The sequence below is a fragment of the Cupriavidus plantarum genome, from assembly GCF_905397285.1.
Lineage (GTDB): Bacteria > Pseudomonadota > Gammaproteobacteria > Burkholderiales > Burkholderiaceae > Cupriavidus > Cupriavidus plantarum.
Window position 1 is genome coordinate 171,601 of sequence record NZ_CAJPUX010000005.1, and the last position, 57,671, is coordinate 229,271.

General features: G+C 66.0%; 49 protein-coding genes (1 of these 49 running past the window's edge). 26 read left to right on the forward strand and 23 right to left on the reverse strand.

The genetic code is table 11. The features are described 5' to 3' along the window. The first annotated feature begins 191 nt into the window (after positions 1 to 191). The 3 genes from KHP16_RS28445 (at position 192) to KHP16_RS20835 (ending at position 3,354) form a co-directional block, all read left to right on the forward strand. On the forward strand, positions 192 to 2,003 hold the full coding sequence (locus tag KHP16_RS28445) for a glycoside hydrolase family 19 protein (protein ID WP_244835931.1): 1,812 nt from the start codon (positions 192 to 194) through the stop codon (positions 2,001 to 2,003). Positions 2,004 to 2,077: 74 nt separating this feature from the next. Then, a complete protein-coding gene (locus tag KHP16_RS20830) occupies positions 2,078 to 2,665 on the forward strand; it encodes a TetR/AcrR family transcriptional regulator (RefSeq protein WP_115954335.1) in 588 nt (195 codons plus the stop codon). A gap of 101 nt (positions 2,666 to 2,766) precedes the next feature. Further along, on the forward strand, positions 2,767 to 3,354 hold the full coding sequence (locus KHP16_RS20835) for a DUF308 domain-containing protein (RefSeq protein ID WP_211961039.1): 588 nt from the start codon (positions 2,767 to 2,769) through the stop codon (positions 3,352 to 3,354). A 64-nt stretch (positions 3,355 to 3,418) separates the two neighbouring features. Here KHP16_RS20835 and blaOXA read toward each other — a convergent pair whose 3' ends face one another. After that, entirely contained in the window at positions 3,419 to 4,252 is an 834-nt protein-coding gene (gene blaOXA / locus KHP16_RS20840) for an OXA-1206 family carbapenem-hydrolyzing class D beta-lactamase (protein ID WP_121492401.1), read from the reverse strand. A gap of 111 nt (positions 4,253 to 4,363) precedes the next feature. Here blaOXA and KHP16_RS20845 point away from each other — a divergent pair, with 111 nt between their 5' ends. Next, positions 4,364 to 6,073, forward strand: coding sequence for a hypothetical protein (locus KHP16_RS20845; RefSeq protein ID WP_211961040.1), 1,710 nt, complete (start codon positions 4,364 to 4,366; stop codon positions 6,071 to 6,073). A gap of 7 nt (positions 6,074 to 6,080) precedes the next feature. Here KHP16_RS20845 and KHP16_RS20850 read toward each other — a convergent pair whose 3' ends face one another. After that, positions 6,081 to 6,989 (reverse strand): LysR family transcriptional regulator, encoded by a 909-nt coding sequence (locus KHP16_RS20850; protein ID WP_115954331.1) that lies wholly within the window; start codon positions 6,987 to 6,989, stop codon positions 6,081 to 6,083. A gap of 128 nt (positions 6,990 to 7,117) precedes the next feature. Between KHP16_RS20850 and KHP16_RS20855 the strand changes: the two genes are divergently transcribed. The 3 genes from KHP16_RS20855 (at position 7,118) to KHP16_RS20865 (ending at position 10,208) form a co-directional block, all read left to right on the forward strand. Continuing rightward, complete coding sequence (locus KHP16_RS20855) at positions 7,118 to 8,353, forward strand: MFS transporter (RefSeq protein WP_211961041.1); 1,236 nt, start codon at positions 7,118 to 7,120, stop codon at positions 8,351 to 8,353. A gap of 65 nt (positions 8,354 to 8,418) precedes the next feature. Further along, positions 8,419 to 9,087 carry a type 1 glutamine amidotransferase domain-containing protein gene (locus tag KHP16_RS20860; RefSeq protein WP_211961042.1) on the forward strand — a complete coding sequence of 223 codons (669 nt, stop codon included), beginning with the start codon at positions 8,419 to 8,421 and terminating at the stop codon, positions 9,085 to 9,087. Positions 9,088 to 9,263: 176 nt separating this feature from the next. Then, entirely contained in the window at positions 9,264 to 10,208 is a 945-nt protein-coding gene (locus tag KHP16_RS20865; RefSeq protein WP_375153829.1) for a hypothetical protein, read from the forward strand. Between the two features lie 9 nt (positions 10,209 to 10,217). On the opposite strand, the gene KHP16_RS20870 is transcribed toward KHP16_RS20865, so the two are convergent. From KHP16_RS20870 to KHP16_RS20910, 9 genes are all read right to left on the reverse strand, one after another. Then, positions 10,218 to 12,371, reverse strand: a complete 2,154-nt coding sequence (locus KHP16_RS20870; protein WP_415831264.1) for an alpha/beta hydrolase domain-containing protein — start codon at positions 12,369 to 12,371, stop codon at positions 10,218 to 10,220. A gap of 168 nt (positions 12,372 to 12,539) precedes the next feature. Beyond that, entirely contained in the window at positions 12,540 to 13,172 is a 633-nt protein-coding gene (locus tag KHP16_RS20875) for a CDP-alcohol phosphatidyltransferase family protein (RefSeq protein WP_109584007.1), read from the reverse strand. A gap of 47 nt (positions 13,173 to 13,219) precedes the next feature. Beyond that, positions 13,220 to 13,510, reverse strand: a complete 291-nt coding sequence (locus tag KHP16_RS20880) for an antibiotic biosynthesis monooxygenase family protein (RefSeq protein WP_109584006.1) — start codon at positions 13,508 to 13,510, stop codon at positions 13,220 to 13,222. Between the two features lie 126 nt (positions 13,511 to 13,636). Beyond that, positions 13,637 to 14,101, reverse strand: coding sequence for a DUF2127 domain-containing protein (locus tag KHP16_RS20885; RefSeq protein ID WP_109584005.1), 465 nt, complete (start codon positions 14,099 to 14,101; stop codon positions 13,637 to 13,639). 82 nt (positions 14,102 to 14,183) lie between these two features. Continuing rightward, the gene (locus KHP16_RS20890; protein ID WP_179594234.1) at positions 14,184 to 14,624 is read right to left on the reverse strand and encodes a hypothetical protein; all 441 of its coding nucleotides are present in this window, start codon (positions 14,622 to 14,624) and stop codon (positions 14,184 to 14,186) included. Between the two features lie 137 nt (positions 14,625 to 14,761). Next, positions 14,762 to 16,288: an efflux transporter outer membrane subunit gene (locus tag KHP16_RS20895; RefSeq protein ID WP_109584003.1), complete on the reverse strand. Its 1,527-nt coding sequence runs from the start codon at positions 16,286 to 16,288 to the stop codon at positions 14,762 to 14,764. Positions 16,289 to 16,316: 28 nt separating this feature from the next. Next, a complete protein-coding gene (locus tag KHP16_RS20900) occupies positions 16,317 to 19,505 on the reverse strand; it encodes an efflux RND transporter permease subunit (protein WP_109584002.1) in 3,189 nt (1,062 codons plus the stop codon). Between the two features lie 104 nt (positions 19,506 to 19,609). Next, positions 19,610 to 20,884, reverse strand: a complete 1,275-nt coding sequence (locus KHP16_RS20905) for an efflux RND transporter periplasmic adaptor subunit (protein ID WP_109584001.1) — start codon at positions 20,882 to 20,884, stop codon at positions 19,610 to 19,612. 164 nt (positions 20,885 to 21,048) lie between these two features. Further along, the gene (locus tag KHP16_RS20910; RefSeq protein ID WP_115954325.1) at positions 21,049 to 21,999 is read right to left on the reverse strand and encodes an alpha/beta hydrolase; all 951 of its coding nucleotides are present in this window, start codon (positions 21,997 to 21,999) and stop codon (positions 21,049 to 21,051) included. 271 nt (positions 22,000 to 22,270) lie between these two features. Here KHP16_RS20910 and KHP16_RS20915 point away from each other — a divergent pair, with 271 nt between their 5' ends. Next, on the forward strand, positions 22,271 to 23,230 hold the full coding sequence (locus KHP16_RS20915; RefSeq protein WP_211961044.1) for a LysR family transcriptional regulator: 960 nt from the start codon (positions 22,271 to 22,273) through the stop codon (positions 23,228 to 23,230). A 289-nt stretch (positions 23,231 to 23,519) separates the two neighbouring features. Here the strand turns inward: KHP16_RS20915 and KHP16_RS20920 are convergent, their stop codons facing one another. Next, positions 23,520 to 24,263 carry a BON domain-containing protein gene (locus tag KHP16_RS20920; protein ID WP_115954324.1) on the reverse strand — a complete coding sequence of 248 codons (744 nt, stop codon included), beginning with the start codon at positions 24,261 to 24,263 and terminating at the stop codon, positions 23,520 to 23,522. 386 nt (positions 24,264 to 24,649) lie between these two features. Here KHP16_RS20920 and KHP16_RS20925 point away from each other — a divergent pair, with 386 nt between their 5' ends. The 6 genes from KHP16_RS20925 (at position 24,650) to KHP16_RS20950 (ending at position 31,301) form a co-directional block, all read left to right on the forward strand. After that, the gene (locus tag KHP16_RS20925) at positions 24,650 to 25,135 is read left to right on the forward strand and encodes a Csu type fimbrial protein (RefSeq protein ID WP_244214783.1); all 486 of its coding nucleotides are present in this window, start codon (positions 24,650 to 24,652) and stop codon (positions 25,133 to 25,135) included. Then, positions 25,135 to 25,935, forward strand: a complete 801-nt coding sequence (locus tag KHP16_RS20930) for a fimbrial biogenesis chaperone (protein WP_211961045.1) — start codon at positions 25,135 to 25,137, stop codon at positions 25,933 to 25,935. The genes KHP16_RS20925 and KHP16_RS20930 overlap by 1 nt, the downstream gene beginning before the upstream one ends. Before the next feature lie 6 nt (positions 25,936 to 25,941). Further along, positions 25,942 to 28,293, forward strand: coding sequence for a fimbria/pilus outer membrane usher protein (locus KHP16_RS20935; RefSeq protein ID WP_211961046.1), 2,352 nt, complete (start codon positions 25,942 to 25,944; stop codon positions 28,291 to 28,293). Positions 28,294 to 28,427: 134 nt separating this feature from the next. Then, positions 28,428 to 29,351, forward strand: coding sequence for a Csu type fimbrial protein (locus KHP16_RS20940; protein ID WP_167468490.1), 924 nt, complete (start codon positions 28,428 to 28,430; stop codon positions 29,349 to 29,351). Positions 29,352 to 29,459: 108 nt separating this feature from the next. Then, a complete protein-coding gene (locus KHP16_RS20945) occupies positions 29,460 to 30,146 on the forward strand; it encodes an SOS response-associated peptidase (protein WP_211961168.1) in 687 nt (228 codons plus the stop codon). A 72-nt stretch (positions 30,147 to 30,218) separates the two neighbouring features. Further along, entirely contained in the window at positions 30,219 to 31,301 is a 1,083-nt protein-coding gene (locus KHP16_RS20950) for a calcium:cation antiporter (protein WP_109583992.1), read from the forward strand. On the opposite strand, the gene KHP16_RS20955 is transcribed toward KHP16_RS20950, so the two are convergent. From KHP16_RS20955 to KHP16_RS20980, 6 genes are all read right to left on the reverse strand, one after another. After that, a complete protein-coding gene (locus KHP16_RS20955) occupies positions 31,302 to 31,877 on the reverse strand; it encodes a TetR/AcrR family transcriptional regulator (RefSeq protein WP_109583991.1) in 576 nt (191 codons plus the stop codon). It lies immediately after the preceding gene. Between the two features lie 159 nt (positions 31,878 to 32,036). Then, positions 32,037 to 33,452 carry a dihydrolipoyl dehydrogenase gene (locus tag KHP16_RS20960; protein ID WP_211961047.1) on the reverse strand — a complete coding sequence of 472 codons (1,416 nt, stop codon included), beginning with the start codon at positions 33,450 to 33,452 and terminating at the stop codon, positions 32,037 to 32,039. Positions 33,453 to 33,569: 117 nt separating this feature from the next. Then, on the reverse strand, positions 33,570 to 34,307 hold the full coding sequence (locus tag KHP16_RS20965) for a glutathione peroxidase (RefSeq protein ID WP_109583989.1): 738 nt from the start codon (positions 34,305 to 34,307) through the stop codon (positions 33,570 to 33,572). A 196-nt stretch (positions 34,308 to 34,503) separates the two neighbouring features. Then, positions 34,504 to 34,983: a nuclear transport factor 2 family protein gene (locus KHP16_RS20970; protein WP_109583988.1), complete on the reverse strand. Its 480-nt coding sequence runs from the start codon at positions 34,981 to 34,983 to the stop codon at positions 34,504 to 34,506. A gap of 129 nt (positions 34,984 to 35,112) precedes the next feature. After that, on the reverse strand, positions 35,113 to 35,952 hold the full coding sequence (locus KHP16_RS20975) for a class I SAM-dependent methyltransferase (protein WP_211961048.1): 840 nt from the start codon (positions 35,950 to 35,952) through the stop codon (positions 35,113 to 35,115). A 29-nt stretch (positions 35,953 to 35,981) separates the two neighbouring features. After that, on the reverse strand, positions 35,982 to 37,058 hold the full coding sequence (locus tag KHP16_RS20980) for an alpha/beta fold hydrolase (RefSeq protein WP_211961049.1): 1,077 nt from the start codon (positions 37,056 to 37,058) through the stop codon (positions 35,982 to 35,984). A 236-nt stretch (positions 37,059 to 37,294) separates the two neighbouring features. Between KHP16_RS20980 and KHP16_RS20985 the strand changes: the two genes are divergently transcribed. Then, on the forward strand, positions 37,295 to 38,257 hold the full coding sequence (locus tag KHP16_RS20985; protein ID WP_310794126.1) for a hypothetical protein: 963 nt from the start codon (positions 37,295 to 37,297) through the stop codon (positions 38,255 to 38,257). Between the two features lie 87 nt (positions 38,258 to 38,344). Here KHP16_RS20985 and KHP16_RS20990 read toward each other — a convergent pair whose 3' ends face one another. Next, positions 38,345 to 39,376 carry a Bug family tripartite tricarboxylate transporter substrate binding protein gene (locus tag KHP16_RS20990; RefSeq protein ID WP_179594225.1) on the reverse strand — a complete coding sequence of 344 codons (1,032 nt, stop codon included), beginning with the start codon at positions 39,374 to 39,376 and terminating at the stop codon, positions 38,345 to 38,347. 528 nt (positions 39,377 to 39,904) lie between these two features. Here KHP16_RS20990 and KHP16_RS20995 point away from each other — a divergent pair. Then, positions 39,905 to 40,453 carry a ferritin-like domain-containing protein gene (locus KHP16_RS20995; RefSeq protein WP_109583983.1) on the forward strand — a complete coding sequence of 183 codons (549 nt, stop codon included), beginning with the start codon at positions 39,905 to 39,907 and terminating at the stop codon, positions 40,451 to 40,453. 94 nt (positions 40,454 to 40,547) lie between these two features. Here KHP16_RS20995 and KHP16_RS21000 read toward each other — a convergent pair whose 3' ends face one another. Beyond that, positions 40,548 to 42,356: an FAD-dependent oxidoreductase gene (locus tag KHP16_RS21000; RefSeq protein ID WP_109583982.1), complete on the reverse strand. Its 1,809-nt coding sequence runs from the start codon at positions 42,354 to 42,356 to the stop codon at positions 40,548 to 40,550. A 718-nt stretch (positions 42,357 to 43,074) separates the two neighbouring features. On the opposite strand from KHP16_RS21000, the gene KHP16_RS21005 reads away from it, so the two are divergent. The 6 genes from KHP16_RS21005 to KHP16_RS21030 all read left to right on the forward strand — a co-directional run bounded on the left by KHP16_RS21005 (position 43,075) and on the right by KHP16_RS21030 (position 51,219). Further along, a complete protein-coding gene (locus tag KHP16_RS21005) occupies positions 43,075 to 43,704 on the forward strand; it encodes a response regulator (protein ID WP_109583981.1) in 630 nt (209 codons plus the stop codon). A gap of 3 nt (positions 43,705 to 43,707) precedes the next feature. Further along, positions 43,708 to 45,651 (forward strand): PAS domain S-box protein, encoded by a 1,944-nt coding sequence (locus KHP16_RS21010; RefSeq protein WP_211961050.1) that lies wholly within the window; start codon positions 43,708 to 43,710, stop codon positions 45,649 to 45,651. Beyond that, on the forward strand, positions 45,644 to 47,269 hold the full coding sequence (locus tag KHP16_RS21015; RefSeq protein WP_109583979.1) for a putative bifunctional diguanylate cyclase/phosphodiesterase: 1,626 nt from the start codon (positions 45,644 to 45,646) through the stop codon (positions 47,267 to 47,269). Before KHP16_RS21010 ends, KHP16_RS21015 begins: the two co-directional genes overlap by 8 nt. 256 nt (positions 47,270 to 47,525) lie before the next feature. After that, positions 47,526 to 48,761 carry a cyclopropane fatty acyl phospholipid synthase gene (gene cfa, locus KHP16_RS21020; RefSeq protein WP_179594223.1) on the forward strand — a complete coding sequence of 412 codons (1,236 nt, stop codon included), beginning with the start codon at positions 47,526 to 47,528 and terminating at the stop codon, positions 48,759 to 48,761. Positions 48,762 to 48,890: 129 nt separating this feature from the next. Next, positions 48,891 to 49,859 (forward strand): patatin-like phospholipase family protein, encoded by a 969-nt coding sequence (locus KHP16_RS21025; protein WP_211961051.1) that lies wholly within the window; start codon positions 48,891 to 48,893, stop codon positions 49,857 to 49,859. A 277-nt stretch (positions 49,860 to 50,136) separates the two neighbouring features. After that, positions 50,137 to 51,219, forward strand: a complete 1,083-nt coding sequence (locus KHP16_RS21030) for a BON domain-containing protein (protein WP_211961052.1) — start codon at positions 50,137 to 50,139, stop codon at positions 51,217 to 51,219. A gap of 8 nt (positions 51,220 to 51,227) precedes the next feature. Here KHP16_RS21030 and KHP16_RS21035 read toward each other — a convergent pair whose 3' ends face one another. Next, complete coding sequence (locus KHP16_RS21035; RefSeq protein WP_244835932.1) at positions 51,228 to 53,174, reverse strand: methyl-accepting chemotaxis protein; 1,947 nt, start codon at positions 53,172 to 53,174, stop codon at positions 51,228 to 51,230. Between the two features lie 146 nt (positions 53,175 to 53,320). Continuing rightward, complete coding sequence (locus KHP16_RS21040) at positions 53,321 to 54,085, reverse strand: SDR family NAD(P)-dependent oxidoreductase (protein WP_109583975.1); 765 nt, start codon at positions 54,083 to 54,085, stop codon at positions 53,321 to 53,323. Positions 54,086 to 54,202: 117 nt separating this feature from the next. Between KHP16_RS21040 and KHP16_RS21045 the strand changes: the two genes are divergently transcribed. Then, positions 54,203 to 54,790 carry a TetR/AcrR family transcriptional regulator gene (locus tag KHP16_RS21045; RefSeq protein ID WP_109583974.1) on the forward strand — a complete coding sequence of 196 codons (588 nt, stop codon included), beginning with the start codon at positions 54,203 to 54,205 and terminating at the stop codon, positions 54,788 to 54,790. A gap of 44 nt (positions 54,791 to 54,834) precedes the next feature. Next, entirely contained in the window at positions 54,835 to 56,142 is a 1,308-nt protein-coding gene (locus KHP16_RS21050; protein ID WP_211961053.1) for an MFS transporter, read from the forward strand. 13 nt (positions 56,143 to 56,155) lie between these two features. On the opposite strand, the gene KHP16_RS21055 is transcribed toward KHP16_RS21050, so the two are convergent. Continuing rightward, the gene (locus tag KHP16_RS21055; protein WP_179594220.1) at positions 56,156 to 57,067 is read right to left on the reverse strand and encodes a LysR family transcriptional regulator; all 912 of its coding nucleotides are present in this window, start codon (positions 57,065 to 57,067) and stop codon (positions 56,156 to 56,158) included. A 123-nt stretch (positions 57,068 to 57,190) separates the two neighbouring features. Between KHP16_RS21055 and KHP16_RS21060 the strand changes: the two genes are divergently transcribed. Together KHP16_RS21060 and KHP16_RS21065 are read left to right on the forward strand one after the other, a co-directional pair. Further along, the gene (locus tag KHP16_RS21060; protein ID WP_109583971.1) at positions 57,191 to 57,613 is read left to right on the forward strand and encodes a VOC family protein; all 423 of its coding nucleotides are present in this window, start codon (positions 57,191 to 57,193) and stop codon (positions 57,611 to 57,613) included. 23 nt (positions 57,614 to 57,636) lie between these two features. Continuing rightward, positions 57,637 to 57,671, forward strand: the beginning of a protein-coding gene (locus tag KHP16_RS21065) for a fumarylacetoacetate hydrolase family protein (RefSeq protein ID WP_211961054.1). 712 nt of this gene lie beyond the right edge of the window; the window shows 35 of its 747 coding nt (coding positions 1-35); its start codon is at positions 57,637 to 57,639; the stop codon falls past the right edge of the window.

Here is a 57,671-nt window from a genome sequence, read left to right on the forward strand (position 1 = left end):
CGAGCGTGATGCGCGGTCAGTGAGAGTCGGCGCAGATGTTATGCGTGACGACATCTCGATGCACTGTCAGAGGCAAGTCTGCAAGCGCCGCGTCGTCGGCAGTGAAATGTTTGCCTGCGGGGCGGTCGCGGGCGCCGTCGGTTCTAGACTTTTCGCAGGATCAGTCGCTGGAATCGCCGGGAGAGATCGATATGGGCCATCCCGCTTCGATGAGTGTCATCGCCGCCGCCGCCGCTGGCGGGATGTTGCTGGTGGCGCCGGCGCCGGCCTACGCCGCGCCGTGTCCCGCTGCATGGCAAAGCACGATGGTGTATGCCACGCCCGGGGCATTGGTCGCCTATAACGGGCGCGTGTATCAGAACAAGTGGTGGACGCAGGGGAATGTGCCCGGGACCGAGCAGTGGGGGCCGTGGGAGGACAAGGGAGAGTGCACAGGTGGCGCCTCGCCCTCGCCCTCGCCCTCGCCCTCGCCCTCGCCCTCGCCCTCGCCCTCGCCCTCGCCCTCGCCCTCGCCCTCGCCCTCGCCCTCGCCCTCGCCTGCGCCTGCGCCTGCGCCTGCGCCTGCGCCTGCGCCTTCGCCTGCGCCTTCGCCGACACCGACACCGACACCGGCACCGGCCCCTGCGCCAACCCCCGCCCCGTCGCCGGCCCCGAGCCCCGCCAAAACCAAACCCGGCTGCTACGCGCCGTGGAGCGCCACGAGCATCTACAACGAGAACAATGTCGCGTCCTATCAGGCAAAGAACTACCGCGCCAAATGGTGGGCGCAGGGCACCACCCCCACGAGCGGCGATCCGTGGGCAGTGATCGAAGACTGCGACCCGGCAAAGGTTGCCCCGCCCGCCCCAACGCCTACGCCAGTGCCAACGCCCGCGCCAGCCCCGGTCCCGCCCGACGTCCCCATCCCCACCCGCGCCCAGGCCGAGCAGGTGGAAAAGGACCTCACCAACACGCCCACCTTCGCCGCCATCAAGCAAATGATCCGCACGGCCGACAACGCTATCGTCGACGCCACCGACGCCGGCAAGGCGAGCAACCCCGTCAACGTCCAGCGTGTGGAGAAGATCGTCAACGCCGCGAAATGGGAATTCCTGTTCCCGCGCAGAGACCCGTCCTATACGTACCGCGCCTTCCTGCAGGCCATCGCCAAGTTCCCCGCGGTCTGCGCGGATTACAAGGACGGCCGCGACGCCGAGGCCATCTGCCGCAAGACCCTCGCCACGATGTTCGCCCACTTCGCGCAGGAAACGGGCGAGCACGACATCCACTCGAGCACGCCGGAATTCCGGCAAGGCCTGCACTGGGTCAGGGAAATGGGCTGCACCGAAACGGGCGATGGCTGCGGCTACAACGCCGAGTGCGACCCGAACATCTGGCAGGGCCAGCTCTACGTCTGCGGCAAGAACGCGGACGGCAGCTTCAGGAAGTACTACGGCCGCGGCGCCAAGCAGCTCTCGTACAACTACAACTACGGCCAGTTCTCGCAGGTGATGTACGGCAAGCCGACGATCCTGCTCGACAATCCCGACAGCGTCGCCAGCACGTGGCTCAACCTGGCCTCGGCCGTCTTCTTCTTCGTCTACCCGCAGCCGCCAAAACCCTCGATGCAGGCCGTCATCGACGGCAGCTGGCAACCCAACGCCACCGACCAGTCCAGCGGCCTCGTCCCGGGCTTCGGCGTCACCACGATGATCATCAACGGCGGCGTGGAATGCGGCGGCAACACCGAAGTCGCCCAGTCGCTCAACCGCATCAAGTACTACAAGTCCTTCGCCGCCGAACTCAACGTCCCGGTGCCCGACAGCGAAAAGCTCGGCTGCACGGGCATGAAGCAGTTCTCCGATCAGGGCAGCGCGGCCGCCGACACCACCTGGGTCAAGGACTGGCACGACGGCATGGCCTACCGATGCATGCTCGTCAACTATCAGGAAAAATTCAGTGCCCTGATTCCGGGCGACTATGTGAAGTGCGTGGAGAACGAATGGGGCGTGAAGCTGAAGTAACCATATAGCTTCCCGTGACGCGGTTCGATCGATCCCTCCTTGACATCAACCAACTAGTTGGTAGACTGTCATTTATGGAAGCCATCGACCTCTCTCCCAAGGCCATTGAAATCGTCGTCTGTACGCAATCGTTGTTGGCGACGCGCGGATATAACGGGTTCAGTTACGCCGATATCTCGGAAAAGGTAGGCATCAGCAAGGCCAGTATTCATCACCACTTTCCGAGCAAGGCCGAACTGGTCGAGGTCGTCGTGAAGCTGTATCGAGAGGAAACGCGCAAAGGGGTGGCCGCGATCGAGGCGCATGCGTCCGCCCCGCTCGATCGGCTGCACGCCTACACCGGTTATTGGGAGCGCTGCATCCGCGACGGCTCGTCGCCGTTCTGCATCTGCGCAATGCTGGCGTCGGAGCTGCCCGCCATTCCCGAGCCGGTAGCCAGTCAGGTGCGCGGGCATTTCCAGGATCTGACGGGCTGGCTGGCGTCGATTCTCGCGGCGGGCGCGGAGAGCAAGACGTTCCGGCTGCGGACGAACGCGGATGCCGAGGCCGCCGCGTTTCTGGCCACCGTGCATGGCGGCATGATCGCGGCACGCGTGCACGGCAATGCCGAGGCATTTGTATCGATCGTCGGCCGGGCCGTGGAGGTTCTGCGGGCTGCCTGACGACGTTTCAAACGAAATGGAGGTCCCTGTCATTCAGGGACTTTTTTTGAACCACACAGTCTACCAACTAGTTGGTAGCACCATCTACGGAAGGAACCATCATGACCGAATTCAGCCCGAACGGCGCATCGCACGCCAATCTTTGGCTCAAGCCCTACTACTACTGGCGCGCCGCATTCTCGATTGTGTGGGTTGCCGCCGCGTTCACGGTCGGCAGGACCAACCCCGCCGTCGCGGCGATCCTCCTGATGGTCTACCCCGCGTGGGACGCCGTGGCCAACCTCGTGGACGCACACCGGAATGGCGGCATGCGCCGCAACCCTACGCAAGCGCTCAACGTGGTGGCCAGCGGCGTCACGACCGCCGGCGTTGCCATTGCACTCGGCATCGGCATGAATGCCGTGCTCGGGGTCTTCGGCACCTGGGCCATTCTCGCGGGCCTGTTCCAGCTCGCCACCGGTGTGCGCCGCTGGAAAAACTTCGGTGCCCAATGGGCCATGATCCTCAGCGGCGCGCAATCGGCGCTGGCGGGCGCGTTCTTCATCAAGACGGCCGCGGGGGCGCAGGTCCCAGGCATCACGGACTTTGCCCCGTACGCGGCGTTCGGCGCGTTCTACTTCCTGATCTCGGCCATTTCGCTGAGCATCGCCGACATGCGCCGCACGAAGACGCGGCAGTTCGGCGCGTGATGGTCATCCTGATTTGTCATCCGCGGTAGTAAACCTTGATCGATCGCCGCGGCATCGGCATCGATCAGGGCAGCGCCCCCACCTGCTTCAGCACCGCGCGCGCAATCTCCTGACGCCTGGCACCGACCTCCGGCTTCGGCATATCGAGGTTCATCGCGAATACGTACGTATCGTCACCGCGCGTCACCCAGCCCACCCACCAGCCGACATCGACCTTGCCCGATGTGGCCCACCCCGTCTTCGCGCGGAGCGTATAGACCGGCGTCTGCTCGATGACGAGGATGTCGTCCAGCGCCCGGAAGCTCTGCTCCGAGATCAGCGGCACCTTGTGCGCGGCAGCCGCGCGCAGAAAGTCAATCTGCTGATATGTCGTGATTTGCAAATGCCCGTTGAGCCAGAACCGGTCCACCGGTCCCTCGACGTCGGCATTCCCGAAGTGCGCCGCCCCGAGATACTTGCGATACTGCGCCGTGCCCACGCGGCGAGCCAGGGCCTGATAGGCCGGCACGCACGAGTTCCTGAGCGCGTCGCGCAAGGCGACCTCGCCATTGCACACCGCGGGCAGGATCGGCTTGCCATGGTGCATCCATACCTTGCCGTCCCATGGCAGCTTGTCATGATCGACATCGGCCACTGCGCCGGTCTCCAGGCCGATCAGCGAGTTGAAGATCTTGAACGTCGACGCTGGCGAATACGCCGTGGCCGCGCGCTTCGGGTTGTAGGTCAGCGTGCGGTGCTGACGCACGTCATAGACGACGATGGTGCCGTCGACACCGGCTGCGTCGAATAACGGTTTCGCATCGATCGGCACCTCGGTCTTTCCGACGGGCGTGGCGGTCACCGCCGCACAGGCCAGCACCAAAGGCGCGACCAGCAGACCCAGCATTGTCTTTCGCATGTCACCTCGCATCAGCGTTCTCTTGTGGTTGTGGATGAATGAGCCGGAGCATAGGTGCGCCGATGAAACTCGCCAACCGAAGCGTCTGTAACACGCGTAACATGGCGCTCGATGACCGCACGCGAACCCATCCACATCGACCTCACCGGGCCCTATACCGTGAACGGCCGGACCGTCCGCCATCAGTCGGTCTGGCTGCTGGCGCGCATCTGGCTGGCCGTGTCGCGCGACCGCGAGGACCTCGGGGCCGCGATCGTGCGCGCGCGGTTCGCCGAGGCCGCCAATGTGCGGATGATCGTGTCACGCGCGTTCGGCGACTTCGCGCGATGGGGCATCGCGGTGGGCTGGGGTCATGACAAGGCCGCCGATATCGCGACGCTGCGCGCCGATCGCCGTAGCCGCGGTCCGTTCTGGATGGCCCCGGCTACCGCGCGGAGGCTGCGCTTCACCGCAAACGGCAAGGCGATGCGGACGGCGGGTGTGGCGCGGTGGCTTGGGCCGTCGAGCCCCGCCAGACCCGTGCGATCCGCGCGCAATGGCGGCGCGGAGGGCAGCACCGAGGGCCGCACCGACGACGGTCTTTACTACGTGATGCGCGACATGGACTTCTGGCGCCATCTCACGCAGGCCATGCGTGGCGCGCAGGACGGCTTCGCGGGGATGATCGATCACGGCGTGGCCGAGTCGTTCCGCGCCGCGCACCGCAGCGCCGCCGACCCATTCCAGCAGGCGCTGTCGCTGCTCAAGGAGAGCCTGGCGTGGCGCCGCAGCGATCGGCTCGACAAAAGCCGCGCGGCCTTGCGCCGATTCGAACGGATCGTGGCGGGCGGCCACGTCAACGCCGCGTTGCCGACGTTCGCCGCCATGGCGCACGTCGTGCGCGCGTGGGAGCAATACACGCGCGGCGATCTCGACGCCGCGCGGCACGAACTGGCGCGGCTCGAAGGCGATCCCGAATTGCGGCCCGTCGTGCGGTATAACCCGCGCATTCGCTTCGAGGCGCTGAACCTGGACGCGCTCATTCACAAGAGTGTTGCGCTGCGTCCGGAAGCTGCGGGACAAGGCGGGAACAAGTCCGCAGTGAAATCCTCGACCGCGGTCAGCGCATCGCGGCGGCGGGATGCCGCCCGCGATGCGCTGGAGGGCTTCGCCGGGGCGTTGCAGGCCGCGTATGAAGCGGACTCCGTCGACGCCGCGCAGCATGCGGCGGCCAATATCGGCTGGTGCCTCTGGCTGTTCTGGCAATACAGGCTCGTCGACGAGGCGCGCGCGCTGGACGCTGGGGATGTCCAGCGTCAGGCCATGCGGTGGCTCGGGTTGTCCGAGTGGATCTGCGACCGGTTCGGTGTCGGCGGTGGCACCGCGTGGAATACGATCTTTCTGCTACGCGTGGCGCGCGGCAACATCGATGCGGCCACGGCGCCCGCGTCGTCGAGCGCGTTCCGGGCACGGCGTCCGCTGACCGTTGCGGCGGCGATCGATGCCTTGCGACCGTTCCATGCGCCATTCGCGGCGGCCAAGGGCTTCGTGCGCTGGTCGTCGGTCGCGGCCTTTGCGCTGGAGGAACACGATACGGGGCGCGTGCGCTATAACGCGTTGCAGGTGGCCAACCTGCTGCTGGAGTCCGCATGGTACCTCACGTACGAACAGGGGGCGTCGGCGCAGGCGTATGACGCGATGGAGCGCCTTGCCACGCAGCTTGGGACGTTGCGGGCCGCGGAACGCGGTTTCTTTCACGCCGAAATACGCGGCTTTCCACCGGAGCTCCGCGCCGCGGCGGCCGAGGGGGCACGCGCGGCACGCGCGGCGCGCGGCAAATGAGTTCGCCTCACCCCTGTCCCGCCAACTCCCCCGCCGTATCCACCAGCACCTGCCGGAACCATCGATGCGCAGGGTCCTGCCGATAGCGGACGTGCCAGGCGATATCCACCGGGAATGTTCCTAGATCGACCGGTGACGGCAACACCTTGAGGCGCGCGTCCTTGGCGATCTGAGCGCAGATCAGCCGTGGCAAAGTCGCGCAGTAATCGGTCTTTGCGATGATCTCCGGCACCGCCAGAAAATGCGTCACCGAAATCGCAAGCTCCCGCCGCAGGCGCTGGCGCTCGAGCGCCTGAAACAGACCCACCCGCAACCTCCCCGGCGGCAGCACGTTGACGTGCCGTAGCCGCTCGTACTGCTCGCGCGACATCGTATCGCCGATGTCCGGATGATCCGCGCGCACGACGCATGCGAGCCCATCGTCCATGAGGTGCTGGATCACGAGGCTGTCGGGCGGATCGACGATGCGGCCTAGCGCCATGTCGGTCGTGCCGGAGATGACGCCGGTCTCGGCGAGGTCGCTGCCGAACGGCGTCAGCGACACCTTCACCCCGGGCGCCACCTCACGTAACCGAGCCACCACGCTGGGGATCAGCACGATTTCCACATAGCTGTTCGGCGCGATATGGAACTGACGCACGGACGTGGCCGGGTCGAAATGCTGCTGCCCGAGGATCACGTCATCGAGTCTGGCCAGGGATTCCGACACCACCGGGACGATGGACTCCGCGAACTGGGTGGGCTTGATGCCGTATCGCTCGCGCACGAACAGCGGGTCGCGGAGCGTTTCTCGCAGCCGGTTCAGCGCATTCGAGAGTGCCGGCTGCGTCATGCCGAGGCGCGCGGCGGCGCGTGTGACGTTGCGCTCTTCCATCAGCGCGATGAACACGGGCAGGAGGTTCAGGTCGTATCGCATGAGTCATCATGCTAGGTGAATATCTAGAATAGAACAAATAAATTTCTCAAATATCTGGTCATTACGCATAGTTAGGGCAACCCGGCGCCGCCAGACATGCGGCACAGATCAAGTTTGAGGAGTTTTCCATGACTGAAACGACCCAACCCACAACATCGCCCGCATCCGGTCATCCGGCTTCCGGCGGCCTCGCCCGCTCCCTCGCGCTATTCGCGCTGGCGCTCGGCAGCTTCTGTATCGGCACGTCCGAGTTTGCCAGCATGGGCGTGATCCAGTTGTTCTCCGCGAGCCTGGGCATCGATGTGCCGCAGGCCACCAGCGCGGTCACCGCTTACGCGCTTGGCGTGGTCGTCGGCGCACCGGCGGTCACGCTTGCCGCGGCGCGGCTCAATCGCCGGACGTTGCTGCTCGCGCTCATCGCGTTGTTCGTCGTCGGCAACGTCTTGTCGGCGATGGCATCGAGCCTGCCGTTCCTGATCGCCGCGCGCTTTCTCAGCGGGTTGCCGCAGGGCGCGTACTTCGGTGCCGGCGCGATGGTCGCGAGCTATATCCTCGGCCCGGGCCAGTCCGGCCGCGCGTTCGCCATCGTCATGACCGGCCTGACCGTCGCGACGATCATCGGCTCGCCGCTTGCGACGTTCCTTGGACAGACGCTTGGCTGGCGCGAAACCTACCTCGCGGTGGCGGCGCTCTCCGCGGTGGCATGGCTGGCCATCCGCCAGTGGCTGCCGCGCACGGCCGCCCTCGATGGCGCGCCCATCGTGCAGGAGTTGTCCGCGCTGCGCAGCGGCAAGGTCTGGGGCGTGATGGCGGTGGCGACCGCCGGCATCGCGAGCCTGTTCGCGATCTACACGTTCGTCGGACCGATCGTCACCGATGCCACGAAGCTGGCGCCTTCGATGATCCCCGTGGCGCTGGCGATTTTCGGTATCGGCATGACGGCCGGCAATTCGGTGGGCGGTCGTGCGGCCGACCAGTATCCGATGCGCGGCCTCGTGCTCGGCCTGGGCGGTGCGCTGGCGGTCCTCGTGGTGATTGCCATCGGCGGTCAAACCCCTTCGGTGCTGTTCCCCGCGCTGTTCGCGCTCGGCGCCGCGCTGATGGCTTCCATCCCGACCATGCAGGTCCGTCTGACGCGCTTTGCCCCGCAGGCACCGTCGCTGATGGGTGCGATGACGCTGGCCGCCTGCAATCTCGGCAATGCGATCGGGGCGTGGGCCGGTGGCGCGACGATCGATGCGGGCTTTGGATTGCTGTCGGTGGCGTGGGCGGGTTTTGCGCTCACCCTCACCGGGCTGGCGATCTTTGGCCTGACCCTGCTCAAAACGACGCCCCGGCGGCCGGTGGCTGTGGAAGCCGTCTGAACGCCGCCCGCAACCTCTCTCTTTTTAACGACGTTTCGATTTATCCCACTGTTTAGGAGCGCATCATGTCTATCAAGCACGTACTGTTCATCCTGACCAACACCGCCGAGATTGGCCCGAACCACCGTCCTACGGGCTACTTCTTCCCCGAGGTCGCCCACCCGTACGAAGTCTTCGCGGAATTCGGCGTGGCGGTCGAATACGCATCGCTGCAGGGCGGCACGCCGCCGGAAGACGGCTACGACGCGAACGATCCCGCGCAACTGGCCTTCCGCAACAGCGCCGCGATCCGCCGCATGGCCCATAGCCGCAAGCTGTCGGAAGTGGACGTCCTGGACTACGACGCTATCTTCTTCCCCGGCGGCCTTGGCCCGATGGTCGACATCGCCCGCAACCCGGAAATCCAGCAGGCCGTCGAACGCGCCTGGCAAGGCGGCAAGATCGTCGCCGCGGTCTGCCATGGCCCCGCCGCCCTGCTCGGCGCGAAGCTCGAGGACGGCACGCCGCTGATCAAGGGCCGCAAGCTGACGTCGTTCTCCAACGCCGAAGAAGCCGGCTACGCCCAGGCCGACGTCCCCTTCCTCCTGGAAGACGCGTTGCGCGCCGAGGGCGCCGAGTACTCGTCGGCCGACGTGTGGCAGGAAAAGGTGGTCGTGGACGGCAGGTTGATGACCGGCCAAAACCCGGCATCGGGCGGCCCACTGGCCAAGGCGATCGTGGAAGCCCTGCGTTAATCGCCCCCGCTGACATGAAAGCCGCCCGCTCGCGGAAGCGAGGGGCGGCTTGTTTTCGTTTCAGCGAAGGGGCGAGCAGACTGAGCAACGCCAGCTTCTCATGTCGAAGAAACTTTCTGCGTGGGAGAAAAGATTCACTTCAGCGGCATGCGGTCGGGGTTCGACAATTGGTGGGCATGAGAGTCCTCCCGAATGCGCTGATTGCCATGGGCCTGCTCGCCGCGGCGGACGTGTCGTCGGCGCAGACGTATGGGATCGTCGGCGCCAACGTGCAGAAGCAGGCCAGCTCGGTGCTGACCCTGATGTCCTTCGCCGTCGTGCCCGACCTCGCTTCCAGTTCGCTCTCTATCAGCAACACGAGTACCGACAACCCTGACATCACGCTCTGGCAACTGGGCGGCGGCTTCACGTTGAGTCAGTCGTTTCCGATGTATCTGGAGGGGTCGATCGCCTACAACCGCTACGACCCGACGTTCGTTGCGTCGAACGGTCAGGAGACGCGCCGCCTGCCGACGAAGTGGAACACGTTTGCGGGCACGGTCGGCGTCGGCTGGGATTTTCCGCTGACGGAAAGCCGGGAGCTCGTGTTCCGCCCCATCCTCAATGCCTCGATCGGCCGCGTCGCCAGCGATGTCTCCGTGGCCAAGTTCGCCGTCGAGCAGAAGACGGATCGGGAGGTCGCGTTCCTGGAAGACGGCTCGATGAATGCCTACGGCCTCGGCGGCTCGGTGATGCTCGACTGGGAGAGCCATCGCGGCGAGAACGACATCGACGTGGAACTGCGATATACGAACATCTACCTGCGCAGCTTCGGCACCTCCCATGGCATCGAAGCCTCCTCCGCCGCGCAGACCGCGAGCCTGTACGCCCGCTGGCGATCCCCGACAGGCCTGCGCGCGCTCGACCGCCCCGTTCGCTACGTGCTGGAGCTGTCCCACTCCCAATACTTCGGAAACCAGGCCGGCGCGCTGGGCTTCAATCGCCTCACGACCCTCGGCACCGGACTCGAACTCGATACAAGCGCCCACGAGGTCTTCGTGACGCGTATCCGCGCAGTAGTCCGGTACGTCTTCGGCAACAACGTATCCGGCATCTCGTTCGGATTCGCCGCGAGCTTCTAGCGCCGCGTGTTACGGCAGGACCGGATTCGCCGTTGCGCGCGCGATGATGGCGTCGGCATCCCGTTGCAGCAGGAATCTCTGCGCCACGAGGTCGTTGGCCGCCGACGTCACCGCGGACACATAGCCGGCCTGCGTGCCATACAACGTCTCGAGCGAAGGGCGCCCATCGCCCGCCGCCACACGCGCGGTCTCCGTCTTGTGGAACGGGATGAACGATCCCGTCAGGTTCGACAGGTCGATGATGCCGGGCGTGGCCACGTAGTTGAACTCGATGCTCGTCCCCACCGGCACCCGCGCCTCCACGCTGCGGATACCCGCGCGCGGAATGCCCGTGGACGTATCCACCTGCGGCACGAGAATCGCATAGTCGCGATTGAGGTTCGCCGGCGGCAGAATCGTCGCGATGCCCGATTCGTCCTGAGGGCGGTACTGGGGACCGAAGTCGAGCAGCGAGTAGCCGTTGTAGCGCGCGAGGTACTGGAAGTCCGGGATCGCCGCGCCCCCAGACACCGGCCATGTCAGCCCCTTCATCACCGGGAACGTCACCGCGCTCGGACGGACCAGCGTGCCATCGGCCAGCTTCGGCACCTGGCTCGCCGGCGGCGTCACCCCGCGCACGACCCAGTCCTCGAGGTCGATGAACAACGCGCGGAACGTGTCGTTGTGATGAATCACCGTGCCGGCCGGATAGACGTTGCGCGTCGGCGCAAACGCGATGCTAGCGGTACCGCCCGCGCCGCCGTGCTGCGTACCCGTGTAGTAGTAGATGCGCGCGTTGTCAGGCTGCGTGAGATCGCGCGTCCCATTGGCGTCGGTGAGCACCGGCGAACCCTGCAGTTGCCAGAACTCGGTGCCGGACAGGCCGAGGAAGAACTTGGGGCACGTGCTGGTCGCCGAGCAACGCGCCATCACCCCACCGCGCTGACCCGAGATATCGTCCACGTAGTCCTTGTCGAGCCCGCGCGGCGCGGTCTGCCCAAACGCCGTATGGTCCGTCCGCAGCCCGCCGCCACCGCCCGGCACGGCAAAGCGCGTGTTGACGTTGGTCTGCCGCGCGGCCACATGCGCGTAAATGCCGTCGAACACCTTGTTGCCGTCGAGCGCCTGATTGAAGCCGAGATGCAGGAACGTCTTCATGGCATTGCCCGACTGCGACGTGCCCTGCCCGATCGTATAGGCGATGCGCCCCGCAACGGGATTCGGCGTACCGGCGCTATCCGCCGTCTTGCCGCGGAAGAAGCTGATGGTGTCGCGCAGCGCGGCAAGGCCGACGCCCATCACCTTCGGATCCTTCGCCACGTACACGAGCTCATACAGATAGGCCGGATCGAAGCCGCCGCGCAGGCAGATGCTTGCGGGATCGGGCGTACCGGGGAACGCATTGGTTCCGCTATCGCACGTCGCGAACTTCCAGTCGCTGGCGGGGATCGGCTGGCGCGCATCGGTCTCGTTCGCGCGCCGCGTCAGCGAGTAGCCGGGGAGCGTGTTGTCGAGACTCGCGGGCGCATACGGCAGCATCGTGCCGTTGAACACACCGCCCGGCAGGGTCATCGACGGTGTCGCGGCGGTGGGGACGAGTTCGCTGCGGTACGGACCGGTGATCGATGTACCGTCCGCGTTCTTCGCCACGGGAACGGTGACCGTGAGCCGGGCCGCGCTGGACTTCGGCACGTCGCCCTGCCATGCCGAGTACAACAGCACGTACCCGCGCTCGAGGTAGATGGCGTCGCTCGGCGTAGCCGTCGGATTCACCATCGTAAGGATGTTGCCGCGATTGGGCGCGTCGTAGCGCATGACGCCGCTCGACTTGCTCATGTCCTTGGGCTTGAGCATCACGAAGTCGGCTGTGTATTCCACCATGCCGTTCGCATTGACGGGCGCGAGCGAGAGGTCCTGAATGATCGCGTTCTTCGGATCCCTGGGATCGACTTCACCGCTGAGCGTGCCGGTAAGCTGCTCGTACTGGCCCACGCCCCCGTAGCTGCCCGGAAAGTCCTGCCGGGCGGTGACCTTCAGCGTCATCGCCGGTGTGCGCGTGGTGGGCGTACCGCCACCACCGCCACCGCCGCTCGAACCGCCATTGTCGTCGCTGCCACCGCACGCGCCGAGCACCATCGCTCCGGCCAGCGCTCCCGCGAGCGCGCACGTCTTCCCTCGGTGTATGAACACCTTTGTCATTGCTGTCTCCTCGTTCTGGCTTCCGTTACGTGACGTCACCTCGAAGCGAGTCTATGCGCAGCAGATTAAGCTGATAAATTGATTGTTTGGATGAATTAATCGAAGACGCGGATGAGCGGCGAGCGAAGCGCCTGGGGACAACGTTCCGACAGCTCAGAACTTCGGAATGCGCAACGTCTTGCTGATCATCAGCGAGCCCGACAGCACGAACAGCAGCGCCATGGGGTGCAGCAAGGCGGGGCCGAGCTGCCAGACGCCGCCATAGAGGCCATCGGCAAGCCGGTCCTGCGACGCGCACCACGCGAGTACGCCGGTGAGCACCACGCTGGTCGGAATCGGCGTGCCTTCGAAGTACTTGACCTTGGCGGTGCCGGCGGACAAGGTCTCCGCCGTGACGTTGAAGCGCGCGAGGCGGCTGACGCCACAGCAGACGAAATACGCCAGCGCGATCAGGTCCCATCCCCCGCGCATGCCCGCGGCAAAGGCGAGCGTGGCCGGCGCGACGCCGAAGGAGATGACGTCGGACAGCGAGTCGAGCTCGCGGCCCAGTGCGGAGTGGGCGTGGCGCCAGCGCGCGATGCGGCCGTCGAGGACATCGAAGAAGAACGCGGCCGGCGCGAAGGCGGCGGCCACGTAGAACAGCGTCAATGACGGCTCGGCGACGTAGAACATCGCGAAGAACACCGCGCCCATGCCGCACGCGGCGTTCGCCAGCGTGAAGAAGTCCGCCAGCTGCAGATCGCGCAGCATCGAGAAATGTCGTGGGCGCTCGCTCGAGGTCGTCATGGCTATCCGGTAAAGGACCCGATCGGGCCTGATCGCGATGAAACGGATCAGACCACGGTGGTCACGTGATACACATTGGGCGCCGCGGCGAACGTATCGCCTACCAGTTTGCGCCACGTCTGAAAGTCGTCGGACTCGCGGAAATGCACCATATGGTCTTCCACGGTTTCCCATCCCACCACCAGCGTGTACTGCTGCGGCTGCTCGATCGAGCGCTGCAGGTTCATGCTGTGGCAGCCGCGCGCACGCGCGAACAGCGGCTTGGCCTGAACGACGCCCGCTTCGAACTGCGCCTCCATGCCGGGCTTGACGGTGATCTGTGCGATTTCGTGAATCATGGTCTTGTCTCTCGTTGATGAACGCCATGCAAGCGGCGTGCCGTGTACCTTAGCAGATCGCGCCCATCGCCGCGGCGGCGGCCACGCCGCGCCTTACATGTCGATGTCGCGACGTTTGAAAATTTTCTATCCGGCGCCCCGCTGCCGCAGCAATCCGGCAACCAGGTACACCACGACCAGCGCATTGGCGAGCGCCAGCCCGATATGGAGCGCGGTCGGATGGCGCACGGCCTCGTAACACTCCACCGGAATATAGATGCCGCCGGACCAGACGCCGATCCATTTGCCCCACGGCAGGTTGTTCCAGAGCCCATAGGCTTCGGCGAACCGCATTAGCGCGTAGACAGCAGCGGAACCGCCGATCGCCCATAGCCGCCCATCCGACGGATGCGCCATGAGGGACAGGAAAATGGTGGGATAGCGGCTGGCAGGGTTCACATGGAGCCGCTGCACGATCTGCTCGGCAATCGCCTGGGCATCGCGATGCAGCAAGGCCACGATACCGATGCCGGCCAATATGACGAGCGCGCCCTTGGCGGCTTCGAACAGCGCGATGCCGCGCAGGCCCAGCGGCGAGGAGGCGTGTGCCATGGCGATGGGAAGAATGTCGAAAGGTCGACATTGTGCTACATCCGCGACATCAACATCGCTGAAACGGTTACCCGTCCTCGGACTATCGCCGCGACTCCCGCTCGACGATCGGCCCGTCGGCGTCGATACCTCCGCCTGACTCGATCGCGCCATCGACGGTGATCGGTCCATCCACCTGCAAGTCGCCGTGGACGATCATCGAACCGTGGATGGTCACCGGACCGTTGAATTCCTTGTACAGCGTGCGCCGCGGCGGCCGGGGATAGCCGCCGCCCGGCGTGGCGAGCCATCCCGCGGTGATGGGCCCGCTCGCGTGCACGTTGCCATCCACGCTCAGGTTGCCATGCACGGTGACGGGCCCGCGCACGCGCGCGGAACCGCCGACGGCGATCGACCCCGCCACGGTCGGCTGCGCGTGCGCGGTCTCGATGCCAGGCGGCATCAGGACGCCAAGCGCCATCGTCGTCACCATCGCCACCATCGACACGGCTACCGCCGCCGGCGGTCGAGCAAGACACCCCATGTTGCGCCTCCCAAAACGCCACTGGCGCGATGCCTCCAGTCTAGTGCCCTGGAAGCATCGCGCCAGCGATGCGAGTGCAACGGTTGGTAACTGCCGTGACGGCAGTTACCGGTCGGCTGCGATCCGTCAGATCGCTATCAGTTGGAAGCGGTCGTCTTCACCACCGCCGGCTTCCCGCCGTCGTTCGACGCCACGGACTCCGGCAGCGGACCCCAGCCACCGCCGAGGCTCCGCACCAGCGACACCGTCGCCGAAGCCCGCAGTCCCGCCACGGTGTTCGCGTCGCGCTGCGACTGCAACACGGTACGATCCGCATCGATCACGGTCAGGTAGTCGACCGCGCCCGCGTCATAGCGGCTGCGCGAGATGCGCTGCGCACGCTTGGCGCCGGCGATCGCGGTGTCCAGCGCCGTGCTCTGCTGGCTCAGCCAGCGCACGTCCGCGAGGCTGTCCTCGACCTCACGGAACGCGGTCAGCACCGTCTGACGGTACGTCGCAACCGATTCCTCGTGGGCCGCGCGCGCGTTCGCGAGGTTCGCGCTATTTCGGCCACCGTCGAACACGGTCTGCGCGAGCGTCGAGCCGACCAGCGGTCCGATCGCCCAGGCACGCGACGAGTACTTGAAGAGATCGGCGAAGTTCGTCGACTCGAAGCCGAAGAACGCGGACAGCGAAATGCGCGGGTAGAACGCGGCGCGCGCCACGCCGATCCGGGCATTGGCCGCGGCCATCTGACGCTCGGCCTGCGCAATGTCGGGACGGCGCTCGAGCAGTTCGGACGGCAGACCGGCCGGCACCGACAGCGGCGTCAGTTGCAGCGGACGCGGCGTCAGCGCGAACTGCGCCGGCGCCAGGCCCGTCAGCACCGCCAGGGCGTGCTCCTGATTGGCGCGGCGGCGCTCGGTCGCGGCCAGATCGGCGCGCGCGGTACCGAGCTCGGCCTCGGCGCGGGCCGGATCGAGATCGGTGGTTTCACCGGCATCGTAGCGCTTGCGCAGCAACGACAACGCATCCTCGCGCAGCTTGATCGTCGCCTGCAGGATCTCCCGATCGCTGTCGAGCGTGCGCAGGTTGAAATACGCCTGCGCCACGTCCGCCTGCAGCGCGAGCTGCACCGACCGGAACAGATCGTCGGCCGCTTCGCCCTCGGCACGCGCCGCCGCGACGTTGCTCGCCACGCGACCGAACAGGTCGAGCTCGTAGCTGGCAATCGCACGAGCACGCACCAGGGTCTGGATCGGCGGCGTGGTGCCCGCGCCCAGATAGCTCACCGATGCCGCCGAATACTGCGTGCGGGTCGGATCGACGCCGACGCTGAGCTGCGGATACAGATCGGCTTCGGTCGCGCCGGTGATCGCACGCGCCTGCTTGACGCGCGCGGCAGCCGCGGCGAGGTTCTGGTTGCTCGTGTTGGCGGCGTCGATCAGACGATTGAGGTCGTCGTCACCGAACACCTTCCACCACTCGCCGCGCGCCTGGCCGTCGGCCGGCGTCGCGGTCTTCCACTGGATGCCTTCGGCCTGCGCGGCCTCGGCTTCCTTGAACGTTGCCGTGTTGGCCGTCTCCGGCACCTTGTACGTCGGCGCCAGCGAGCAGCCCGCCAGCACCAGCGCGGCGGCCAGCGTGGCCAGGCGGGGGAACTGGTTGGTCAGTTGGGCAATCATGATTTCTCTCGTTTGGATTCTTGTCATGTCACTCGGCCGATGCGACGGCCTGCGAGCCATCGTGGCGCAGCGCCGCCTCGCGGCGCTCGCGGCGCGTGGCCAGCATGCGCAGCGTGACGTAGAACACCGGCGTCAGGAACAGGCCGAAGAACGTCACGCCCAGCATCCCCGCGAACACCGCCACGCCCATCGCATGACGCATTTCCGCGCCGGCGCCGGTCGAGACCACCAGCGGCACCACGCCCATGATGAACGCGAACGACGTCATCAGAATCGGGCGCAGACGCAGGCGGCTGGCTTCAATCGCGGCCTGGAAGATCGTGCGGCCCTGATGCTCGAGCTCGCGGGCGAACTCCACGATCAGGATCGCGTTCTTCGCGGACAACCCGACCAGCACGATGAAGCCGATCTGCGTGAAGATGTTGTTGTCGCCACGGGTCAGCCATACACCGGTCATGGCGGCGAGCAGGCTCATCGGCACGATCAGGATCACGGCCAGCGGCATCGTCAGGCTTTCATACTGCGCGGCCAGCACCAGGAACACAAGCAGCACGCACAGCGGGAAGATCCAGATGCCCGCATTGCCGGCCAGGATGTCCTGGTACGTCAGGTCGGTCCACTCGAACTTGATGCCCTTGGGCAGCGTTTCCGCGGCCACGCGTTCCACGGCAGCCTGCGCCTGGCCCGACGAGAAGCCCGGGGCCGGACCGCCGTTGATATCGGCGGCGGTGAACGCGTTGTAGCGCACCACGCTATCCGGACCGAAGCCCTGCTTCACCTTGACCAGCGACGACAGCGGCACCATCTCGCCCGACTGGTTGCGCACCTTCAGCTGCAGGATGTCCTCGGCGTGCGCGCGGAACTGCGCATCCGCCTGCACCTTTACCTGATACGTACGGCCGAACTTGTTGAAGTCGTTCGCATAGGTGGAGCCCAGGTACGTCTGGAGCGTGTCGAACACGTCCGTGACGGGCACGCCCAGCTGCTTGGCCTTCACGCGGTCCAGCTGCACATCCAGCTGCGGCACGTTGATCTGGTAGTTGGAGAACAGACCCGCGAGTTCCGGCGTGGCGCGAGCCTTGCCGAGGAACGCATTGGTCGCATCGAACAGCGCGTCATAACCGAGCGCCTGACGGTCCTCGATCATCATCTTGAAACCGCCGATCGTGCCGAGGCCCTGTACCGGCGGCGGCGGGAACACGGCGATGAACGCGTCCTGGATCGAAGCGTACTTCTGGTTCAGCGCGGCCGCGATGGCGTCACCCGACAGGTCCTTCGACTTGCGCTCGTCGAACGGCTTCAGCGTGGCGAACACGATGCCCTGGCTCGGGCTGTTCACGAAACCGTTGATCGACAGGCCCGGGAACGCCACGGCAGATTCCACGCCAGGCTGCTTCAGCGCGATCTCCGACATGCGGCGGATCACGTCCTCGGTGCGATCCAGCGTCGCGCCGTCAGGCAGCTTGGCGAAGCTCACCAGATACTGCTTGTCCTGCGCGGGCACGAAGCCCTTCGGCACCAGCTGGAAGATGCCCCACGTCGCCACCAGCAGCACGGCGTAGACACCGAACACGGCGCTCTTGCGGCCGATCACGCCCTTCACGCCACGGCCATAGCTCTCGCCACTGCGGTGGAAGAAGCGGTTGAAGCGCTTGAAGAAGCCGCCCAGCACGCGATCCATCGCGCGCGTCAGCCAATCCTTCGGCGCATCGTGGCCACGCAGCAGCAGCGCGGACAGGGCCGGCGACAGCGTCAGCGAGTTGAAGGCCGAGATGATCGTCGAGATCGAGATCGTCAGCGCGAACTGCTTGTAGAACTGGCCGGTCAGGCCCGTCATGAAGCCCAGCGGCACGAACACCGCGCACAGCGTCAGCGCGATCGCGATGATCGGGCCGCTCACTTCGCGCATCGCCTTGTACGTAGCTTCCTTCGGCGGCAACCCTTCCTCGATGTTCCGCTCGACGTTTTCCACCACCACGATCGCATCGTCCACCACGATACCGATGGCCAGCACGAGGCCGAACAGCGACAGCGCGTTGATGGAGAACCCGAACGCATGCATCAGGCCGAACGTACCGACGATCGACACCGGCACCGCCAGCAGCGGAATGATCGACGCACGCCACGTCTGCAGGAACAGGATCACCACGAGCACCACCAGCGCAATCGCCTCGAACAGCGTATGCACCACGGCCTCGATACTGTGACGCACGAACTGCGTCGGGTCATAGACGATGCTGTAGTCCACGCCATCGGGGAAGCCTTCCTTCAGCTCCTCCATGGTCTTGCGGACGTCGTCCGAGATCTGGATGGCGTTGGAACCCGGCGACTGGAAGATCGGCAGCGCCACCGCGGACTTGTTGTCCAGCAGCGAACGCAGCGCGTACTCGGACGCACCGAGCTCGATGCGCGCGATGTCCTTCAGGTACGTCACCGCGCCATCGGGCGAGCTCTTGACGACGATGTCGCCGAACTCCTCGACGGTCTGCAGACGGCCCTGCGCGTTCACCGACAGTTGCAGGTCAGTACCCGGCAGCGACGGCGACTGGCCGATCACGCCGGCCGCCACCTGCACGTTTTGCTCGCGAATCGCGCGCACCACATCGGAAGCGGACAGCTGGCGCTCGGCGATCTTCTCCGGGTTCAGCCAGACGCGCATCGAGTAATCGCCCGAACCGAACATCTGCACCTGGCCCACGCCCTGGATCCGCGCGAGGCGGTCCTTGACGTTGATCAGCGCGTAGTTGCGCAGGTACGTCATGTCATAGCGATCGTTCGGCGACACCAGGTGGACCACCATGGTGAGGTCGGGCGAGCTCTTGACCGTCGTGATACCCAGGCGGCGGACGTCCTCCGGCAGACGCGGCTCGGCTTGCGCCACGCGGTTCTGCACGAGCACCTGCGCCTTGTCCGGGTCGGTACCCAGCTTGAACGTCACGGTCAGCGTCAGCGAACCGTCGCTGTTGGCCTGCGAGTTCATGTACAGCATGTCCTCGACGCCGTTGATCTGCTCTTCCAGCGGCGTGGCCACCGTCTCGGCGATCACCTTCGGGTTGGCGCCCGGGAACTGCGCGCGCACAACGACCGACGGCGGTACCACTTCCGGGTACTCCGAGATCGGTAACTTGAACATCGAGATGGCGCCGATCAGGAAGATCAGCACCGACAGCACGCCCGCAAAAATCGGGCGATCGATAAAGAATTTCGAGAGATTCATCTTGGTCTCGGCGAAAGCGCTTCCCCCTGGCTGTCCGCCAACGCAGCGGACGCCATCAACAGCACGGGAAGTTTGGGTCTACGTGGGCTCTGGCGGGAAAGCGCTCAGCTCACCGGTTTTGCCGCGGGTTTCTCGTTGCCGCCGACGACCTGCTCGGCAGGCTTGTCGGCCTGCTCCGCCTGCTTCGGTGCATTCGCGTTGCCCTTCGGCTGGAGTTCGCTGCGGAAGGCCATGTCCACCACCTTCGGTGCGACGGTATCGCCCGGACGCACGCGCTGCAGGCCGTTCACGACGATGTTCTCGCCGGGATTCAGACCCTTGCGGATCACGCGCAGCCCGTCATACGTCGGTCCGAGGTCGACCTCGCGATACCCGAGCTTGTTGTCCTTGCCGACCACCAGCACGAACTTCTTGCCCTGGTCGGTGCCCACGGCGCGATCGTTGATCAGCACCGCCGGGTGCGGCGTGCCGCCACCGAGCTTGACCTTGGCGTAGAGGCCCGGCAGCAGGCGGCCATCTTCATTGTTGAAGACGGCGCGCATGCGGATCGTGCCGCTACGCGTATCCAGGCGGTTGTCCACCCATTGCACCTTGCCTTCGCGCGGGTTGCCGTCTTCGTCGGCCAGACCCAGGAACACCGGCAGGTCCTTCTTGCCGCCGCCAGCGCCCGGCGCCGTGAAGCGCAGGTAGCTCTGCTCATCGACGTCGAAGCTCGCGTAGATCGGCGAGACGGACACGACCGTGGTCAGCGCCGGCGATGCGGCGCCCGCGGCCACGAGGTTGCCCACCGTGATCTCGGCCTTCGACACGCGGCCCGCCACCGGCGCGACGATGCGCGTGTAGCTCAGGTTCAGCCGCGCGGACTCGAGCGCTGCCTGCGCGCCGCGCACGTCGGCGCCGGTTTCGCTGGCGGTGTTGATGCGCTCGTCGTATTCGCGCTTGGAGATGGCGTTGTCGTCCAGCAGGCGCTGCGCACGTGCCTTCTCGGTCTGCGCATGCGAGGCGCGGACCTGCGCGGCGGCGAGCGCCGCTTCCGCGCGCGCCACCTCGGCGGCGTAGGGACGCGGGTCGATCGTGAAGAGCGGATCGCCCTTCTTCACGATCGCGCCCTCGCGGAAGTGCACGGTGTCGATGGTGCCGGAGACGCGCGGACGGATTTCCACGCGATCTACGGCTTCCATGCGGCCCGAGAACTCATCCCATTCCGTGATGGTCTTACCCACCACGGCGGCGACTTCCACCGACGGCGCCGGCGGGGTTGCGGTGTTGGCCTGCGCTTCGCCCCCATGCCACGGACGCAGGACCGAGGTTGCCACGCCAATACCGAGAACCGCCACGATGGCAACGGCAATCAGCGTGCGTCGAGACTGGTGATTCATTTTTCTTCACTCCGTGTTTCTGTCGGGTTTTCTTCAACTGAAAGCAAAAAAAGGCCGAACGCGCCCCGCCGGGTCCCAGGGCCCGGAAAAAATGGGGGAATACCGTGTGGCTAGACTACGGCGATCGCCAGCATGAAAGACTGCTGGCCATTAATCCGGTCGCTCTATGCGCCGGACCGGCGTTCGGGCCGGGATGAGGCGTCGTCGCCCCGCGCAAAACAATCGCGCAGGAATCGCGCACCTTCGTTGACCCATGCCTGGCAACTCTCATGGGACTGTTCCACCCCGTCGCCACAGGCGCCGGGCATGATCATGGTCTCGGCCGGTACCCCGGCCTTGCGCAGGCGCTCGGCGAACGCTTCGCCCTCCGCCCGCAATGCATCCAGCTCGGCGACCTGCACGAGCGCTGGCGGCAGTCCGCCCAGCCTCGAGGCCAGCGCGGGCGCGGCATAGGGATGCACGCTATCCGCCGGCGTCGGCAGATAGTCTCGATAATTGCACGCTAATTGCTGCAGCATTTCCATCGACACACGGCGAGGGCCCGCCGTGCACGATGCATGCTGCAGGCACGGGTCCGTTACCGGTCGAATCAGCCATTGGCCCGCCGGTTGCGGCAAGCCCCGATCGCGCAGCATCTGCGACAGCGCGATCGCCAGGTTGCCTCCGGCTTCTTCTCCAACGACTGCAAAACGCGACTTGTCCACCTTCAGGCGGCGCGCGTGCTTCAGCACCCATGCCACCGTATTCACTGCATCTTCCGGCGCGGCCGGAAACGGATGGTCCGGCGCCAGCGAATAGCCCGGCGTCACCACCACGGCGGGCACCGTGCTGGCCAGATCCGCCGCCAGCTGGCATGCCGCCTCGCAATCGCTCTGTACAAAACCGCCCGCATGGAGGTACACCAGCCACGGCAGCAATCCGCTGCTCGCCTGCGCGCCGCCCGGGGCGTATCCCGGCGGGTAACTCACCCACACCGAAATCGTCCGGTCGCCGCTGACTACCTCATGCTGCGCCACCCGCGCCCCCGCCCCGATCGTCTTGCCGCCTGCCTTGCCGGTCTGCTTTCCTTGTTCCACAAGGGCTACCGGGTGAATCGGGCTGGTCGTCTTGGACATTTTGCGGGTGCCGCGGCGTGCGTCCACGGGCGGCGATCATGTGTTGCGATGCAACGAATTATGGTGATTGTCGGGGATGGGATAAAGCGAGAGATTGCCAACGCACTGTTTCTGAGGTGGAATAATCGGGATCGTTGTTGCTGGACCGCCGAAGTCTGATGCCGCCGTTGGCAAGAACTGCCGAAATGTGCTTCACTGCGGACCTTCCGGCGACGGATAGAGGGGATATCTGCCAATATCCCGCCGTTGGACGAATGGACCCCATACCATCATGGATCGCTTAGTCTCAATGCAGGCATTCACGCGGGTGGTGGATGTCGGCAGCTTCGCCCGCGCGGCCGAGTCGCTCGACCTGCCCAAGGCCACCCTGACCCGCCTGATCCAGAATCTGGAGACCCACCTCGGCGTCAAGCTGCTCCACCGTACGACGCGGCGCATCAGCGTGACCACGGACGGGGCCGCCTATTACGAACGTTGTGTGCGGATTCTCGCGGATGTCGAGGAGGCCGAGCAATCGCTCACCCGGCACAACAATTCGCCGCGCGGCACCCTATGCGTCGACACGGTAGCGGGACTCGCGCAGATGGTGCTGATTCCCCATCTGCATGAGTTCTTCGAGGCCTACCCCGACCTCAAGCTGGAACTGACGCTGAACGGCAAGCCGATCGATCTGCTGAAAGAAGGCGTCGACGTGGTGCTCCGCGTCGGCAACCTGCTGGACGAAAGCATGGTCGCGCGCCGCATTGGCGTGCTGAAGCTCGGCTTGTACGCGTCGCCCATCTATCTGCGCCGCCACGGCACGCCGACCAACCTGACCGAACTCGCGCAGCACAAGGCCATCAACTTCCTGTCGAACCGCACCGGGCGGGAGATGCCGTGGCCGCTGTCGCGCGGTGACGAGCATGGCGAGATCCTGCTGCCGTCGGCCATCTCCACCAACGATGCGGAGGTATATCTAGGCTGCGCGCTGGAGGGCCACGGCATCTCTCGTATCTCGTGCGCGATGGCCGAGCCGTATGTCGCCAGCGGCAGGCTCGTGGAGGTCATGCCCGACTGGCAGTCGGAAGAGTTGCCGATCTCCGCGATGTACCCTCAGAACCGCCACCTGTCCGCTAAGGTCCGTGTATTCGTCAACTGGGCCGCCGACCTGTTTTCGAGGCATCCGCACTTCGGCGCCGCGCAGCAGCCTTCCACCCGCGACGCGATTCGCGCGCTGGCCGCAGCCGGTTGATGCATGCAGCATCGTATGTGCACATGGGTGGTCAGGTGCACCACCGATATGGGCACTAGCAACGCGCAGGGGGAAAGTTTCAGGGCAAACTTCAGAGCGAACTTCAGAGCGAACTTCAGAGCGAACTTGATCAGTCCGGCGAGCATCGTGAGGAGGTTTTTCATTGTTTTCATTGTTGCGGCTTGATGATGACGTCATGCCTGCTGGCACGACCTCCCAATTCTTGCCGCCGCCCCACCCCCTGTGAATCGGAGATCTCCGAATAGCGCGGAAAACGCCGCAAGCCGCGTCAGCTCTGCAGAACGATTCGATTGATGACGTCCTCCACGCCCTGCACATACCAAGCATCGCGCTCCGCCTGCTTGCGCGTGCCTTCGCTGGACACATAGCCTTCCAGCGTGACCACGCGGGCCTCGGTCCGCACGCGGATACAGCTGGCGTCGACAAACGGATCGGTCTCCAGCACGAGCTGCAATGCCTCGGAAATTTCTTCGTCGCGATCGGTTTCCGCCGGGGCCACGACGATCTCGTTGATGACGCAGCGGCAGCCGCCCGACCACCATGCGAGCACGCCGGCCAGCCGCATATGGGAGAGACTGATCACGCTGCCTCGCAGCGTCACCACGCCATCGCTCGCGGCCACCTCGATCCACCCGCTCTGGTCGTCGGGCTCGGCGCCCACCGCTTCGCGCACGCGCTCGACCTGCCCCTTTACTCGCGCGCAGATCCGGCAGTTGCGGAAGTCGATCGCATTGAGCAGCCGCTCGCATACGGCGTCGCGCAGCGCACCGTCGCCCACGGGTACCGCGCCGTCGGCCACGCGCAGGTGATCGATCACCGCCGTCACGCCATTCACGCGCCGGACGTGCGCCGCGGCCCGCGTCTTCTCCACGATACTGCCTACCTCGCCTTCGAGAATCAGCGCCCCGTCCGACATCCTGAGGTGAATCGCGGGTTGCAGCTGGCGGCCCTGATACGGTACCTGCGACAGCGCGGCGCGCGCCTGCGTCAACACGGTGTCATTGCTTTGCATGATGTCCTCCTTGGTTAGGTCGTCTGCGGGAAGTCCATCGAATCGATTATAGGAATCCTCCTCTTCGCATCCAGCCGATACGCCGGAATCACGTTTCAAACAACTGCTCATCCCTCTTGGATCTGTGTCCAAATCCGGCGACGCGGACGGGCAACATGCAGCGATCAAGACACCGCGAACGATGACACCGATTCCCGCGAACCCTCGCCGCATAAGGCTTTCCGGCATTTGAATCGACTTCAGCGATACTTAAATCACCGTGGCGGTACGTTAAAACAAACTGAACGTTGTAAATTCTGTGGCGACGGCGACAGCACTCGTTACCATCGCATCATCGGCCGCCACGGACTACTTCGATGATGCCACTACCGTCTCGCCGTCTCTCCATGCGTCTTGCCGCGTTCGGCGCGCTCGGCGTGTTGTGCGCGCTCCCGCTGTCGCTCGGCGCCGCAACCAAGACCACGACCTTCACCGTCAGACTCACGCTGACCAATGACTGTACGATTGCCGCGAGCGATCTCGACTTCGGCAGCACGGGCGTGCTCGCCGCCAACGTCGACCAGCAGTCGCAGGTATCGGTGACGTGCAGTACCGGCGCGCCGTTCCAGGTGGGCCTCGATGGCGGCAGTACGGCGAGCAGCACGATCGCCAACCGCCTGATGACGGGTCCCAACGCCGCCACCGTGCAATTCCAGATCTATCGCGACGCGGCCCGCACGCAGATCTGGGGCAATACGCCGAATACCGACACGGTCGGCGGCACCGGTAACGGGACCGCGCAGCCCTTCGTGATGTACGGACGGGTGCCGGCGCAAACGACGCCTGGCGCGGGCGCCTATACGACGACCGTCACGGCGACGATCAACTTCTGATGCGCCACGCCGCCATCTGGCGGCGTCCGGATTCCGCAACGCTGCTGGCACTGGTGCTGGCCGCGCTGGCAGCGGTCTGCCCGGCGCATGCCACCTCGCTGCAGATCACGCCGGTACGGATCGACCTGCCCGCCGGCGCGGGCGCCGCCGCGCTCACGCTGCGCAACCAGGGCAACACCCCCATCCACGCGCAGGTCCGCGTGTTCCGCTGGACGCAGGATACCGGCAGCGATGCGCTCGCCGCCACGGAGGAAATCGTGGCAAGCCCGCCGATCGTGCGCATTCCGGGCGGCAGCGATCAGCTCGTGCGTATCGTCCGGCCGGCGCGCGCGGATGCGGGCGCCAACCACGCGGGCGCATCGGACGCGGGCATATCGGCCGCGGGGGAATCCGCCTACCGCCTGCTGATCGACGAGCTGCCCGCCCCCGGCGCCACGCCCGACGCGTCTGGCGTCAGGCTGCAACTGCGCTACTCCGTGCCGGTCTTCGCGGGCACGCCCTCCACCACCGCACCGCCGCCGCTGCGGCTCAATCTCTGGCGCGACGGTAGCGAAGGGGGCTGGACGCTCGCCGTCCGCAACGCGGGCCAGCGCCACGCGCGGCTCAGCGATATCGCGCTCGTCAATGGCGGACAACGCATCAACGTCGGCAGCGGCCTGTTCGGCTATGCGCTGCCGGGCGCCGTGCGTGTCTGGAAGATCAACCTGCCCGCGAGCTTCGCGCCCGCCGCCACCATGCGGCTCGATGGTGCGGTCAATGGCGAACCGCAAAGCCTGCCGGTCACGGCGGGCCGCCCCTAGGACCGCATGGCATGCCGCCGCGCGACGCACCCGAACCCGCTGGCCTGGATCGCTTCCATCGCGGCCATTGCGGCCATTGCGGCCATTGCGGCCATTGCGGCCATTGCGGCAACCGCATCCGCCAATGCGCGCGCGGACGATGGCGCGGCGTCATCCGTGCACACCACTTACCTGGAGGTCATGCTCAATGGCATATCGACAGGCGCGGTCGCGCGCTTCGCGGAGACCGGCGGCGCGCTGTCGACGCCCATCGAGGAGCTCGGCGAAATCGGCCTGCGCGCGGATCCGTCGCTGGCGGGGCCCAATGGCATGGTCCCGCTCGATCGCCTGCCCGGGGTGACATACCGCTATGAGCCGGGCATGCAGCGCGTCTACCTGACCGTGGACGACAGCCAGCGCATTCCGGTGCAACTGGGCTCGCGCGGCCGCGTGCGGCCGCCCGTGACGAACGGCCTCGGCTTCGTACTCAACTACGAGGCCTACGCCCAGCCGGACACGGGCAACGAACTCGGCCTGTTCACCGAGCAGCGGCTGTTCCATCCGGGCGGCGTGTTCAGCAATACGGGCGTGGCCACGTTCTACAACGGCAACAACCGGTACGTGCGCCTCGATACGTCATGGAGCCACGCGGATCCCACCGGCATGCAGTCGATCCTTGTCGGCGATGCGATTACCGGCGCGCTGCCATGGAGCCGCCCCGTCCGCATCGGCGGCTTTCAGATCCGACGCAATTTCGGCTTGCGGCCCGACCTGATCACCTACCCGTTGCCGGCGCTCGGCGGCTCGGCCGCGGTGCCCGGCGCCGTCGATCTGTACATCAACAACGTGCGCCAGTACACCGGGCAGGTGCCGAGCGGTCCGTTCGTCATCAACAACGCGCCGGCACTGAGCGGCGCGGGCCAGGCGACCATCGTCGTGCGCGACGCGCTTGGTCGCGATGTCAGCACGACCGTGCCGCTGTACATCGATTCGCGCCTGTTGGCCAAGGGACTGTTCGACTATTCGTTCGAGGCGGGCTTCGTGCGTACGTCCTACGGCATCGATTCGTTCCGCTACGACACCGCGCCCGCCGCAAGCGGCTCCGTGCGGTATGGTCTGAGCGATGCGATCACGCTCGAAGGCCACGGCGAGGCATCGCGCGGCGTCGGCATCGCGGGCGCGGGCGTGCTGTTCAAGCTGCCGCTCACGGGCGTGCTCAACCTCTCCACGAGCTCGAGCGCATCCGGCGGCCAGCAGATCGGTCTCGGCTACCAGTGGCGCACGCCGGCGTTCAGCATCGACGTCCAAGGCACGCGCGCGTTCGGCAATTACAAGGACCTGGCCGCGAGCACGGGTTCGCCGATGCCGAGCGCGCTGTATCGCGGGACCGTATCCGTGCCCCTGGGCCGCCGCGGCAACGTCGCCGCGAGCTATATCGATCTGTCGGACCCCGTCTATGGCGCCGCGCGCATCGGCTCGCTCGCGTGGACCGCGCAGCTCGGCCGTCGCGCGGCGCTGACGGCGAGCACCTATCGCGACTTCGCGGCGGGGTCTTCCTACGGCGTGTCGCTGTCGGTGACGTTCCTCATCGACAACGACACGACGGCGTCTTCCACGGTCGGCCGCGAGGGTGGCAAGCCGACGTTCATCGGCGCGGTCAGCCGCACGGTGCCGTATGAGGGCGGCTGGGGCTATCAGGTCGGCGCGCAACGCGGCGGCGAAACGTGGCGCGGATTCGCGCAGGCGAACGTGCGCGGGCGCTATGGCGACGCCTATGCGGCCGTGCAGGACTTGCAGGGGCGCGTGACCACGGCCTTCGGCGCGAGCGGGTCGCTCGTCGCGATGGATGGCACCGTGATGGCTGGCCGGCGCATCGACCAGAGCTTCGCGCTCGTGTCCACGGGGGGCGTGCCGGACCTGCCGGTGCTCGTCGAGAACCGCCGCATCGGCACCACCGACAGCGGCGGGCACTTCCTCGTGCCGAACCTGCTGCCCTACGATGCGAACCGCATCGAGATCGATGCGCTGAACCTGCCGATCAACACGCGACTGAGTTCAACGCGGCTGTCGATCGCGCCCGCGTTGCAGTCGGGCGCGGTGGCGGCATTCTCGATCCAGTCGTTCCGCGGCGGCCAGGTAGTCATGACCGACGCTACCGGCGCGCCGTTGCCAGCCGGCACGGCGGTGCTGCACGTAGAGAGCGGCGATCGCACCGTCATCGGTTACGACGGCCTCGCGTTCTTCGAATCGCTGCGCGACGACAACACGTTCCGCGCCGATACGGACGAAGGCCCGTGTACCGCGCGCCTGCGCTATGCCGCGGGCGACGATCCGCTGCCGAGGCTGGGGCCCGTCGCCTGCATGGGCAGCGCGCCATGAAGACGTTGCCCGGGATGCGGCCGCGCGCGTGCCTGACCCGCGTTGCGTGGCGTGGCGTCATGTGTGGCCTCGTTTTTGGCCCCGTTTTTGGCCTCGTTTTTGGCCCCGTTTTTTTTGGCCTGATCTTTGGCTTCATGTTGGGCGCCACCTCCGTCGCCCATGCCGCCTGCACCGCCACGGCCCCCTCGGTCACGTTCGGCAACTACAGCCCGGTGTCGGGCAACGCCGTCGACGTCAGCGGCACGATCACGGTCAACTGCACCGGCATCGCGGTGGCCACGCGTGTCCGCGCCTGCATCAACATCGGTACGGGCTCGGCGGGCACCAGCGTGTCCCCGCGTATCCTCGCCAATGGCGCGCAGCAGCTGCAGTTCAACATCTACTCGGACAGCTATACGACCCCATGGGGCGCGCGCAGTACCGCGGGCTTCGCGCCGATCATGCTCGACTTTCCCGTGTTGCTCGGCAACGGCACCGCGTCAACCGCGTACTTCGCGCGCCTGTTTGCGAACCAGTCCACGGCGGTGGCCGGCAGCTACACCTCCACGTTCTCGGGGCTCAACGCCGAGGTGACCTACCTGGAGTACGGCGTGGCGGTTCCCGCGCCAGCCTGCTCGACCCTCGCGAGCCCGAGTACGCCCATCGCGTTCACGGCCAGCGCCACGGTGGTGAACGATTGCGTGATCTCCGCCAACACGCTCGACTTCGGCACGTCGGGCGTGCTGCGCACGGCCATCGACGCCAACGGCTCGCTGTCGGTTCGCTGCACGCTCAACGCGCCCTATTCGATCGCGCTCAACGCGGGCACCGGCAGCGGCGCCAGCGTGGCCACCCGCCGCATGACGCGCAGCGGCGGCACGCAGACGGTCAACTACCAGCTGTTCCGCAATGCCGCGCGCACGGAACTCTGGGGCGACGGCACCAACGGCACGCTCACCGTCAGCGGCACCGGTACGGGCATCGCGCAGACGATCAATCTCTATGGGCGCGTGCCCGCCCAGACCACGCCGCAGGCCGGCACGTATGTGGACACGGTCACGGTGACCATCACGTATTAGGGGGCGGGACAATTAGGGGCGGGACATTGACGGCCTGGCGCGATGCGCCGACCATAGCCCCTCATGCGTGACGCCACGCACGCGGTGAGAGCCGAGGGGGAGCCATCGATGTGCACGAACTACGCACCGGTCCAGCGCTGCATCCTGCGGGAGATCTTTGGCGTCGAGCCGCCGCCGGACCTGTTTCGCGCCGAGACGTATCCAGACTATGCCGCGCCGATCGTGCGGCAGCGCACCGACGGCTCGCGCGAAAGCGTGCTGGCCACCTTCGGCATGGTGCCCCGCAAACGGACGCCGCCGGGCGCGCGCCGCTACGACACCACCAACGCGCGTAGCGAGACCGTCGGCGAACGGCCCACGTTCTCGCGCTACTGGCGGCAGGGGCAGCTATGCCTCATCCCCGCAGCCGCGTTCTATGAATTCGCCTACCCGGAGTCCGGCACGCCCAGCTCGCCCGGCAAACCCGTGCGCTGGCGCGTCTGGCTGCGCGACATGGAAGCGTTCGCCGTGGCCGGCCTGTGGCGCGACTGGCCCGACCTGCCCGACAACCCCGGCATGCCGTCGTTCACGATGCTCACGGTCAATGCGGAGGGCCATGACGTGCTGTCTCGCTTCCATCGGCCCGGCGACGAGAAGCGCGGCATCGTGATCGTCCCCCGGGACCAGTGGGACGACTGGCTCGGCTGCCGAAATCCCGACATCGCGCGAACCTTCCTGCGTCTGTACCCGTCGGAGGAAATGGCGGCCGAACCGGCGCCGAAGGTTCAGGGGGCGCCGATACCGTTCGCCGACTGACCTATCCCCGCGCCGCCATCTGCTGCACAATGGGGTGAATTCCGCACATTAAACAAGGAGAACAAGAACCGCATGGCGACATCGAACACCCTGCCGGTCTGGACGATCGGGGCCCCCATTGCCGCATGGGCCGCCTTCGGCATTGGCCTTGCCGCGCCCGAATCGGGCTGGATCATTGCCATCATGGCCATCGCGCTGGCCGGCGCGGTGTTCTCGGCCGTCCACCATGCCGAGGTCGTCGCGCACAAGGTCGGCGAACCGTTCGGCACGCTGGTGCTCGCCATCGCGGTCACCGTCATCGAGGTGGCGCTCATCGTCTCCGTCATGCTGTCCGCCGGCCCGGAGAAAGCGGGCCTTGCGCGCGATACGGTGTTCGCCGCGGTGATGATCATCTGCAACGGTATCGTCGGCCTCTGCCTCTTCGTCGGCGCGATCCATCATCGCGAGCAGGCCTTCCAGGCGCCCGGCGCCAATGCCGCGATGGCGACGCTCGTGGCACTGCTGGTGCTGACGATGGTCCTGCCCAACTTCACGAGCACCACGCCGGGTCCGATCCTGTCCCCGTCGCAACTCGCGTTCTCGGGCGCAATGTCGCTGGTGCTCTATGGCTGCTTCGTATTCGTGCAGACGGTCCGGCACCGCGATTACTTCCTGGCGGAAGGGACCAACGACGAGAATGAACATGCGCCGCCGCCGCCCGCGCGCGTGGCCGCCATGAGCGGCGGCCTGCTGATCATCGCGCTGGTCGCCGTGGTCGCGCTGGCCAAGATGCTGTCGCCATCGGTGGAAGCGGCCGTGGCCAATGCGGGCGCGCCGGCCGCCGTGGTGGGCGTGGTCATCGCCGCGCTCGTGTTGCTCCCCGAAGGCCTCGCCGCCCTGCGCGCCGCGCAGACGGACCGGTTGCAGACCAGCCTCAACCTGGCGCTTGGATCGGCGCTGGCCAGTATCGGCCTGACGATTCCGACGGTGGCCGCGGTGTTCATCACGATCGGCAGGCCGCTCGAACTCGGCCTCGGTCCGAAGGAGATGGTGCTGCTGTTCCTGACGATGATCGTCGCGTCCCTGACGCTGGGCATGGGCCGCACGACGATCCTCCAGGGCGTGGTGCACCTGGTGATCTTCGCCGCCTACCTCTTCATGACCATCGTGCCCTGATCAGTGCCGGGACGCGTCCTGATGTAACCGTCCCAGCAATCGGCGTCCGGCGGCGATCACCGCGTCGTCGGACCGCATCTGGTACCGCACGATCATCCCTTCGACGCACAGCATGGCCTCCGCCGCGACCGACTCCGGATCGGTCAATCCGAGGTCCGAGGCCAGTTGCACGAGGTAATCCTCGAGCGAGGCCTTGTGCGAGACGGCATGCTCGACGAGCCGCGGATCGTCGCCCGCGCCGCCGCCCGCCTCCGCCACCACGTTGATGAAGGCGCAACCACGGTATTCATCGCTGGTGAACCATTCGGCAAGCGCATCCGCCAGGACGTCGAGGTTGCGGCGGAGCGCGAGGTGCCGCGTCACGGCGGCCTCGAACCAGCCCATCCAGAAGTCGTGCCGGCGTTCGAGATACGCGGCAATGAGGTCGTTCTTCGATGGGAAATGCCGGTAGAGGGACATCTTGGCGACGCCCGATTCGGCGATGATCTTGTCCACGCCGGTGGCACGGTAGCCGTCACGGTAGAAGAGCCGAGCGGCGGTGTCGAGAATGCGGTCCCGGGCCGATTGCGTTGCCATGTGAGTGCGGGTGAGAAACGTCGGAACGTTGAATGCCTTCATTATAGAAGACAGATCTGTCTACCGCACGAACAAAAAAAAAGGCCGGATGCGGTCGCCCGCACCCGGCCTGGGTCCCCCCACTACCCCTTTCGACTACCCAGCGCCGGTATGAGCACGTCAGGCGGCGAGCTTCACCCGTGCCTTGACCAGCCTGGCATCCGCATCGCGCAGCGCGGTGCGCAACCCTTCTTCCACCACCGGGTGGTAGAACGGCATCGCCAGCATCTGCTCCACCGTCAGCCGCTGCTGATACGACCATGCCAACAGATGCGCGATGTTCTCGGCGCGCGGCCCGATCCATTCGGCGCCGAGGAAGCGGCCGGTCTCGACATCGGCGTACACGTGCATCAGCCCGCGATTCCTGAGCATGACGCGGCTGCGGCCCTGATCCTCGAAGCTGACCACGCCCGTCACGTACGTGCCTTCGTCGAGGTCAGCATGGCGCTTGCCGACCATCGCGATCTGCGGATCGGAGAACACCACCGCGAGCGGCGCGCGGCGCGAAATCGCCTTGACGTGCGGCCATGCGGCGGCGTTCTCGCCGGCAAGGCGTCCTTCATCGGCGGCCTCGTGCAGCAGCGGCAGGACGTTGTTGGCATCGCCGGCCAGGAAGATCGGCGCCGTCCCGCATTGCAGCGTTTCCGCGTCGAACACCGGCACACCGCGCATGTCGAGCGTCACGCTCGTATTGGCCAGGCCAAGCCTGCCGACATTGGGCTTGCGGCCCGTTGCGGCGAGCACATACGCAAAGCGCTCGGTCACGGTGTTGCCCGTCGCGGCATCGACGAACGAGATCACGGCCTCATCGCCCTCACGGCGCATGTCAACGATCTTCGCGTCCGTGTCGAGCGAGAACTCCTGATTGAACGCTTGCGCGGCGTACGCGCGGATCGCGGGATCGGTGAGCGGACCCACGGAACCGCCGAGGCCGAACACACGGACGCGTACGCCGAGGCGCGACAGGGCCTGGCCGAGTTCCAGCCCGATGACACCGGGGCCGAACACAGCGACGCTCGCGGGCAGGTCTTCCCAGTCGAACACGTCGTCGTTGACGATCAGGCGGTCACCGAACACCGAGAACGTCGGCGGCACGGCCGGGCTCGAACCGGTGGCGATCACCACGCGGCTGGCCTCCACGATGGTGCCATCGTCGATCTTCAGCACCGTGTCCTCGATAAAGGACGCGTAGCCACGAATGCGGTCGGCCTCGGGAATACCCTCCACGCTGCGCACCACGAAGCCGACGAAACGATCGCGTTCGGTGCGGACACGTGCCATGACTTCGCGGCCATCGATACGGATCTCGCCATCGACATGCACGCCGAACGCCGACGTATGACGCGCCTCGTGCGCGGCCTCCGCGGCGGCGATCAGCAGCTTCGACGGCATGCAACCCACCCGGGCGCAAGTGGTGCCGTACGGCCCGCCCTCGATGATGACGGCACGCTTGCCGGCGGCAATGGCAGCCCGGTATGCCGCGAGGCCAGCGGTACCTGCGCCAATGATGGCAACGTCGGTGTGGATGGTGGTCATGTTCACGTACCTGTCCTTTTTCAGGCAAAACGGGGCCATCGGGTCCGGCGGCTGCCGGACCACGCTGGCGGTACTGCGGGGGTTGGCGCGGTTAGCGGGCGCTGGGTTGGCGGCGGATCAGGCGGCCTTCTTCAGGTACGCTTCGACGGCTTCCGCACCGCCGATCAGCTGACCGTTGATGAACACCTGCGGTGCGGTCATGTTGCCGGAAATCGCGCCCAGCACCTTGCCGCGGACCTTGTGCTCCAGCGGCACGTCGATGTACTCGTAGCCGTTGTCGCTCAAAAGTTGCTTGGCCTTGGCACAGAACGAACAGCCGACCTTCGAGAACACGACCACCTGGTCCGGCTTGGTCGCGTTCGGCGCGACGTGGGCCAGCATCGTGTCGGCGTCCGAGACCTTGAACGGGTCGCCCGGCTCTTCCGGCTCGATGAACATCTTGTCCACGATGCCGTTCTTCACGTACATCGAATAGCGCCAGCTGCGCTTGCCGAAGCCCAGGTCGGCCTTGTCCACCAGCATGCCCATGCCATCGGTGAACTCGCCATTGCCGTCGGGGATCATCGTGATGTTCGCGGACTCCTGATCCTTGGCCCACTCGTTCATCACGAAGGTATCGTTGACCGACACGCACAGGATGGCATCGACACCATGCTTGGCGAACACCGGCGCCAGTTCGTTGTAGCGCGGCAAGTGGGTGGACGAGCACGTCGGCGTAAAGGCGCCCGGCAGCGAGAACAGCACCACATTCTTGCCTTCGAACAGCTCGGCAGTGGTGACGTTCTTCCATTCGTTGTTCTCGCGAACGCGGAAAGTCACGTTGGGTACGCGTTGGCCTTCACGGGGTTGCAGCATCGGTCTTACTCCTTGGTTTGGTTGGTTTCGCATGTCGTGCAGCGATGGAACGGATTCTCCGGGAAGCGACGTGATCTGTACAATTCATCGTTTCAACCCAATCGATTAATCCTGACTATGCAACACCGATAGGCAACGTCCATCGGCGCGACAGGAAAAAGGACGGCAGCGCCGTCCCTCTCAACCGCTCGCCCGCTCAGAGACCGAGGTCGCTCAGGCCGGGATGGTCGTCGGGACGACGCCCGAGCGGCCAGAAGAACTTGCGATCGGATTCCTTGATGGGCATGTCGTTGATGCAGGCGAAACGACGCTGCATCAGGCCGTTCTCGTCGAACTCCCAGTTCTCGTTGCCATACGACCGGTACCAGTGGTTCGAGTCGTCATGCCACTCGTAGGCGTAGCGTACCGCGATGCGATTGCCTCCGTACGCCCATAGCTCCTTGATCAGGCGGTAGTCCAGTTCCTTGTTCCACTTGCGCGTCAGGAACGCCACGATCTCCTCGCGGCCGTTCGCGAATTCGGCGCGGTTACGCCAGGCGCTGTCCACCGTATAGGCCAGCGACACACGCTGCGGGTCGCGTGTGTTCCATCCATCTTCGGCCCCGCGGACCTTGGCAATGGCGGATTCGAGGGTGAACGGCGGGACGGGAGGACGGACTTCGGGCTGGTTCGACATGACAGGGCTCCTTTGGGATGGGTGCGGGTTACCGCATGGTGCTGCGAATGAGACAGATCTGTCTACCATTCTATGTAGACAGATCTGTATGTCAAGAACTTCCTGCCTCGCGGCGCGATACGGACCCGGCTACCGCTTCGTCACCACGACCTCGAGATACTCGCTCGGGATCACGAGGGAGTCCTTACCCGCTGTATTGAGGCTGTTCATGAGGTCCGTCAGGTCTCGCGCGAGACCGTCCGCCCGGTCGGGCGGCAGCGCGGCAAAGGCCTTGTGCACGGGCCCGTACCATTGCCGGAAGACATCGATGAAATGCGCCGGCGAGCGATAACGGAACCGGAACTTGCGCGGCGTGACCGCGATGGCGGCGCCATGCGGGTCGAACAGCGTGTGCAAATGCTCCTCGACGCCCCACTTCGACGGTGGCGAAACACCGGGAGGCGGCGGCACATACGCGCCCAGCGTCTTGAACATCTGGCCGATGAAACCCTGCGGCGTCCAGTTGGCCATGCCGATGCGGCCGCCGCGGCGGCAGACGCGCATCATCTCGGCCGCGCATTTGGGCTGGTCAGGCGCGAACATGACGCCGAACGTCGATAGTACGGCGTCGAAGCTCGCATCGCCGAACGGCAGCGCCTCGGCATCGGCCTCCTGGAACGTCACGTCGAACCGCTCCGCCCGCGCGCGCTCTGCACCGCGTTCCAGCAGCGCGCCGACGTAATCGGTCGAGGTCACCTTGCATCCGCGGCGCGCGGCCGCGAGCGTCGCGTTGCCATTGCCCGCCGCCACGTCGAGCACGGTCTCGTCGTATCGCAGGTCGCATGCTTCCGCGAGCAGTTCGCCAACGAGCTGCAGCGTCGTACCGACCACCGCATAGTCGCCGCTGGCCCACGCCGCCTGCTGGCGGCCCTTGAGCGCGGCCAGGTCCACCTGCGGGGCATCCTGGCCGGTTGGGGAAGAAGTCGTCATGGGAATCCTTTCGTATGAAGTCTTACGGCTCATGCGCGGCGGCCGTCGTAGCCGGCCTCGCGCGCCAGCACGATGGCCTGCGCGCGGTTCTCCACCTCGAGCTTCGAAAATATGTTGGTGATGTGGTTGCGCACGGTTTTTTCACACAGCCCCAGATGCGCGGCGATCTGCGCGTTGTCGCGGCCCTGTGCGATCAGCACCACCACGTCGCGCTCGCGCCGGGTGAGCGTCAGGAACGCGGGGTCGTCGATCGCACCGCATGCGGGGAGAAACGCGCGGACTTCCTCGAGCCACTTGTCCCATGCGGGCTCGTCTTCCAGCAGCAGATGATTGCCACTCTCGAGCGGCACGAAGTGCGCGTGGGGAATCAGGCTGGCGATGAGCCGGCCTTCGTCGAACGGCACGCGCGCGTCGCGTACCGCATGCAGGACCAGCGTCGGACACGTGACCTGCGGCAACAGCTCCACCACGTCGATGTCGTTGAAGATGCGCATGAAGCGCGCCGCATTGCGCGGTGACGTGGAAACGCGCTCGAGCTCGTTGAACCAGCGATGCTGCGCGGCGGTACCGCCGGGAATGAACTGCGTGGTGAAGAATTGGCGGAACGCGGGGTTCTCCTGCCCCCATCCCAGTTCGGCGAGGCGCGTCATCAGTTCGGCCTCCTCTCGCATCTCGGGTGTGGGATTCCGCTTGAGCCGGCCGCGTGCATAGCCGCCGTGCAGGATCAGATGGGTCACGCGATGCGGATGCTTGACGGCATACGCGACGGCGATGGAGGCGCCCTGCGAGATACCCAGCAATGGGAAATGATCGACACCGGTCGCATCGACGATCGTCTCGAGATCGCGCAGCCACGCATGAAACGAGAGGTCGTCGACGTGGCGATCGGACAGCCCACAGCCGCGCTCGTCGTAACGCACGAACGTGTGGTCCTCGGAGAGGGCGCACATCATGTGGCTCCACACTGGGCTGGCCACGTCGAACTCGAGGTGGCTCATCCAGTTAGCGGCCTTCACCAAGGGCGGGCCGCTACCGGATATGGCGTATGCGAGCCTTACACCGTCCAGGCTGGTGCACAGGCGGATCTGCTGCTTGAGCGTCGGCATGCGGGCGGCTTCGCTGGCAGGTTGCGGGAGGCGCTTCAACTGACCTAACCAGATTAGCAAACGGAAGCGGGGCCGTCGTCCCGGATTGCGGCGACATTTTGCCGTCGAATTCTCGGCATCCGGGACACCGGCCTCATGTGCCGCGGCGTGCCCGCTGGAATCATTGCGGTACGTCCTGCACGGTCCCGCACGGACGTCCTATCACTACCGGAGTCCCGCAAATGGAAGTCGCATCGATGTCAACCGACACACAACGCTACGCCCGCTGTATCGCCGCCTCGCGGCGCATTCGCTGGGATATCGACCAGGACGTCATTCGTCAGCGCAAGTTCGATCTGGCTCACAAATTTCTGCCTGACGGCCTCTCGCTCGTCAACGAGCTGCCGTTCCTCTCCGCTGCGGAGCAGCGTTTCCTGAGTCAGGTGCAGGGCCGCACGTACGCGAACATGTTCCGCCTGGTCGAGCGTTTCGTCGGCGCCAAGGTGCTCGACATCTCGCGCGATCACTGGTTTGGCGATCAGGTGGCACTCGAGGCGCTGGTGCGCTTCACCGACGAGGAACTCAAGCATCAGGAATTGTTTCGCCGGGTCGAACTGCTGGCCGCGGAAGGCATGCCCGAAGGCTATCGATTCGTGCCGGACGCGAACGAGGTCGCCGGGTTCGTACTGGGCAAGCACACGTGGGCCGTGCTCGCGCTGACCTGCCACATCGAACTCGTGTCGCAGGCGCACTATCGCGCGAGCATCGGCACGTCGCCGAACCTGTCGGACCTGTTCAAGGACATCTTCATGTTCCACTGGCGCGAGGAATCGCAGCACGCGATTCTCGACGAGCTCGAGTGGGCGCGCGAGGACGCGCGGCTGTCCGACGAGGAGCGGACGGCCGGCGTGGCCGACATGATCCAGATCGTCGGTGCGCTCGACGCGATTCTCCAGCAGCAGGCGGCGGCCGATACCGCGTATTTCATGGGCGCGATTCGCGGTCGCCACGATGCCCCGCATGCGGCGGAGGTCGAGCACATCGTACTGAAGGCGTACCGCTGGACCTACTTCGTGTCGGGCATGCTCGAGCCGCGGTTCGTGAAGCTGCTGGAATCGATGACGAGCGAAGCGCAACGCGCGAGTATCGACGCCGCGATGGCGCCCCTGCTGTACGCGATGCCCGCCGCGGGGGCCCCGGTGCCCGCGATGGCTGCATAGACGCGCCAGCGGCGTCCCGGTGGGCACGCCCCCTTCCGCTGCAGGCAGGCTGCGGGAGGGGGCGTCGTCCCGGCCGGTGCCGCCGCATCAGTCGTCCTGGATGCCGGCCCGCTGCGCGATCATGCGCATGCGGGGCAGTTCCCTGTCGATGGTGGCCGCGACCTGGCTGGCCGGCGCATATTTCGGCTCAAGCCCGTTGGCAAGCAGCTTCTGCTTGACCTCGGGGTCGGTCATGACCTTCGCGACCGCGCTCTCGAGCTTCGCCTTGACGTCGGCCGGCAATCCGCGCGGCGCGGCAATCGTCACCCATGCATCGGCGTCGAAGCCCGGGTAGCCGGACTCCGCCACCGTGGGCACATCGGGCAGCAGCGATGCGCGCGCATTGCCCATGACGGCAATCGCCTTGAGCTTGCCACTGCGGATATGCGGTAGCGATGCGGCCACCGTATCGAGCGAGAACGGAATCTGCCCGCCGATCAGGTCGGCGATGGCGGGCGCGCTGCCCTTGTACGGGATGTGCTGCAGCTTCATGCCCGTTGCATTGAGCAGCATCTCGCCCGCGAAATGCCCGGTCGTGCCCGTACCGAACGAGCCATAGACGTACTTGCCCGGCGCCGCATTGACCGCGCTGACCATCTGCTTGAGATTGTCTACCGGCACCGCGCGATTGGCGACGAGAATCAGCGGTACGCGCGTGACCTGCCCCACGGGCTCGAAGCTCTTGACTGGGTCGTAGGGCAGGTTCTGCTTGATGGCCGGATTGACGGTGAACGTCGACCCCGAACTGATGAGCAGCGTGTAGCCATCGGGAGCGGCCTTGGAGACATAGCTTGCGCCCACGATGGTCCCCGCGCCGGCGCGGTTCTCGATCACCACGGGCTGGCCCAGCGCCTCGCCCAGCGGCTTGCCGACGACGCGGCCGATGATGTCGACGGCGCCGCCTGCGGGAAACGGCACGACCAGCACGACGGGTTTCGTCGGGAAACCCTCCGCATGCGCGTCGTGTGAGGCCACGGCGAGACACGACAACGCTGCGAGACAGGACAGCGCGGCCGTATGGAGGTGGAGCGGGCGGTGGCGCGCACGGTGGCTAAAGGTACGGCGGAGTGCAGTGATCATGATCGTTCCCTTCTTTCCTTTGGCGTGGACAGGACGCGTGCACGGCGATGAGGCATGGGGACCGTGGCCCGCTGAAATACAGCGTAAAGAGAAAGCCGGGAAACGTGCTTGCGAACAACGCCCGTCGAAGGCCGTCATCGCTGCGAAGATTCCGCTCGGTGCTTACCAAAGTTCTGTCGTGGATACCATGCACGCAATAATGTTCTGTGGTGCATGATCGGGGCGACGCGCGTCGATGCGGCCTGCCACGCGCAATGCCAATGCGCATGCGGGTTGCGCGTTTGACCGGGTCATCGTGCGCACGTCGCGCGCGGCAAGACGAAATTCGGGGGTACCGACGGCCGTTCCGTTTTAGGGAATCGCGCACAAGCGCTGGGCATGTTGGCAAAAAAGAAACCCTTGCAACACGACCATGTAAAAACGCCAACGATGGCGCGCATACCGCCGAGAAATCGCGGTTTCCGGATTGGCATGCATTCTGCGTTCTAGGCAGGTTGCTTATCAAAACCCCACAATCAAGGAGCAGCCATGGCCGACCAACCGTTCCTGACGGATATCAAGACTCTGCGAGAGCGCGCCCGCAAGCACATCGACGAAGGCGCCGTGACGGCCGGTTACGATGCGGAGCGTACGACGGTGATCAACCTGCTCAACGACGCGCTGGCGACGGAAATCGTTTGCACGCTGCGCTATCGCCGCCATTACTTCATGGCGAAGGGCCCGACCTCGAAGAGCGTGGCCGCCGAATTCCTCGAACATTCGAACGAGGAGCAGGGGCACGCGGACCAGATCGCCGAGCGCATCGTGCAGCTCGGCGGCGAGCCGAACTTCTCGCCTGACGGTCTCCTCACGCGCAGCCACGCGGAGTATGTCGAAGGCACGTCGCTGGCCGACATGATCAAGGAAAACCTGGTGGCCGAACGTATCGCGATCGACTCGTATCGCGAGATCGTGCAGTACCTCGGCGACAAGGACCCGACCACGCGACGGATGATGGAAGAGATTCTCGCCGTGGAGGAAGAGCACGCCGACGACATGTCGGACCTGCTGGCCGCCAATACGAACGCGAACCACTGAGCGAACGCGAACCACTGAGCATCGCAAACGAACAAGGGCAAGGCGGATGCCGCGGCGTCCCCTTGCCCTTGCTTGCGCCTGCGCGTCCGGCCCCTCAGGCGACGGTATTCAGCGCCTCCCGGCGCTCGGCTTCCGCGAGAAAGCTGTGGATCTGCGCGACCACCGCCGCACCCTCACCCACCGCGGCCGCGACGCGCTTGGTCGACCCCGACCGCACATCGCCGATCGCGAATACGCCCGGTACGCTCGTCTCCAGCGTATAGATGCCGCCGTCCTCGCCCATCTGGCACTTCTTGCGCGCGGCCGTGCCCGTGAGCACAAAGCCTTTCTCGTCCGTCTTGACGTTGCACGCGCGCAGCCACTCGGTATTCGGTGCGGCGCCGATGAACAGGAACACGTGGCGCACGGGCTTGGTAATCGTTTCCCCGCCCTTGGTGCGGTCGCGATAGCGCACGGACTCGAGCCATCCCTCGCCTTCCATCGCGGTGATCTGCGAATGGGTATGCAAGTGCACGTTGGGCAGGCTCTTGAGGCGATCGATCAGATAGCGCGACATCGTGGCCTCGAGGCCTTCTCCGCGCACGAGGATATGCACCTCCGCCGCGTGCGAAGCGAGGAACACCGCGGCCTGCCCCGCCGAATTGCCGCCGCCGACGAGCATCGCGTGCTCGTCCTTGCATAGCTTGGCCTCGACCGGAGACGCCCAGTAGTAGACGCCGCGGCCTTCATACTGTTCCAGCGATTCGATATCCGCGCGCCGGTATTGCGCGCCGCTCGCGATGACGACCGTACGCGCGGGCACGCGGCGGCCATCCTTGAGTTCGATCTGGATCGGGCTGTCGCCGCAATGGAGCGCCTTGACTTCGAGCGGAATCGCCACGTGCGCGCCGAACTTCTGCGCCTGCACGAAGGCGCGGCCCGCGAGGGCCTGGCCCGAGATGCCGGTCGGGAATCCGAGGTAGTTTTCGATACGCGCGCTGGCGCCCGCCTGCCCGCCCGGCGAGCGGCAGTCGATCACCGCAACAGACAAGCCTTCCGACGCCGCGTACACCGCGGTGGCCAGACCCGCCGGGCCCGCACCCACCACGATCACGTCGTAGACATGGTCCTCCGCGAAAGTCGGCACGATGCCGAGACACGATGCGAGCTGACCTTCGTCCGGCGCGCGCAGCACGCTGCCGTCCGGACAGATCACCATCGGGAAATCGCTCTGCGGCGCGTTGCTGACATCGAGCAGGCCGATCGCGTCGCGGTCCACTTCCACGTCGACGACCTTGTGCGGATAACCATTGCGGCGCAGGAACGCCTGCAGCGCCAGCAGCAACGGCTCGGTGCCGCGGCCGACGAGCACGGGACCGCTGCCGTTCTCGATCAGCCCCACGCGGCGCAGGATCATCGAACGCATGATGCGCTCGCCGAGATCCGCCTCCGCCACGAGCAGCGCGCGCAGGCGGTCCGGCGGCACCACGAGTACCGTCGTGTCTTCGAGCGCGAGCGCATCCACAAGCGTCGGACGGCCGCTCAACTGGCCCACTTCCGCGAGGAACTGGCCGGGCCCTTCGTCGATGATCGGAATGCGGCGGCCCAGGCCGTCGCGATGGATGATCTGTACCTTGCCCGACAGGATCAGATGCATGCCCCGGCCCTTCTCGCCGATGGTGAACAGCATCTCGTCCTTGCGCCACGAATGTTCGGTGCCGAAGCGGCGGACCCGCTCGACCTCGGCCGGTGTCAGCGTGGGGAACATCTGATGACGGCGCGTCGTGAATACCGAGAACGGCGATTCGAGCCCGGAAACCGGCTCCGTATCCGCGCGCGGGCCCGCGTCCAGTGCGACGTCCTGTGCTTCGGGGTTATCCACCGTGCTGCCGACCGTATCCCGATCGTCCTGCGTGATCTCCATGCTTCCCCCTGACAAGGATGCGCGCGCGCCCGTCAGTGCAAGCGTCACGAAAGTTGAAAGATGCTGCGCGGAATCGACGCAACCCGAAGATAGTAGCCCTCCTGCGGTGGAATCGCACTTCAAGAATGTGCACGCGCAACAATTCCGCCCAAATATGCCGCAAGAGGCACTTATTCCTGCTCAACCGCGGAATGCGGACGCGCGGCACTCATGGCCGTTAATTGCGTATCTACCGGACCTTTGTATCGCTATGCGATCGACGGTAAGGATTTTCCTACACGCAAAACCGGATATCCCGATATGGCGGATACGCGCGCCCATGTGAGAATCGCGCCTCCACTGCTGCGATTAATTTCTACGCAATCGCATGCCCCGCCGGCGTGGAATTTCTCCAGCCGGACCGCATATCGCGTTGTATTGGATATTTGTCGCACTGCCCCCGCGCATTACCGGAAAACCCTGAACGTGACCGTGCATCCTTGCAATACGCAAGCGCTTGCGCGCGCCATGACGGGGCAAGCCGAGAAATAATCGGCATGGCGGGATCTGGATACGCGCGAATACATTCCGTGCGTTCCGGCTTTTCGCCCTCGCAAAATCACATTGAATTTTTCAATGCCAGCGATAGCTAATGAACATTGTCTGTAAAGCCGTGCGTCTGCGAAAATCCGCAATCCATTCGCACCGTGTTATCTAGGTGCGGAATCCCGGGAATCCGATGATCAAGATCGTCATTGCCGACGACCACGCCATCGTGCGCAGTGGCCTTCGGCAAATCATTGCCACCACGTCCGATATCGTCGTGCAAGCGGAAGCCGCCGACGGTGTGGAGGTGCTCGCGCGCTTGCGCGAGGCGGTGCCCGACGTGCTGCTGCTGGATCTGTCGATGCCGGGCATCTCGGGAACGGATCTGATTCGCCGGGTGCGCACCGAGCACGCTTCGCTCGGCATTCTCGTGCTCACGATGCACAACGAGGGCCAGTTCGCGTCCCGCGCGCTGCGTGCGGGCGCCACGGGGTACATGACCAAGGACAGCGATCCGGGCGTGCTGCTGGCCGGCATTCGCAAGGTGGCGGCCGGCGGCAAGTTCATCGACCCGTCGCTCGTCGATGCCATGATCTTCGACGCCAACGGCGAAGACGCGCCACCCCATCGCCTGCTGTCCGACCGCGAATTCCAGGTACTGCAGCAGCTCGCGGGCGGCCGCAGCATCAACGACATCGCGGAAGCCTATGCGCTCAGCGCCAAGACCATCAGCACGCACAAGATGCGGCTGATGAAGAAGCTCGGCATCAGCAACAACTCCGAGCTCGTGCGCTACGCGGTCAACCACGGACTTGTGCGCTAGCCCATGACGTTCCAGATGCTAGCCAACGTCTCGACGCCGCCGCTGCGCGACATGCCGCGCGCGTTCGCGCTCGCGGCCGCCTCGGTGGCCACCGCGCTGACGCTGCTCGCGGCCGTGGCCACGCGCAGCGAGCCGCCGGCCGCATCGCTGCTGCTGCTCTCCGTGTTGTTCGCCTCCTGGTATGGCGGGACGCTCGCGGGCATGTTTGCCCTGCTGCTCTCCGTGGGCGCGTTCGATTACTTCTACGTGGGCCAGATGCACCTGTTCGGCGCGCATCTCGCCGAACTGCCGCGACTCGCCGCATTCGTCGTGGCCGCGTCCTGCGTCATCCGGCTGTGCGCGTCGCATCATCGCGCCGTGAGCGAGTTGAAGACCGCGAACGAGAATCTGCTGGAAACCAACGAGCGCCTGACCCGCGTGAACGAGGCGCTCGAGCGTAAGAGCGCGCAGCGGGAGACGCTCAACGAGCGGCTGCGCTGGAGCGAGGCATTCCTGCGCGAGGCTCAGAAGATCAGCCGCACGGGCAGCTGGCGCTGGAGCCTGTCCGACGGCAAGCTCACGTGGTCCGACGAGAATTTCCGGATCTTCGGCTTCTATCCAGGGTTCGAGACACCCGCGCGCGACGCGATCTTCGAGCGCATTCACGAGGAAGACCTCGAACGCCTGCGCGACGTGGTCAGCCGCGCTGTCCAGGCGCATCGCGGCTTCGAATGCGAATACCGCATCCGGCTGCCGAACCGGGCCATCCGGTACGTGCGCGGCGTGGGCCGGCCCATCCAGTGGGAAAACGGCACGCCCGTCGAGTACATCGGTACGACCGTCGACATCACGCGGCAGCGCCAGACCGAGGAACTGCTGCGCCAGAGCGAGGCGGAATTCCGCTCGCTGGCGGAGAATCTGCCCGACGGCATCATCCGCTACGACACCGCGTGCAACCGCCTGTACGTCAACCCCGCGCATGCGCGGCATAGCGGCATTCCGGGCGAGTCCGCGATCCGCATGCCCATCGACTACGGCTGGGCCGGCGAGATTCCCGCGGAAGACTATCGCGCGATGATCCTCGACGTGATGCGCACCGGCACGCCAAGGCAGATCGTGAGCCGCTGGCGCGCGCACGGCAGCGGGGCGGCCCCCGTGCACCTGGCCGTGCACGTGGTGCCCGAGCGCAACGCCGAAGGCGAGACCGTCGGTGCGCTCGCGATCAGCCGCAATATCACCGCGCTCAAGGAAACGGAGCGCCAGCTCGAAGAATCGCGGCAGCTGCTGCGCAGGCTGTCGGACCGCAACGAGACCGTGCGCGAGGAGGAACGCAAGCACCTCGCGCGCGAACTCCATGACGACCTTGCGCAGTACCTGCTGGCCATTCGCATGAACCTGTCCGTGGTTGGCTCGGAGTTCGGCGCGCAGGTGCCCGGCCTGCAGGCACGGACGGTATCGATGATTGGATCGGTCGATACGGCCATCAAGTCGGTGCGCAACGTCATTGCCTCGCTGCGGCCCGCCGTGCTCGACATGGGTGTGCTGCCCGGCCTCGAATGGCTGGTGTCCGATTTTCTTGCGCGCACGGAAACACCGTGCGAACTCGATATCCGCGTGCCCGAAGTGAAGCTCGGCGACAAGGCGGAAATGACGTTCTTCCGCGTGGCGCAGGAATCGCTGCGCAACGTCGCGCGCCACGCGCAGGCCACGGAGGTGCGCGTGGTCTTTCGCCACGCCGACGGCCCGCGGGCCGATGACGCCGGCGGACGCGAACGGGTTGGCGCCTATGTGCTTGAAGTGGAAGACAACGGTGTCGGGTTCGACCCGTCGGTCCAGCGGCCCCGGTGCTTCGGCCTCATGGGTATACAGGAACGCGTGCTGATGCTTGGGGGGACGCTGGAAATCGCCTCCGCCCCCGGCGTCGGTACCACCATACGCGCGGTGATCCCGCATCCGATGCATGAATGACGCCACCCACGCCAGCGGCGACCTGCCGCCCGATGCCAGGCCGGAGGTGCCCGCCGACGCGCGCCACCTCGGCCGCAAGTTCAGCATCGAGGCCCGTCTGTTCGGCCGCTACGACCGCGCGATCGTCTATGCGGTCCTCATCGGCCTCGTGCTCTCCGGCGCCCTGCTGCTGTTCCGGCTGGAGATGGAAGCGCGCGAACTGCTCACGGCCACCGACGGCGATGCGAGCGAGCGGCTGGCTTCCATCACGCGGCAGTTCCACGTGTATATCGTCGGCACGTTCCTGACGGGCCTGTTCATGCTGCACCACGTCCGGGCGCGCTTCCGGCTGGAGGCGAAGCTCGTGCATCAGGCCGATCACGACCCGCTCACGGGACTGCCCAACATGCGCTCGTTCGATGCCGCGCTCCAGGCCGCGCGCACGGGTCCCTACAGCGTAGTGCTCGCATCGATCGACCGCTTCGAGCGCGTGGCGGCGGAGCTCGGCCTTGCCTCGGCGGACCGTCTCATGGCGATGTGCGCGGAGCGGATCGCGCGGGCGTCGCGCCTCCATCGCGGGCACGCGTTCCGGCTCGATGGGGTCAAGCTGGGCATGCTGTTCGTCGGCAAGAGCACGCATCACGACCTCTCGGCCGCGATCTTCGCGGTGCAGGCCGCGATGGCGGAGCCATTCGTGCTGAACCGCCGCGAAGTGTTCCTGAGCATGAGCCTGGGTACCGCCGAGGCCCCGGCCGATGCCGGTGGACCGGGCGAACTGATCCGCAACGCGAGCACCGCGCTACAGGCCGCGCAGGCCTATGGCGGCGATACGCACGTACGCTACAGCCCCGACCTGCAATCGATCCGTTCGGAAAAGCTCTGGATGGAAGCCGCGCTGAATCACGCGATCGAACGCGGCGAGATGACGCTCCATTATCAACCGCAGCAACGACTGCGCGACGGGCGGCTGGCGGGCTTCGAGGCCCTGCTGCGGTGGCAGCACGACGGCCGTTCGATCTCGCCGTCCGACTTCATTCCCCTCGCGGAAGAGTCCGGGCAGATCATCGCGATCGGCGACTGGGTGCTGCGCGAAGCGTGCGCGCAGGCGCGCGCGTGGCGCGAACGGTTCCGTTGCCCGATCGTCGTGGCCATCAACATCTCGCCGCGCCAGTTCCAGCATCCAGGATTTCTTGCAGGCGTCCGCCGCGTCATCGACGAGACCGGCGTGTCGCCGGCCGACATCGAACTCGAGATCACCGAGGGGATGATGCTCGAGCGGGCCGAAAAGGTCATCGCATTGCTCAATGAACTGCGCGCGCTCGGCGTACGCATCGCGATCGACGACTTCGGCACGGGATATTCGAGCCTGTCTTACCTGACGCGCCTCCCGATCGACCGCCTGAAGATCGATCGCGCCTTCATCCAGGGTATTGCGCACGATCCGCGCAATGCCAGCGTGGTGCAGGCCGCGATCAGCCTCGGCCACAACCTGGGCCTGTCCGTGCTGGCCGAAGGCGTGGAGTCCTGCGCGCAGCGCGACTGGCTCACCGGACTCGACTGCGACGAGATACAGGGCTTCGTCTATGGCCGCCCGCTTCCGGCCGCCGCGGCGGAAAGTTTCCTTCGTAACCGTTGCTGACATGCCGTCAGCAGCTGCCGACCCTTTGCAGACCTGCCGCCCGCTTCCGCTGATCCCCGGCGGAATGCGGGCGTTTTTCATGGTTCATACCATTGTCTACATTGCGGCCGTGACGAAGCTGACGTACTTTTAAGCACAAGTTGCAACACAGAGGCATAATGGACGCGGCCGCACGCCGGCCACACGTCGTCGAAGTTTCGGCTCACCGCCGCTAAGTCTTTCGCTTAGTTTCCGCTTGAAATGGGAGGAAGTTCCGATGCAAAACGGGCATGCAGACTATCGTTCGGCCACCCCACCGGGCCCGGTCCCCGGCGTTCCGCCGCAACCGTTATCCGGCCATGGGGCCTCGCCTCCGCGGCCGTCCGCTGCCAGCACGGAACCACCCTCCGTCATCGTTGACATCCTCTCCCACGCCGACGTCCGCCTCAATGGCGACCGTCCCTGGGACATCCGCGTTCTCAATCCCCGGCTCTATCACCGCATCCTGACCAGCTGGTCCCTCGGTTTTGGCGAGGCCTACATGGATGGCGACTGGGAATGCGACGATCTCGACGGCCTCTTCACGCGCCTGCTGACCACCAACATCGAATCCGCCGCCGTGGGCCGCGCGCGCGCGCGCCTGCTGTTCGAGCATCTGCGCCACCGCGTGATGAACCTCCAATCGCGCAACCGCGCGTTTCAAGTGGGCGAGCAGCACTACGACGCGGGCAACGACATCTTCGAAGCGATGCTCGACTCGCGCATGATCTACTCGTGCGCATACTGGGCCAACGCCTCGACGCTTGAGGAGGCCCAATACGCCAAGCTGGACATGATCTGCCGCAAGCTGGAACTGAAGCCCGGCGAGACGCTGCTCGACATCGGCTGCGGCTGGGGTGGCCTGGCCCGCTTTGCGGCCGAACACTACGGCGCGCACGTCACGGGCGTCACGGTCTCCAAAGAACAGCTCGCGCTCGCGCAGGAACGTTGCAAGGGCCTGCCCATCGACCTGCGCCTGCAGGACTATCGCGAACTGCAGGGCAAATTCGACAAGATCGTGTCGGTTGGCATGTTCGAACATGTGGGTCCGAAAAACTACCCCGTGTATTTCGATACCGTGCAGCGGCTGCTGGCCCCGGAAGGCCTCTTCCTGCTGCATACCATCGGCATCGACGTGCGCAGCGCGGGCACCGATCCCTGGATCGACAAGTACGTCTTCCCCAACGGCAAGCTGCCCGCGGCCACCGAGATCGCCGATGCGGTCGAGAACCGCTTCCTGATCGAGGACTGGCACAACTTCGGACGCGACTACGATCGCACGCTGATGGCGTGGTGGGACAACTTCGTCCGCGCGTGGCCGTCCCTGCAGCACAAGTATGGGGACCGCTTCTACCGGATGTGGAAGTACTACCTGCTGGTCTGCGCGGCGTTCTTCCGCTCGCGGCAGGGGCAGTTGTGGCAGGTGGTGCTGACCCATCGGGGCCGTCAGTCGATGTATCGATCGGTCCGCTGAGGCACCCCGTCACGGGCGGGATGCGGCCCGCCCCGGCTTTTCCCTCTTTTGGGCGACGCCGAAGTGGCCTATGCTGTCGCACAACGACAAACATGAGAGCCATGCGGGCGATGGTGCGCCGCAACGAACATGGAAAAAACCGCATTCGTATTCGCCGGTGGGGGTAGCCTGGGAGCCATCGAGGTCGGCATGCTGCGCGAACTCGTGGGCTGGGGCGTCAAGCCCGATATGGTGGTCGGCGCGTCCGCCGGCGCCATCAACGGCGCCTACTTCGCCTGCCATCCCCATGCCGAGGGCACCGCAAAGCTGGAGGGCCTGTGGCGTAGCATTCGCCGTGCGGAGGTCCTGCCCTGGTCATGGCGCAGCATGTTCGGCATGCTCGGCGGCAAGCGTGGCCACCTGGTCGAATCGCTGGGCCTGCAACGCCTGTTGTCCCGGCATTTCGGCGACTCGCGCGTCGAGCACGCATCGCTGCCGCTCCACGTCGTCGCCACGGACATGCATTCGGGCGACGAGGTCGTGCTGTCCTCGGGCAGCATCGTCGATGCGGTACTCGCGAGCGCCGCGATTCCCGGCGTATTCCCGCCCGTCAACGTCGATGGCCGCGCGCTGATCGATGGCGGCGTGGCGAACAACACGCCGGTGTCCACCGCGGTCCGCCTGGGCGCGACGCGCATCGTCGTGCTGCCCGCTGGCTTCGCCTGCGCGGAACGCCGGCCGCCGCGCGGCGCCGTCGAACACGCGCTCAACGCGCTGTCGCTGCTGGTGGCGCGCCAGCTCGTGCACGATCTGGAACGCTGGCGCGACCACGCGCATATCGCCGTGGTGCCGCCGCTCTGTCCGCTCGACGTCTCCCCCTACGATTACACGCGCTGCGGCGAGCTGATCGACCGCGCGGCCAGCGCGACGGTGGCGTGGCTTCGCGCGGACGGCCTGTCGAGCTGCCGCGTGCCGGGCGCGCTGGAACCGCACGAGCACGACGAGTCGTCGCCGAGCTGCAGCGCCGACATCACGGGCGTGGCGCCGCAGGCCGGCCAGGCCGGCGTCGGACAGGCCGGTGTCGGGCAGACCCACTCGCACCCGCACTCGCACGGCTGAGCATCCCACCCGGCGCCGCCCCACGTCTCCTCCCCCTCCCCCGCAGGCAGTCTTTACAAGCCGTGCGGCATCCTTGCACGGGTGCCGCGGGGACTTCGCCAAGCCTTTCCGCGCATAGAGTGCCGCCAACGCCGCTCATCCGGCCCCACGCCGCGGGATAGCGCGCGCTTCCGCACATGCCGCGCCCGCGGTACGGTTCTTGCCGCTCATCCTTCCTGCCGGCCACCGGGCGCTCGCCCGTTGGCCATCCCGCAACCACAGGAGATCAGCAATGGGCATGAACGATACCGGACGGTACCGCCCGGGCCAGGACCCGACCTGGCGGGCATACGGCGAAATTCGCAACGACGCGCGTGACGACAGCGATCCGCCGTGGGAAGGCACGCAAGGCGACCGTCAACCGCGAGGCGACTGGCGCGATCGGGGCGGCCGTGGCGACATCCGCGACACCACCACGCGCCGTCAGGGCAGCGATCTGCGCTACGGCATGAACGGTGGCTACGGCCAGGAAACGTGGGCCGACGACGATGCGTCATGGTCCGACGTGGTGGAGGACGACTGGGGCGAACTGCGCCCTCACATGTTCCGCAACCGCGATCAGGAACGGTCGCGTTCGCAGCCGATGCGCCGCCAGAGCATGGCGCACGACGACCGTCCCTACGGCCGCGATACGCACTACGACGAACTGCGCAGCGATCGCCGCTATTGGACGGATCCCGGCTACGGCAGCGACGATCGCGGCGCCTCCCGTGACCCCTCCCGTTACCGCGAAGACGCGCGCCGCGCGTTCGAGAGCAGCGACTTCCAGCCCGATGAAGACCGCGGCATGCTGTACAACCTCGGCCACCGCATCGGCGAGGTCCTGGGCGAGTGGTTCGGCACCGCGTCGGACGACCGCGCCGGGGAACGGGCTTACGAGCGCGCCGGGGAGCGGGCTTACGACCGCTCCTACGACCGCTCTTACGATCGCTCTTACGACCGCTCCTCCGATCGCGCGGGCAGCGACCGCTGGGACGACAGCCGTGCCGAACGCTACGGCGAACGGCTGGGCGAACGGTTCGGCGATCGCGCGAGCGGGCGCCGCGCGGGCCCGCGCAACTTCAAACGCAGCGACGAGCGCATCCGCGACGAGATCTGTGAACGGCTCACGTTCGCGAGCGGCGTGAACGTACGCGACGTCAGCGTCGACGTCAGCAATGGCGTCGTGACGCTGAACGGCACCGTCGAGCGCCGCGCGCAGAAGTACGACATCGAGGATATCGCCGACAACACGTTCGGCGTGACCGAGGTGGAGAACAATATCCGCGTGGAACGCCAGCCGACCGATGACACCATCTCGGCCGGCTTCAATGGCGCATAGTCGCCGCGTCAGACGCTGGTGAGCCGGAACACGCTCACCGACCGCTCCATGCGCAGGGCCTGCTCATGCAGGGCCTGCGCGGCGGCGGCGGCCTCTTCGACAAGCGCGGCGTTCTGCTGCGTGACCTGATCCATCTGCGTCACCGCCTGGTTGACCTGTGCAATGCCGCTGCTCTGTTCGTGAGACGCGGTGCTGATCTCGTCCATCATCGATGTCACGCGGCGCACGGCCGCCACGATCTCGTGCATGGTGTCGGCGGTCTCCCCGGCGAGCGCGTTGCCCGATGCCACACGCTGAACCGACTGCGAGATCAGCGTGCGGATCTCCTTCGCCGAGTTGGCCGCGCGTTGCGCGAGGCTGCGGACTTCGCTCGCCACGACAGCGAAGCCTCGCCCGTATTCGCCCGCGCGCGCGGCTTCCACCGCCGCGTTGAGCGCGAGGATATTCGTCTGGAACGCGATGCTGTCGATGACGGCAATGATCTCGACGATGCGGCGCGAATCCGCTTCGATCTCGCCCATCGTCTCGCGCATGCGCGCCACGGAGGCACCGCCATCGCTCGCGATGCGCGATGCCTCGCCCGCGAGTTCGCTCGCCTGCTTTGCATTGCCGGCGTTCTGCTGGACGATCGAAGTCAGCTGCTCCATGCTCGCGGCGGTCTGTTCGAGCGAGGATGCCTGCTCCTCGGTCCGCTGCGACAGGTCGGTGTTGCCCTGCGCGATCTCGTTGGCCGCCACGAGCACGTTCTGCGCGCCCTCCTTCGTGTCGCCGATGAGCCCGCGCAGCGTCCCCACCATCGACATCAGATGCCGCTTCACTTCACTGAGCTCATCGCGGCCGCGCGCTTCCACGCTGACCCCGAGATCGCCGGCATTGATGCGCGTGACCAGCTCCGCCACGTCCCGCACGTCCTCGCGCATCCCTACGCTGAATCCCGCGAAGAGATAGCAGGCCGTGCCTACCGTGAGCAGCGCCACGACGCCGAGCAGGATCAGTTGCCGCTGCTCGCCTGCCATCCGCGCGTCGAGCATTTCACGCGTGAGCGCCGCGAACTCGTGCATGACGTCGGACACCCCGTCGATCGCCGCGGTACCTTCCGCGAAATAGTTCTTCGCATCGATGGTGATACCGCTGGAGCCGAGCATGCTCACCTTCATCGTGCGATAGAAGTTGTCCATCGCGGCCAGCTTCTTCGCGGCGGCTTCCACACGCTCGCGGTACGCCGGGGCGCCGCGCGCGACGCGTCCCACGTCGCGCCGCACGGACTCGAGGCTGTCCTGAATCTGTTCGGCCAGCGTGGCCAGCTCCGCCTGCTGGGTGGCATCCGCGAAGCCGCCGCGCGCGATGATGCCGGCGCCACGGCCGCGCGCGAGCGCGCCGAGTTCGGCAAGGCGCGGCATCGGCGAGACCATCAGGTTGATCAGGTAGTACGAGCCCGCGTCGGGATCGAGCGCGAGCGACGAACGGTCGGCGACATCGCCGACGAACAGCCGCGTCTGCTTGACCAGCACGCTATGCCGGTCGAACAGCGGCGGCGCGGGCGTATTGAGACCGAGGCGGCGGATCTGCTGCCATGCCTCGTCGAGCTTGCGGGCATCCGCCTCCACGGCGAAGTCCGGCGCCTTCGCGACATCGGCGAGCAACGCGGCGAGATGATCGGCGGCTTTGGCGTCGGCCTGATCGAACGTCGCCTGGAAGCTCTTGTTGCCGGAGAGCACGCCATTGGCGGCGCCGCGGCGCACCTGCGTCTCGCGCATGAAATCGAGCGCTCGCTCGACGATGACGAGTCCGCGCAATTCGTCGCGCGTGGAACCGATGGCCTGCACGGATTGCGCGAACACGGCGAACAGCGCGCCCCCGAGCGGAATCAGGAACAGCGCCGTCAGCAGCAGGAGCTTGCGATGGATCGAGAGACGCGCCATCAGGCGCACGGCGGGGGACAGAAAGGCGGGCACGACGCTCCTTGGATCGACGGGATATCGGGATTGACAGCCCGTGTATCGGCCGCGAATCCAAGGATTGAAGCGTTATTTTTGCGCCGCACACATGCGGTGCAAAGAGGACGCGTGGGCGGTCGAGAAAGCGCGAAGACGGTGCACGTTCAAGCGGTGATGCCGCCATCGACACCGATCGACTGGCCGCTGATGTAGCGGCCCGCCGGAGAGGCGAGCAACAGCGCCAGGCCGGCCACGTCATCGGCTTCGGCGATGCGGCGCATCGGAATATTGCCCGCGAGCATCTTCTCGCGTTCGGGATCGCCCCACAGCGCGTCGCGCGAGAAGTCGGTACGCACGGGACCGGGGTTGATGCTGTTCACGTTGATGTTGTGCGGGCCCAGCGTCTGCGCGAAGTTGCGCATCAGCATGTCGATGGTGGCCTTGGACACGCTGTACAACGCGAGCATCGGCGAGCTGCGGCGCGCGGCGATGCTCGACATGAAAGTGATGGAGCCGTCGCGGCGCTCGATCATTTGCGGCGCCAGCGCATTCACAAGCTCGAGGTTGCCGCGCACGTTGCCCGCGATCACGTCGTCGAGCTTGTCGGCGCCCTGGCCAAGGATCGTTCCCACCACGGCGCTGGCGGCTGCATTGAGGACCAGCGCGTCAACACGGCCATAAGTCGCCAGAGCGGCCTCGGCAAACTTCGCCACGCTCGCGCTGTCCGCGATGTCGCAGGGGATGCCCGTGGCGGTGATGCCTGACGCCTTCAACTCGGCGGCGACTTTCTCGGATACCTCGGCGCTGCGGCCGGACACGATGACCTTCGCGCCGGCTTCACCGAGCGCGCGGGCCATGGCGAGGCCCATGCCTTTGGTGGAACCAGTGAGGACGGCCACGCGGCCGGACATATCGAACAGTTTGGACACGACTATCTCCTTTGGGCAGGTCAGTGCGGAACACTAATGGATGACATATAACATCTATTGAATAAAGTATGTTCATCATTTAAGATGGCGTCAAGTTCAAATTTCGAGGGGGGTCTCATGGCACGCGCATCCCGGGCAGTCGCCGACCAACACAAGATCGACATCGAGCGTTCGTCGTCGAGGCTGTTCAAGGAGTATGGACTCCATGGCGTGACCGTGGCGCAGGTCATGGCCGACGCGGGTCTCACGCACGGCGGGTTCTACGGGCACTTCCGCTCGAAGGACGAACTCGCCGCAATTGCCTGCGCCCGCGCCTTCGCGGAGTCCGGCGAACGCTGGTCGCGGCGGATCGCCGAGGCGAACGGCGACGGCCGCGAAGCGCGCCGCCGGCTGATGGACCCCTATCTCACCCAAAACCACCGCGACCACGCCGCCGACGGCTGCACCGCCGCCGCGCTCACCGGCGACGTCGCGCGCGAGCCCGCGGACAAGCCGATTCGCGATGTCTACGTGGCGGGCGTGCGCGAGATGGTCGACGCCTGGCGCGGGACGTTGCCCAATCCCGACAGTCCTGAAGCCAACGACACCGCGCTTGCGCAAATCGCGCTACTCATCGGTACGATGGCGATTGCGCGCGCTTCGCGCGGCGATCCGCTTTCCGATGCCATCATCGAGGCGGCGCGCCGCCAGCTCCTCCAGCCATGATTTCCATGCTTTAACTCCCATCCACCTGCCAGACAAGACCACACATGTTCGCGCACGCCCTATCCCGCCGGCTCGACCGGCACGGCATTCACTACGCGTGGCTGATCGCCATCGTCACGTTCTGCGTGATGCTCACCACGTCCGCCTCGCTCGGCCTGCCCGGTGCGTTCCTCAAGCCGCTGACGAAGGAGATGGGGTGGGACACCGACCAGATCTCGTCCATCCTCGCGTTCCGCTTTGCGCTGTTCGGATTGATGGCCCCGTTCTCGGCCATCCTGATGGAACGCTTCGGCGTCCGTAACGTCGTCTGCGCGGCGCTCGCGATGATCGGCGCCGGCATGGCGCTGGCCACCGTCGCCACCGAACTGTGGCAACTGTTCCTCGCGTGGGGGCTGCTGCTCGGCATTGGCTCGGGCATGACCGCGCTGGTGCTGGCCGCTGTGGTGGCCAACCGGTGGTTCCATGCGCGCCGCGGCCTCGTCATCGGCCTGCTGACGGCAAGTTCGGCCACGGGGCAGCTGGCGTTCCTGCCGGTGGCCGCCTGGCTGATCGAACATATGGGCTGGCGTGTCGCCGTGCTGCCGGTGCTCATCGCCTGCGCGGTGCTGGCATGCGCGGTGTTCGCCTTCATGCGTAACCGGCCGTCGGACATCGGCAAACCCGCCTTCGGAGAATCGCCCGCCGCGGTTGCCGCGCCTGCCGCGCCGCCTGCTCCCCAGGCGCCCCTCACGCTGCGTGGACCGTTCGTCGTGCTCGCCGAAGCGATGCGCAATCCGACGTTCTGGATTCTCGCCGGCACATTCTTCATCTGCGGCCTGTCCACGAACGGCCTGATCCAGACGCACTTCATCTCGCTCTGCGCGGACTACGGCATGTCCGCCGTGCCGGCCGCCTCGGCGCTGGCCATGATGGGCGCGTTCGACTTCGTCGGCACCATCCTCTCGGGCTGGCTGTCCGACCGCTACGACAGCCGCAAGCTGCTGTTCTGGTATTACGCGCTGCGCGGCCTCTCGCTGTTCTGGCTTCCGCATTCGACGTTCACGCTGTACGGCCTCTCGATCTTCGCAATGTTCTATGGGCTCGACTGGATCGCCACCGTGCCGCCGACCATCAAGCTGGCGGGCAGCGCCTTTGGCCGCGACCGCGCGCCCATGGTATTCGGCTGGATCTTCGCGGCCCACCAGATCGGCGCGGCCACGGCGGCGTTCGGCGCCGGGCTGTCGCGGACGATGCTGCTGACCTATGCGCCGGCGCTCTACGTCGCGGGCGGCGCGTGCCTCATCGCCGCGCTGATGGCGCTGTCCGTGCGCCGGGCCCAGCCTGCCCCTCAGGCGCAGCCCAGCAACGCCTGAACGCGTCGAAGGCTCATGCCGGAGCGCGCCATCGCGCGCTCTCGGCCTCCAGCGCCTCGATCAGCGCGGCCACGGACTCGCGCCTGAGCGCGGTCTGGCGGACCAGCACCCCGATCTCGCGCTGCGGCGGGGGCCCCGGCATCCGGAGCAGCGCCACCTGCGGGGTCGCGTGCACGGGCACGAGCGCCGCCGGCAAAATCGCGCATCCGAGTCCTTCCGCCACCATCTGCAGGATCACCGCGGGCTCGTCGAGCTCCATGCCCTCCCTTACCCATAAGCGGTGCCGCCGCAGATAACGGTCCACGAGCTGTCCGCCGGTCGAATGGCGGTTGTAGCGAATGAAAGGCATCGTCGGCAGGATGTCGGCGAGATCAGCGAGGGCGGCGGAATCCTGCGCCGGCGCGACGGCGCCGGCCGGCGCGATCGCCACGAACGGCTCGTTCAGCAGATGGACCCATTTGAGCTCGGGCGGAATCCCGAGCCGCGGGCGCACCAGCACCGCGATATCCAGCTCGCGCGCATCCACCTGGGTGAGCAATTGCGTGGACATGCCGGGTACCACGTTGACGTGGGTGTTGGGAAAACCCGCGCGAAACCGCTGCATCGCCTTCGGCAACAGCGTGGACTGCACCGTCGAGACCGCGCCGAGGTCCAGGGGCGCGAGGTCCGGCTGCCCGCGGCTGCCCGCGCCTTTCATCGACGCATAGAGCGCCACGAAGCGCGTTGCGTCGTCCAGCAGCCGCCGCCCGTCCTCGCTCAGCGCCACCGACTTGCCCGTGCGGTCGAAGAGCTGGCATCCCAGTTCCTCCTCGAGCCGGCGGATCTGCATGCTGACGGCGGACTGCGTCAGGCCAAGCCGCGCGCCTGCGGCGGAGAAGGACGCCGTCTCTGCGGCAACAAGGAAGGTCTGGAAATAGCGGATCAACGCGACACTCGGGAATCGGACGGTATATCAAAAAGGCTGATGCTCAGGCCAATAATCATTCGTTTCATATTACGCAGGCTTCTGCTTACAATCAACGCCAGTCCCTACCACCTCAGCCAGAACATGAGCGCTATTCCGTTGTTCCACCTCGCCTTTCCCGTCCACGACCTCGCCAGCGCGCGCGCGTTCTACGGCGACCTGCTCGGTTGTCCCGAAGGCCGCAGTTCCGACGCCTGGGTCGATTTCGATTTCTACGGCCACCAGATCGTCGCGCACCTGTCGCCCGACGAGTGCGGCCATCGCGGCAACAGCGCGGTGGACGGCCATGACGTGCCCGTGCGCCACTTCGGCGCGATTTTGTCGATGGAACAGTGGGAGGCACTGGCGGACAAGCTGCGCGCCGTGGACACCAAGTTCGTGATCGAGCCGTACGTGCGGTTCAAGGGCGAAGTGGGCGAACAGGCCACGATGTTCTTCCTCGATCCGTCGGGCAACGCGCTCGAATTCAAGGCTTTCGGCGACCTGTCGCAGGTCTTCGCCAAGTAATCCATCCTACAAAGAGTCAAGCCATGACCGCCGACACCACCACCGAGACCAACGCCGA

Coding starts and splice junctions, on each gene's coding strand:
- KHP16_RS21050 (WP_211961053.1), top strand. CDS start 54,835: ATGTTCGCGCACGCCCTATCCCGCCGGCTCGACCGGCACGGCATTCAC.
- KHP16_RS21025 (WP_211961051.1), top strand. CDS start 48,891: ATGGAAAAAACCGCATTCGTATTCGCCGGTGGGGGTAGCCTGGGAGCC.
- KHP16_RS20975 (WP_211961048.1), bottom strand. CDS start 35,952: ATGACGACTTCTTCCCCAACCGGCCAGGATGCCCCGCAGGTGGACCTG.
- KHP16_RS21005 (WP_109583981.1), top strand. CDS start 43,075: ATGATCAAGATCGTCATTGCCGACGACCACGCCATCGTGCGCAGTGGC.
- KHP16_RS20980 (WP_211961049.1), bottom strand. CDS start 37,058: ATGCCGACGCTCAAGCAGCAGATCCGCCTGTGCACCAGCCTGGACGGT.
- KHP16_RS21015 (WP_109583979.1), top strand. CDS start 45,644: ATGAATGACGCCACCCACGCCAGCGGCGACCTGCCGCCCGATGCCAGG.
- KHP16_RS20930 (WP_211961045.1), top strand. CDS start 25,135: ATGCGCCACGCCGCCATCTGGCGGCGTCCGGATTCCGCAACGCTGCTG.
- KHP16_RS20890 (WP_179594234.1), bottom strand. CDS start 14,624: ATGGGGTGTCTTGCTCGACCGCCGGCGGCGGTAGCCGTGTCGATGGTG.
- KHP16_RS28445 (WP_244835931.1), top strand. CDS start 192: ATGGGCCATCCCGCTTCGATGAGTGTCATCGCCGCCGCCGCCGCTGGC.
- KHP16_RS20910 (WP_115954325.1), bottom strand. CDS start 21,999: ATGTCCAAGACGACCAGCCCGATTCACCCGGTAGCCCTTGTGGAACAA.
- KHP16_RS20920 (WP_115954324.1), bottom strand. CDS start 24,263: ATGCAAAGCAATGACACCGTGTTGACGCAGGCGCGCGCCGCGCTGTCG.
- KHP16_RS20865 (WP_375153829.1), top strand. CDS start 9,264: ATGAGAGTCCTCCCGAATGCGCTGATTGCCATGGGCCTGCTCGCCGCG.
- KHP16_RS20935 (WP_211961046.1), top strand. CDS start 25,942: ATGGCATGCCGCCGCGCGACGCACCCGAACCCGCTGGCCTGGATCGCT.
- KHP16_RS21045 (WP_109583974.1), top strand. CDS start 54,203: ATGGCACGCGCATCCCGGGCAGTCGCCGACCAACACAAGATCGACATC.
- KHP16_RS20860 (WP_211961042.1), top strand. CDS start 8,419: ATGTCTATCAAGCACGTACTGTTCATCCTGACCAACACCGCCGAGATT.
- KHP16_RS20850 (WP_115954331.1), bottom strand. CDS start 6,989: ATGCGATACGACCTGAACCTCCTGCCCGTGTTCATCGCGCTGATGGAA.
- KHP16_RS21060 (WP_109583971.1), top strand. CDS start 57,191: ATGAGCGCTATTCCGTTGTTCCACCTCGCCTTTCCCGTCCACGACCTC.
- KHP16_RS20960 (WP_211961047.1), bottom strand. CDS start 33,452: ATGACCACCATCCACACCGACGTTGCCATCATTGGCGCAGGTACCGCT.
- KHP16_RS20955 (WP_109583991.1), bottom strand. CDS start 31,877: ATGGCAACGCAATCGGCCCGGGACCGCATTCTCGACACCGCCGCTCGG.
- KHP16_RS21010 (WP_211961050.1), top strand. CDS start 43,708: ATGACGTTCCAGATGCTAGCCAACGTCTCGACGCCGCCGCTGCGCGAC.
- KHP16_RS20900 (WP_109584002.1), bottom strand. CDS start 19,505: ATGAATCTCTCGAAATTCTTTATCGATCGCCCGATTTTTGCGGGCGTG.
- KHP16_RS20905 (WP_109584001.1), bottom strand. CDS start 20,884: ATGAATCACCAGTCTCGACGCACGCTGATTGCCGTTGCCATCGTGGCG.
- KHP16_RS20970 (WP_109583988.1), bottom strand. CDS start 34,983: ATGTCGAACCAGCCCGAAGTCCGTCCTCCCGTCCCGCCGTTCACCCTC.
- blaOXA (WP_121492401.1), bottom strand. CDS start 4,252: ATGCGAAAGACAATGCTGGGTCTGCTGGTCGCGCCTTTGGTGCTGGCC.
- KHP16_RS20880 (WP_109584006.1), bottom strand. CDS start 13,510: ATGATTCACGAAATCGCACAGATCACCGTCAAGCCCGGCATGGAGGCG.
- KHP16_RS21030 (WP_211961052.1), top strand. CDS start 50,137: ATGAACGATACCGGACGGTACCGCCCGGGCCAGGACCCGACCTGGCGG.
- KHP16_RS20925 (WP_244214783.1), top strand. CDS start 24,650: ATGCGTCTTGCCGCGTTCGGCGCGCTCGGCGTGTTGTGCGCGCTCCCG.
- KHP16_RS20885 (WP_109584005.1), bottom strand. CDS start 14,101: ATGGCACACGCCTCCTCGCCGCTGGGCCTGCGCGGCATCGCGCTGTTC.
- KHP16_RS21000 (WP_109583982.1), bottom strand. CDS start 42,356: ATGGAGATCACGCAGGACGATCGGGATACGGTCGGCAGCACGGTGGAT.
- KHP16_RS20855 (WP_211961041.1), top strand. CDS start 7,118: ATGACTGAAACGACCCAACCCACAACATCGCCCGCATCCGGTCATCCG.
- KHP16_RS20940 (WP_167468490.1), top strand. CDS start 28,428: ATGTTGGGCGCCACCTCCGTCGCCCATGCCGCCTGCACCGCCACGGCC.
- KHP16_RS20995 (WP_109583983.1), top strand. CDS start 39,905: ATGGCCGACCAACCGTTCCTGACGGATATCAAGACTCTGCGAGAGCGC.
- KHP16_RS20845 (WP_211961040.1), top strand. CDS start 4,364: ATGACCGCACGCGAACCCATCCACATCGACCTCACCGGGCCCTATACC.
- KHP16_RS20965 (WP_109583989.1), bottom strand. CDS start 34,307: ATGCTGCAACCCCGTGAAGGCCAACGCGTACCCAACGTGACTTTCCGC.
- KHP16_RS20950 (WP_109583992.1), top strand. CDS start 30,219: ATGGCGACATCGAACACCCTGCCGGTCTGGACGATCGGGGCCCCCATT.
- cfa (WP_179594223.1), top strand. CDS start 47,526: ATGCAAAACGGGCATGCAGACTATCGTTCGGCCACCCCACCGGGCCCG.
- KHP16_RS20835 (WP_211961039.1), top strand. CDS start 2,767: ATGACCGAATTCAGCCCGAACGGCGCATCGCACGCCAATCTTTGGCTC.
- KHP16_RS20945 (WP_211961168.1), top strand. CDS start 29,460: ATGTGCACGAACTACGCACCGGTCCAGCGCTGCATCCTGCGGGAGATC.
- KHP16_RS20830 (WP_115954335.1), top strand. CDS start 2,078: ATGGAAGCCATCGACCTCTCTCCCAAGGCCATTGAAATCGTCGTCTGT.
- KHP16_RS20875 (WP_109584007.1), bottom strand. CDS start 13,172: ATGACGACCTCGAGCGAGCGCCCACGACATTTCTCGATGCTGCGCGAT.
- KHP16_RS20895 (WP_109584003.1), bottom strand. CDS start 16,288: ATGATTGCCCAACTGACCAACCAGTTCCCCCGCCTGGCCACGCTGGCC.
- KHP16_RS20990 (WP_179594225.1), bottom strand. CDS start 39,376: ATGATCACTGCACTCCGCCGTACCTTTAGCCACCGTGCGCGCCACCGC.
- KHP16_RS20985 (WP_310794126.1), top strand. CDS start 37,295: ATGTCAACCGACACACAACGCTACGCCCGCTGTATCGCCGCCTCGCGG.
- KHP16_RS20915 (WP_211961044.1), top strand. CDS start 22,271: ATGGATCGCTTAGTCTCAATGCAGGCATTCACGCGGGTGGTGGATGTC.